The sequence below is a fragment of the Streptococcus australis genome (genome assembly GCF_040226615.1).
GTDB classification, from domain to species: Bacteria; Bacillota; Bacilli; order Lactobacillales; family Streptococcaceae; genus Streptococcus; species Streptococcus australis_E.
Window position 1 is genome coordinate 1 of record NZ_JBCOAT010000012.1, and the last position, 53501, is coordinate 53501.

At 43.2% G+C, this 53501-nt stretch carries 47 protein-coding genes, 3 pseudogenes and 1 riboswitch; of the genes and pseudogenes, 32 read left to right on the forward strand and 18 right to left on the reverse strand.

Translation table 11 applies throughout. From position 1 onward, the window contains the following. The 5 genes from ABT997_RS09250 to pflB form a co-directional block, all read right to left on the reverse strand. A partial coding sequence (locus tag ABT997_RS09250; RefSeq protein WP_433916232.1) for a hydroxymethylglutaryl-CoA synthase family protein occupies positions 1-529 on the reverse strand: 529 nt, incomplete at its 3' end. Positions 530-873: 344 nt separating this feature from the next. Further along, the gene (locus tag ABT997_RS09255; protein ID WP_195214279.1) at positions 874-1104 is read right to left on the reverse strand and encodes a hypothetical protein; all 231 of its coding nucleotides are present in this window, start codon (positions 1102-1104) and stop codon (positions 874-876) included. A gap of 106 nt (positions 1105-1210) precedes the next feature. After that, a complete protein-coding gene (locus ABT997_RS09260; RefSeq protein ID WP_195214184.1) occupies positions 1211-1678 on the reverse strand; it encodes a threonine/serine exporter family protein in 468 nt (155 codons plus the stop codon). Positions 1679-1682: 4 nt separating this feature from the next. Further along, on the reverse strand, positions 1683-2441 hold the full coding sequence (locus tag ABT997_RS09265) for a threonine/serine exporter family protein (RefSeq protein WP_126404856.1): 759 nt from the start codon (positions 2439-2441) through the stop codon (positions 1683-1685). Between the two features lie 140 nt (positions 2442-2581). Beyond that, positions 2582-4897, reverse strand: a complete 2316-nt coding sequence (gene pflB, locus ABT997_RS09270; protein WP_233331735.1) for a formate C-acetyltransferase — start codon at positions 4895-4897, stop codon at positions 2582-2584. A gap of 225 nt (positions 4898-5122) precedes the next feature. Between pflB and dinB the strand changes: the two genes are divergently transcribed. Further along, positions 5123-6235 carry a DNA polymerase IV gene (gene dinB / locus ABT997_RS09275; RefSeq protein ID WP_350019211.1) on the forward strand — a complete coding sequence of 371 codons (1113 nt, stop codon included), beginning with the start codon at positions 5123-5125 and terminating at the stop codon, positions 6233-6235. A gap of 26 nt (positions 6236-6261) precedes the next feature. On the opposite strand, the gene recD2 is transcribed toward dinB, so the two are convergent. From recD2 to ABT997_RS09295, 4 genes are all read right to left on the reverse strand, one after another. Continuing rightward, entirely contained in the window at positions 6262-8697 is a 2436-nt protein-coding gene (gene recD2, locus ABT997_RS09280; RefSeq protein ID WP_350019212.1) for an SF1B family DNA helicase RecD2, read from the reverse strand. A 91-nt stretch (positions 8698-8788) separates the two neighbouring features. Next, positions 8789-9427, reverse strand: a complete 639-nt coding sequence (lepB, locus tag ABT997_RS09285; protein ID WP_350019213.1) for a signal peptidase I — start codon at positions 9425-9427, stop codon at positions 8789-8791. 3 nt (positions 9428-9430) lie between these two features. Beyond that, positions 9431-10321 (reverse strand): ribonuclease HIII, encoded by an 891-nt coding sequence (rnhC, locus tag ABT997_RS09290; protein ID WP_350019214.1) that lies wholly within the window; start codon positions 10319-10321, stop codon positions 9431-9433. A 55-nt stretch (positions 10322-10376) separates the two neighbouring features. After that, positions 10377-10856 carry a glutathione peroxidase gene (locus ABT997_RS09295; RefSeq protein ID WP_350019215.1) on the reverse strand — a complete coding sequence of 160 codons (480 nt, stop codon included), beginning with the start codon at positions 10854-10856 and terminating at the stop codon, positions 10377-10379. Between the two features lie 154 nt (positions 10857-11010). Between ABT997_RS09295 and ABT997_RS09300 the strand changes: the two genes are divergently transcribed. The 5 genes from ABT997_RS09300 (at position 11011) to ABT997_RS09320 (ending at position 17522) form a co-directional block, all read left to right on the forward strand. After that, positions 11011-11301, forward strand: coding sequence for a cell division protein ZapA (locus ABT997_RS09300; RefSeq protein ID WP_006595572.1), 291 nt, complete (start codon positions 11011-11013; stop codon positions 11299-11301). A 10-nt stretch (positions 11302-11311) separates the two neighbouring features. Next, positions 11312-11866: a CvpA family protein gene (locus tag ABT997_RS09305; RefSeq protein WP_350019216.1), complete on the forward strand. Its 555-nt coding sequence runs from the start codon at positions 11312-11314 to the stop codon at positions 11864-11866. Between the two features lie 96 nt (positions 11867-11962). Next, positions 11963-14299, forward strand: coding sequence for an endonuclease MutS2 (locus ABT997_RS09310; protein ID WP_350019217.1), 2337 nt, complete (start codon positions 11963-11965; stop codon positions 14297-14299). A gap of 80 nt (positions 14300-14379) precedes the next feature. After that, complete coding sequence (locus ABT997_RS09315) at positions 14380-15798, forward strand: C69 family dipeptidase (protein WP_350019218.1); 1419 nt, start codon at positions 14380-14382, stop codon at positions 15796-15798. A gap of 137 nt (positions 15799-15935) precedes the next feature. After that, a riboswitch (glycine riboswitch) is annotated at positions 15936-16026 on the forward strand. A 155-nt stretch (positions 16027-16181) separates the two neighbouring features. Next, on the forward strand, positions 16182-17522 hold the full coding sequence (locus tag ABT997_RS09320) for an alanine/glycine:cation symporter family protein (RefSeq protein WP_350019219.1): 1341 nt from the start codon (positions 16182-16184) through the stop codon (positions 17520-17522). 180 nt (positions 17523-17702) lie between these two features. Here ABT997_RS09320 and sstT read toward each other — a convergent pair whose 3' ends face one another. After that, positions 17703-18920, reverse strand: a complete 1218-nt coding sequence (gene sstT / locus ABT997_RS09325) for a serine/threonine transporter SstT (RefSeq protein WP_350019220.1) — start codon at positions 18918-18920, stop codon at positions 17703-17705. Positions 18921-19071: 151 nt separating this feature from the next. On the opposite strand from sstT, the gene ABT997_RS09330 reads away from it, so the two are divergent. Next, positions 19072-19923, forward strand: coding sequence for a mechanosensitive ion channel family protein (locus tag ABT997_RS09330; RefSeq protein ID WP_350019221.1), 852 nt, complete (start codon positions 19072-19074; stop codon positions 19921-19923). Positions 19924-19950: 27 nt separating this feature from the next. Here the strand turns inward: ABT997_RS09330 and def are convergent, their stop codons facing one another. Then, positions 19951-20565, reverse strand: a complete 615-nt coding sequence (def, locus tag ABT997_RS09335; RefSeq protein WP_006595579.1) for a peptide deformylase — start codon at positions 20563-20565, stop codon at positions 19951-19953. Between the two features lie 171 nt (positions 20566-20736). On the opposite strand from def, the gene ABT997_RS09340 reads away from it, so the two are divergent. From ABT997_RS09340 to trxA, 5 genes are all read left to right on the forward strand, one after another. After that, positions 20737-21465 (forward strand): pseudouridine synthase, encoded by a 729-nt coding sequence (locus ABT997_RS09340; RefSeq protein ID WP_350019222.1) that lies wholly within the window; start codon positions 20737-20739, stop codon positions 21463-21465. 220 nt (positions 21466-21685) lie between these two features. Continuing rightward, complete coding sequence (locus tag ABT997_RS09345) at positions 21686-23791, forward strand: Cna B-type domain-containing protein (RefSeq protein ID WP_350019223.1); 2106 nt, start codon at positions 21686-21688, stop codon at positions 23789-23791. A gap of 392 nt (positions 23792-24183) precedes the next feature. Further along, positions 24184-24453 (forward strand): 30S ribosomal protein S15, encoded by a 270-nt coding sequence (gene rpsO, locus ABT997_RS09350; protein ID WP_004193424.1) that lies wholly within the window; start codon positions 24184-24186, stop codon positions 24451-24453. A 243-nt stretch (positions 24454-24696) separates the two neighbouring features. Next, positions 24697-24921, forward strand: coding sequence for a DUF4649 family protein (locus ABT997_RS09355; protein WP_195347742.1), 225 nt, complete (start codon positions 24697-24699; stop codon positions 24919-24921). Between the two features lie 12 nt (positions 24922-24933). Next, on the forward strand, positions 24934-25248 hold the full coding sequence (gene trxA / locus ABT997_RS09360) for a thioredoxin (RefSeq protein WP_006595584.1): 315 nt from the start codon (positions 24934-24936) through the stop codon (positions 25246-25248). 160 nt (positions 25249-25408) lie between these two features. On the opposite strand, the gene ABT997_RS09365 is transcribed toward trxA, so the two are convergent. After that, the gene (locus ABT997_RS09365) at positions 25409-26200 is read right to left on the reverse strand and encodes a DUF2785 domain-containing protein (protein WP_350019224.1); all 792 of its coding nucleotides are present in this window, start codon (positions 26198-26200) and stop codon (positions 25409-25411) included. Between the two features lie 11 nt (positions 26201-26211). Then, positions 26212-26544 carry a winged helix-turn-helix transcriptional regulator gene (locus tag ABT997_RS09370; protein ID WP_006595586.1) on the reverse strand — a complete coding sequence of 111 codons (333 nt, stop codon included), beginning with the start codon at positions 26542-26544 and terminating at the stop codon, positions 26212-26214. A 148-nt stretch (positions 26545-26692) separates the two neighbouring features. Here ABT997_RS09370 and ABT997_RS09375 point away from each other — a divergent pair, with 148 nt between their 5' ends. Beyond that, positions 26693-27082, forward strand: a complete 390-nt coding sequence (locus ABT997_RS09375) for a nuclear transport factor 2 family protein (protein ID WP_350019225.1) — start codon at positions 26693-26695, stop codon at positions 27080-27082. Positions 27083-27123: 41 nt separating this feature from the next. Here the strand turns inward: ABT997_RS09375 and pepF are convergent, their stop codons facing one another. After that, positions 27124-28914, reverse strand: a complete 1791-nt coding sequence (gene pepF / locus ABT997_RS09380) for an oligoendopeptidase F (protein ID WP_350019226.1) — start codon at positions 28912-28914, stop codon at positions 27124-27126. A gap of 175 nt (positions 28915-29089) precedes the next feature. Here pepF and ABT997_RS09385 point away from each other — a divergent pair, with 175 nt between their 5' ends. From ABT997_RS09385 to ABT997_RS09425, 9 genes are all read left to right on the forward strand, one after another. Next, positions 29090-30406: a DUF6287 domain-containing protein gene (locus tag ABT997_RS09385; RefSeq protein WP_350019227.1), complete on the forward strand. Its 1317-nt coding sequence runs from the start codon at positions 29090-29092 to the stop codon at positions 30404-30406. A 562-nt stretch (positions 30407-30968) separates the two neighbouring features. Then, positions 30969-33185, forward strand: a complete 2217-nt coding sequence (pnp, locus tag ABT997_RS09390; RefSeq protein WP_347088288.1) for a polyribonucleotide nucleotidyltransferase — start codon at positions 30969-30971, stop codon at positions 33183-33185. A 24-nt stretch (positions 33186-33209) separates the two neighbouring features. Next, positions 33210-33827, forward strand: a complete 618-nt coding sequence (cysE, locus tag ABT997_RS09395) for a serine O-acetyltransferase (RefSeq protein WP_195347738.1) — start codon at positions 33210-33212, stop codon at positions 33825-33827. Positions 33828-33839: 12 nt separating this feature from the next. After that, positions 33840-34706 (forward strand): GNAT family N-acetyltransferase, encoded by an 867-nt coding sequence (locus tag ABT997_RS09400; RefSeq protein WP_350019228.1) that lies wholly within the window; start codon positions 33840-33842, stop codon positions 34704-34706. A gap of 20 nt (positions 34707-34726) precedes the next feature. Beyond that, entirely contained in the window at positions 34727-36070 is a 1344-nt protein-coding gene (gene cysS, locus ABT997_RS09405; protein ID WP_350019229.1) for a cysteine--tRNA ligase, read from the forward strand. Beyond that, the gene (locus ABT997_RS09410; RefSeq protein WP_350019230.1) at positions 36063-36458 is read left to right on the forward strand and encodes a Mini-ribonuclease 3; all 396 of its coding nucleotides are present in this window, start codon (positions 36063-36065) and stop codon (positions 36456-36458) included. Before cysS ends, ABT997_RS09410 begins: the two co-directional genes overlap by 8 nt. Further along, positions 36458-37318 (forward strand): PucR family transcriptional regulator, encoded by an 861-nt coding sequence (locus ABT997_RS09415; protein WP_350019231.1) that lies wholly within the window; start codon positions 36458-36460, stop codon positions 37316-37318. Before ABT997_RS09410 ends, ABT997_RS09415 begins: the two co-directional genes overlap by 1 nt. A gap of 123 nt (positions 37319-37441) precedes the next feature. Then, positions 37442-38572, forward strand: coding sequence for an ABC transporter ATP-binding protein (locus ABT997_RS09420; RefSeq protein WP_006595597.1), 1131 nt, complete (start codon positions 37442-37444; stop codon positions 38570-38572). 66 nt (positions 38573-38638) lie between these two features. Continuing rightward, a complete protein-coding gene (locus ABT997_RS09425; RefSeq protein ID WP_350019232.1) occupies positions 38639-40306 on the forward strand; it encodes an alpha-glucosidase in 1668 nt (555 codons plus the stop codon). Positions 40307-40364: 58 nt separating this feature from the next. Here ABT997_RS09425 and ABT997_RS09430 read toward each other — a convergent pair whose 3' ends face one another. Further along, positions 40365-43616 (reverse strand): LPXTG-anchored zinc carboxypeptidase, encoded by a 3252-nt coding sequence (locus tag ABT997_RS09430; RefSeq protein ID WP_155125082.1) that lies wholly within the window; start codon positions 43614-43616, stop codon positions 40365-40367. Between the two features lie 170 nt (positions 43617-43786). Then, a complete protein-coding gene (locus tag ABT997_RS09435) occupies positions 43787-44752 on the reverse strand; it encodes an aromatic acid exporter family protein (protein ID WP_155125083.1) in 966 nt (321 codons plus the stop codon). 104 nt (positions 44753-44856) lie between these two features. Here ABT997_RS09435 and rlmB point away from each other — a divergent pair, with 104 nt between their 5' ends. The 5 genes from rlmB (at position 44857) to rpsI (ending at position 48002) form a co-directional block, all read left to right on the forward strand. Continuing rightward, complete coding sequence (gene rlmB / locus ABT997_RS09440; protein ID WP_155125084.1) at positions 44857-45585, forward strand: 23S rRNA (guanosine(2251)-2'-O)-methyltransferase RlmB; 729 nt, start codon at positions 44857-44859, stop codon at positions 45583-45585. A gap of 30 nt (positions 45586-45615) precedes the next feature. Next, positions 45616-46131: an NYN domain-containing protein gene (locus ABT997_RS09445; RefSeq protein ID WP_006595602.1), complete on the forward strand. Its 516-nt coding sequence runs from the start codon at positions 45616-45618 to the stop codon at positions 46129-46131. Then, the gene (locus tag ABT997_RS09450; RefSeq protein ID WP_155125085.1) at positions 46128-46991 is read left to right on the forward strand and encodes a DegV family protein; all 864 of its coding nucleotides are present in this window, start codon (positions 46128-46130) and stop codon (positions 46989-46991) included. Before ABT997_RS09445 ends, ABT997_RS09450 begins: the two co-directional genes overlap by 4 nt. A 153-nt stretch (positions 46992-47144) precedes the next feature. Further along, entirely contained in the window at positions 47145-47591 is a 447-nt protein-coding gene (gene rplM / locus ABT997_RS09455; protein WP_002876943.1) for a 50S ribosomal protein L13, read from the forward strand. Positions 47592-47609: 18 nt separating this feature from the next. Then, positions 47610-48002: a 30S ribosomal protein S9 gene (gene rpsI / locus ABT997_RS09460; protein WP_000075973.1), complete on the forward strand. Its 393-nt coding sequence runs from the start codon at positions 47610-47612 to the stop codon at positions 48000-48002. 109 nt (positions 48003-48111) lie between these two features. On the opposite strand, the gene ABT997_RS09465 is transcribed toward rpsI, so the two are convergent. Continuing rightward, positions 48112-48333, reverse strand: a complete 222-nt coding sequence (locus ABT997_RS09465) for a tyrosine-type recombinase/integrase (protein WP_002893762.1) — start codon at positions 48331-48333, stop codon at positions 48112-48114. A gap of 244 nt (positions 48334-48577) precedes the next feature. Further along, positions 48578-49186 (reverse strand): DUF1269 domain-containing protein, encoded by a 609-nt coding sequence (locus tag ABT997_RS09470; protein WP_350019233.1) that lies wholly within the window; start codon positions 49184-49186, stop codon positions 48578-48580. Positions 49187-49536: 350 nt separating this feature from the next. Here ABT997_RS09470 and ABT997_RS09475 point away from each other — a divergent pair. From ABT997_RS09475 to ABT997_RS09495, 5 genes and pseudogenes are all read left to right on the forward strand, one after another. Continuing rightward, positions 49537-49680 (forward strand): annotated as a pseudogene (locus ABT997_RS09475) (IS982 family transposase); the annotation flags it as partial. A 3-nt stretch (positions 49681-49683) separates the two neighbouring features. Then, positions 49684-50017: pseudogene (locus tag ABT997_RS09480) on the forward strand (diacylglycerol/lipid kinase family protein); the annotation flags it as partial. Positions 50018-50165: 148 nt separating this feature from the next. Beyond that, a pseudogene (locus ABT997_RS09485) lies at positions 50166-50756 on the forward strand (IS256 family transposase); the annotation flags it as partial. 180 nt (positions 50757-50936) lie between these two features. After that, positions 50937-51215 (forward strand): DUF6110 family protein, encoded by a 279-nt coding sequence (locus ABT997_RS09490; protein WP_002893755.1) that lies wholly within the window; start codon positions 50937-50939, stop codon positions 51213-51215. 1 nt (position 51216) lies between these two features. Further along, positions 51217-53280, forward strand: a complete 2064-nt coding sequence (locus ABT997_RS09495; protein ID WP_002893754.1) for a heavy metal translocating P-type ATPase — start codon at positions 51217-51219, stop codon at positions 53278-53280. Positions 53281-53501: the final 221 nt, after the last annotated feature.

Below are 53501 nucleotides of genomic sequence, written 5' to 3' on the forward strand. Positions count from 1 at the left end.
CTACATTATCATCGTTGAATGCTAGAATACGTGGATTCTGCGTCACCAACATAGCGACAGATCCAGCTCCTTGAGTCGGCTCGCCAGGAGTGTCGATTCCATATTTTGCAATATCGCTGGCAATAACCAAGACCTTGCTCTGTGGAAATTTTTCAACATGAAGTTTAGCATAGTCCAAAGCGGCAGTAGCAGCATAGCAGGCTTCCTTCATTTCAAAGCTACGGGCAAAGGGTTGGATTCCTAGAAGACCGTGAACGAAAACAGCAGCAGCCTTACTCTGGTCAATTCCTGACTCGGTTGCCAGGATGACCATATCGATTTCTTCTTTTTCTTCTTCGGTTAAAATACTATCGCTAGCACTTGCTCCAAGTGTGACGATATCCTCTGTAATAGGGGCAATACTCAGTTCTTTCAATAAGAGCCCTTTACTGAGTTTTTCTGGATCTGTATTTCGAGCAGCCGCTAGCTCACTTAAGCGCAAGACATACTGGCTGGTCGCAAATCCAATCTTATCAATACCGATTGTCATAAATAACCTCTTTTAATTTGATATCTACTAGTATATTTCGTTACTATTTTACCATATTTGAGAGCAAAACTCCCTTGAAAAAGCCAGAACAGTCTGGAAATCATTCTTAGGACCGAGTTGGGTAAGGGGATTGTTTGAAAAAGAGAGGACGAAAAACAAAAAAGGCTGGGACAAAAGTCCTAGCCTCTCAATTGTCTTTGGATTGTCGAGAAAGACGCAGTGGTTGAGTGGGCTCTACTACGCTGATTTCATCAGCTTTTACAGCCCTACTCAACTGTGCGGAGGTGGGACGACGAAATCGAATTCTAACGAATTACCGATTTCTGTCCCACTCTCTTCAACTCTTATCCTTGCTTATCTTTCTTAGGGTTACTCATGATTCGTATGAAGAGTTCTTTGCATTTGTCTCTTAGAACTTTTTCGTAGAAGACGATTAAAGCGATGTACACAATCAGAAAGTTCAAGGTCAGATAGAACAAGTCAAATGAATTGCGGGCATAGTGAGTCGCTTCTAGATAGGAGGAAATTGCTCCAAGAATCACCCAAGGAAGATACTTGACATACTTGTGTACCATCATGCAACACCTCGCATCCTTTAAAGAATTTGTTTTTCCACTATTATTGTACTCCTTTTAAGCGAAAATGCAAGAGATTACATATAAACTATTTGAAAAACCAATGCTAGTTGGCATTGGTCATTTTTCTTTTTTGATGGTGTTGGTAAGAATGGTAGAGTTTCAAGACGACAGACCCGCTAGCCATCCCGATAGAGATGACCAAGGCCAGAATAACAACCAAGGTTACGCTGGTCACTGCTTGTTGATATTGGCCACTGACAAAGAAGGAAGTGGTCCGATAGGAAATGTATCCAGGAACCAAAGGGGCAAGAATAGCCAGCATAAAGACAACGACAGGCGTCTTATAGATAATACTTAAAATTTGACTGATACAAGAACCAACGATTGCTGCAATAAAAGTCGCAATGATAACATTGGTAGGTCCTTTCAAGATATAGTAGAGCAACCAAATAGCCATCCCTAGAACTCCTCCAGGGATGAGCATGGAACGTTGCACATTGAGGACGATTAAAAAGGTAATGATGGCAATCAAACTAGCCACCGCTTGGATTAAAAATTCGATTAGATTCATGATTCTATTTCATAAGGACAAGAGCGACGGTCGTCCCGGCACCAAGGGCAAGGGTAATGAGTAGGGTCTCAAAGAGTTTACTCATCCCAGAGTTGAGGTGGTTGTTCATCAGATCCCTGACGGCATTGGTCATGGCAATACCAGGAACAAAGGGCATAACACAGCCAGCAATGATAAGATCGGTATTGGAAGGAAAACCACTATATTGAGACCAAATATGGGCCAAAAAGCCAAAGACAAAGGCTGCCGCAAAAGCAGTAGCAAAAGGGATGCGCACGTATTTCTCAACTACTAGAGAGAAAGCAAAGGCAAAGACGGTCGCAATACCTGCTCCAATGGCATCATAAAAGTTCCCGCCAAACATGATGGAGAAAAAAGGGGCACTAAGAGTTGCCGCGATGGTTAACTGCAGATTGGTATAAGGGACTGCCTTTTGTTTTAATTGGATCAAAGCTTGATAGGCTTCTTCGAGATTGATGTACCCAGAGACTAATTGGCGAGAAATCTGGTTGACATCACAGACCTTCTCGATATTGTAATTGGTTCGCAGGATCCGTTTCATCCGCGTGATATTGGCATTTTCGATTGAAAAGAAAATAGCGACTGGCATCGCTAAGGCATTGCAATCATCGATTCCTTGAGAATGAGCAATCCGGATCATGGTATCCTCCACCCGATGGATTTCAGAACCGCTCTCTAAAAGGAGGGTTCCTGCCAACATGAGGACGTCAATCACGCGGTCCATATCTTTAGACGCTTCCATTGTTCTTCCTGTTCTGTTAATAGATTGTCTCCATTATATCAAAATTTCACTGATTTGTACTAGTGTTACCACGGATTTAGTCAAGACAGGACAAGAAAAAACCAGCCGTTTCCGACTGGTTTGAAAAATCTATTTGAATCTTAGCTCAATGCATCATCCATAGAAAGAACTTCGTGGAAGACACGTTGTGTCAATTCAGTTTTTTGTTCTGGAGTGAGGTATTTGGTGTTTACACAGTATCCAGAGATACGTACAATAACATCTTCACCGCTCATGATCTTTTCGTAAACGTCTGACAAGTCCATAACGTTCAAGTTAACGTGTTGTCCACCGTTTTCGAAGTATCCATCAAGGATAGTTACCAAGTTATCTACTTGTTCGTCACGAGTTTTACCAAGAGCACGAGGAGAAACTTGAGTAGTGAGTGAGATACCGTCAGCTGCGTAACCAAAGTCAAGGCTAGCAAGTGAGTTCAAGTTTTGCAACCATCCACCTTTCGCTTTGTTAGATGGGTTAGCACCTGGTGAGAAGAATTCCAATTTGCTTGTGTTTACAGAACCATCTTCGTTGAGGTATACCCCTTTGTGGACTGGTGAGTTACCAGTTTGTTTAGAGTAAGCAACGTTAGAAGTGATGGTAAGAAGTGACACAGTTGCTTCAGCGTTCTTGTAAAGTTTGTGGCTGCGAAGACGAGTAGTGTAAGCTTCGATCAACCATTCTGCCAATTCGTTAGAACGTGGGTCATCTTCACCCCAACGTGGGTATTCACCGATTGTTTCGTAATCGTAGATGTAGCCATCTTCGTCACGGAGTGGTTTAACAGTAGCGTATTTGATTGCTGATAAGGTATCAACAGTGTTAGCGAAACCACAGATACCGAATCCCATGTTTGCGCGTTGGTGAGTTGGCAAGAAGGCCATTTGAACTGCTTCGTAGTTGTACTTATCAGTCATGTAGTGGATGATGTTCAAAGCATCTACGTAAGTGTCAGTCAACCAGTCAAGTGATTTTTCGAAGTTTGCTTTAACAGATTCGAATTCAAGAACTTCGTCACGGATAGGATCGATGTCAAATACTTTGTAGTCTTTATGAACGTCGTCGTATCCACCGTTCAAACCAGTAAGAAGAGCTTTAAGCACGTTTACACGAGCACCGAAGTACTGGATGTTGTGGCGTTGTTCTTCGTTTTCTGGGTCAAGTGGAGATACACAACATGAGATACAGCTCATTTCACCGTATCCGTCTTTAGCCATTGTTGTAACACCTTCGTATTGGATAGAAGAGTGTTTGTGGCTCATGTGCATACAGTAGCGACGGAAGCTGTATGGCAATTTGTCAGTCCAAAGAACTGTCAAGTTTGGTTCTGGAGAGTTACCGATGTTGTCCAAAGTGTTCAAGAAACGGTAGTCCATCTTAGTAACACGGTGACGTCCGTCGTTACCCATACCAGCCATAGAAGTTGTGATGAAGGTTGGGTCACCTGAGTACAATTGGTCGTAAGCTTTTGTACGAGCAAATTTAACAGTACGCAATTTCATAACGAAATCGTCAACGAATTCTTGGAGTTCAGACTCAGTGTAAGTGCCACGAGCCAAGTCACGTTCAGCGTAGATATCCAAAACGATTGGCACACGTCCAAGAGAAGTAGCAGCACCGTTGATCACACGGCAGACAGCCATGAAGGCGATGTTTGTCCATTGGATTGCTTCTTTTGTATCGAAGGCAGGACGACGTACGTCTACACCATAAAGGTCACCCAATTTAACAACTTCTTGAAGTGCTTGGTATTGAAGGTTTACTTCTTCACGAAGACGGATTGATTCTTCATCGATTTCAGTGATTGCGTTCCAGTCGTTTGCTTTTTCAGCCATCAAGTAGTCAGCTCCGTAAAGGGCCAAACGAGCATAAACCCCGATGATACGTCCACGTGAGTAAGCATCTGGAAGACCAGTTACTGTGTGAGCGTGACGTGCACGACGGATGTTTGTAGTATAAGCACGGAAGATACCATCGTTAACTGTTGTTACATATTTAGTGAAGATTTCATGCACAGCTGGATCTGGCTCAAATCCATTTTCTTTCAAAGTAGTTTCCGCCATACGGATACCACCACGAGGCATGAAGTTCAATTTGAACAACTCATCGTTTTGGATACCGAAGATGACTTCGTTTTCTTTGTCAATGTATCCAGCTGCGATATCAGCGATAGAAGTTGGACGAGTATCGTATGGGAAACGAGTTTCTTCGTAGTGTGCTTTTGTTTCTTCAACAATCTTCTTGATGTGAAGAGAACGTTCAGTTGGTCCAGCTAGGAAGCTTTCGTCTCCATCATATGGAGTGTAGTTAGCTTGTACAAAGCGTGAGACGCTGGCTCTTTCTTTCCAGTCTTCCCCTTGGAAGCCTTCCCAGGCTTTGTCAAAAATATCTTGTGCTTCAACAACTGTTTTAACAACCATGTTTAAATCCTCTTATATCTTTCTAGCAACAAATCTGTTGCACTTACAATAGTAGTATACCACATAGAAATCGGTTTCACAAAGGGAATAGCAAAAAGATTTTGGATTCTTTTATAATACAGAAAGGTGTAGATGAATAAACTGTATTATATTTTTGCCTTGGGAAAGGTGGAAATTAGTGGGAAAAAATCGTTGATAAGGATATAATGAAAAAGGAGGTTACCTATGCTTATATTTCCTTTAGTAAATGATACGAGCCGTAAGATCATTCATATCGACATGGATGCCTTTTTTGCGTCCGTTGAAGAGCGCGACCATCCTGAATTGAAGGGAAAGCCTGTCATCATTGGCCATGATCCCCGTTTGTCTGGCGGAAGAGGAGTGGTATCAACCTGCAATTATGAAGCCAGAAAATATGGCGTCCATTCGGCTATGAGTTCAAAAGAAGCCTACGAACGTTGTCCTCAGGCAGTGTTCATCCCTGGTAACTACGAGAAGTATCAGGCAGTCGGTCTCCAAGTCAGAGAAATTTTTAAACGCTATACAGATCTAATTGAGCCTATGAGCATCGACGAAGCCTATCTGGATGTGACCAACAATAAGCTTGGTGTTCAGTCTGCTGTCAAAGTAGCCCGCTTGATTCAGCATGATATTTGGAATGAATTGCATTTGACGGCTTCTGCCGGAGTTTCCTACAATAAGTTTCTTGCAAAAATTGCCAGTGATTACCAGAAGCCTCGAGGACTAACCGTTATTTTACCCGAGCAAGCTCAAGATTTTTTAAGTCAGCTAGATGTAGCTAAGTTTCATGGTGTGGGAAAACGGACAGTGGAGCGGCTTCATGATTTAGGAATCTATACTGGTGCAGAACTCTTAGAAGTGCCGGAAATGACTCTCATCGATCACTTCGGTCGCTTTGGTTTTGATCTTTATCGAAAGGCTCGGGGGATCCATAACAGTCCTGTCAAGAGCAATCGTATTCGCAAGTCCATTGGGAAGGAACGCACCTATCGAAAATTGCTGGTGGCCGAGGATGATGTGCTAAAAGAACTAGCCAACCTATCTGAAAAAGTGGCGAGCAGTTTGGCCAAGCATCAGAAAATTGGTAAGACCTTGGTACTCAAGATTCGTTATGCAGATTTTACGACCTTGACCAAGAGACGAAGTTTAGAGGAAGCAACTAGTGACCCAGCAGTCATTCAGAGAGTGGCACAGGAGCTTTATCAGAGTTTGGAGACTAATCCCGCAGGTATTCGCCTCTTAGGGGTGACCCTCACTAATTTTTCTTCCGATTCTCAGGAATCCCATGAAGGATTTCTAATAGAAAAAACCCCGTAAGTTAGTATGCTTACGGGGTTTTTTAACTAGTTTTTGAAGAAGTGTTGAATCTCTTCCTCAGTGAGGCCAATCAAGGGATCAATGCTTAAGTAATTGTCCTCTGTTAATCGATAGCCTTGTTGAGAAGCTTGGGAAGCAGATAAGTCAGAGTGGTTTTCAACTGAGATGAGCTCCTTTTGGGGCTCTGTTGTTTGAGAAGTCTCCTTCAGATGAGTGGTGCTGGCTGAGGAAGACTCTCTACCTTGAGGAAGCACATCAGAAAAGCGTTCAATCAGATAGGTTTTTCGTGCGGTTCCGGTATTCTGTGTCGCAAAGTGAAATGCAGTGTATTCTCCCAGAAGGATGAGTTTGCTCTTGGAACGAGTAATGGCTGTGTAGATCAGATTGCGTTGGAGCATCCGTCTACTCTGATTGGTCAAGGGAAGGATGACCACGGGGAATTCACTCCCTTGAGACTTATGGATACTCATGGCATAGGCCAGGCGAATCTTGTACCATTCATTGCGTGGATAGATCAATTCATTGCCGTCAAACTGGATGGTGAGTTCATCTTGTTTGGATTCGGTATACTTAGCCGGTAAAAGGTCGGTAATGTAGCCAATATCTCCGTTAAAGACATTGCTCTCGGCATCGTTGACTAGGTGGATGACCTTGTCACCATTTCGATACTGGCAATCTAGCGCTTGAAAGAAAAGAGCATCTGTTTCTAATGGATTGAGAAGTTCTTGCATGATACCATTAATCTGGTCAATGCCAGCAGAACCTCGATACATAGGAGCGAGGACCTGTATGTCTCGGGCCGGGATGCCGTTGCGAAGGGCTGCGCTGGTGATTTTTTCAATCATGGGAGCGATGAGCTCACTCGGTGCTTCAAAGTAGGAGCGATCAGGCTTTTTCTCTGTGAAATCAGGAGCTAGTTGGCCTTTGCGAATCTGGCTGGCCAGAGTGACGATGGTCGAATCCTCACCTTGACGGAAGATGTGTTCCAGTTTGACTTGAGGGATGCTTGGGATCTGTAGGAGATCGGACAAGACTTGTCCAGGGCTCACAGAAGGAAGCTGATCGGCATCTCCAACAATTAAGAGTTTGGTATTGGAGGAGATATTGCTGAGAAGCTGATTGGCTAACCAAGTATCCACCATAGAAAATTCATCGACAATGATAAAATCCGCATCGAGATAATCGTCCAAGTGACTCGTGTCGTCGTCTCCCGTCATTCCTAAGTGACGATGAATGGTGGCGCTCGGAAGACCAGTCAGTTCACTCATTCTTCGCGCTGCTCGACCGGTTGGAGCAGCTAAGAGGATTGGTAATTGAGATTTCTTCCGAAGGTCCAATTGGTGCAGGCGGGCGTAGGTTCCGATAATCCCATTGATAACAGTTGTTTTCCCCGTTCCTGGTCCACCTGTTAGCACGAAGACCTTTTGCTGGATGGCTTCCTGGATAGCCTTCCGTTGGATGGGATCGTAGTGGATATGGAGATCTTCTTCAATGTCATCGATTGTTTGTTCGATTTTATCTGGTTCGAAAGATTCCTGCTTTCCTTTTTCTAGCAAGCGACCGATATGGCTGCGGATCCCTTCTTCCGCAAAGAAGAGGCTGTTGTTGAAAATCTTAGTGTCAATGTTTTGCACCTTGTCTTCTTCGATGAGACTGGCCAATTCTTGGGCAACGCTAGCTGGATCGAGCTCAACGGGACGGGATGCTTCTAAGAGTTGGATGGTGGCCTGGAGCAATTCTTTGGCTTCAACATAGGTGTCCCCTGTTTCTAAGGAGAGAGTTAACAGACTATGGACTAGCCCGGCTCTGAAGCGTTCAGGTGCATCGCTGGCAATCCCTAATTCTTCTGCTAGTTGGTCGGCAATCTTAAAACCCATTCCTTGAATATCTTCGACCAGTTGATAGGGAGCCGATTCGACGATTTGCAAGGTTTCTTCCTTGTAGAAATCTTGGATTTGGAAGGCTAGTTTATTAGGGATGCCATAGTTGGCAAGTTGGGCGAGGACCCGTTCTGTACCATAGTTGAGCTGTAGTTTTTCGACAAAGGCCTCGCGATTCTTTTTAGAAAGTCCGGAGATAGAGGCCAGCTTTTCAGGTGCTTGAAGGATTTTATCAATGGTATCCTCACCATAGAGATCCACGATCTTTTGGGCTGTTTTGAGTCCAATTCCTTTAAAATGATCGCTAGAGAAGTATTTCACCAAGCCTTTGCTGGTGGGTTTGGCTCGTTCATAGCGATTCATTTGCAACTGTTGGCCATATTTCGGATGATGGACCAGTTCTCCCCAGAAGGTATAATCTTCTCCTTCAACGATATCTGCCATTGTTCCAGTAACGATAATTTCAAAGTCATCATAGTCCTCTGCATCGGTATCATTGATATCCAACAATAAGATACGGAAAAAACTACTTTGATTTTCAAAAATGACTCGCTCAATGGTTCCTGAGAAATAGTATTCCATGCAGAGTTTCCTTTTTAGTAGTAATCAGAGAGAGTATCTCTCACGAAGATATTGAAAGAGATTGGAACAAGAGTTCCAATCTCATCATGGGTTAATAAGTCTGGAATGGAAGGAGTGGCCAGAGGCGAAGAACGGCTTCTCCTTTGATTTGATTCTTCTTGAAAGCCCCAACCTGGCGGCTATCTTTTGAAACGATTCGATCATCACCAAGGAGTAGATACTCATCATCCAAGAGCTTTTTCGTGAAGGTCGCACTTCCATCTTTATCAACAGTGAAAGCCTCGGCTATCTGTGCCATTTGGCGGAAGAGCTCTCCATTTTCTTCGAACCCTTTTCCAGAATAGGTTGACTGTAATTTATCCTCTTTGAATTTTTGAATGTATTCTTTCAAGTAGGGCTCGTCAGTTTCTTTGCCGTTGATATAGAGGACATCGTTTTTGTACTCGATGGTTTCGCCAGGGAGTCCAATGACCCGTTTAACGATTTCTTTGGTTTTTCCATTTTCTGTTTCACTAGCGACCACGATATCAAAACGGTCGATAGGCAGTTTATTGATAACGAGAAGGTATTCACTGTCTGCCAAGGTTGGATCCATAGAATGGCCATCGACACGGACAGGCGTCCACAGATAAATACGAGAGAGAATAATGCCTCCAATAATGAGGCCAAAGAGCGCCCATTCTTTCAGGAAAGAACGAACTGGATTGTTTGATTTTTTTGAACGTTTCATGCTTTATCTTTCTATTAATTTTTTTGCTTTTTCTGTATTTTTAAAGTGAAGTTTGGCACTGTAGTCAAGGGCTTGAATGCCATAGGCCTGTAATAGTTGAGCAGCAACCTTATCTGAGGGAGTACCAGCTCCACTAGGCAGGGTATAGCCTAGTTCTTGACTCAATTCTTCCAGATTTTGGAGGAAGAGATCGCGAGCGATAATGGAACTCACAGCTACCGCCAGGTATTTTCCTTCGGCCTTTTCTTCTAGGGTGACGACTTGTGGGACCTGATTCGCTTCTGCCTGAACATAGCGATCATAGTTTTTCTTGGTCGTAAAGGCATCGACCACAATTTTTTGAGCTTTTGCCCCTTGTTGCAAGAGCAAAAAAATAGCTTGATTGTGGAGGGCGACCTTGACAGAAACTGCATTGTAGCCAGAGGCGATGACCTGATTGTATTTCTTAGGTGTCAGCAGCAAGGCCTGATGTGGGATTTCTTTTTTGAGGATCGGTGCGAGAGCTCGAATTTTTCGATCATCCAGGGTTTTAGAATCCCCAACTCCTAGACTTTTTAAGCGGGCATGTTGCTCCGGGCTGACCAGTGAAGCTACTACAGCAAGCCCTCCAAAGTAAGAGCCGTTCCCAACTTCATCCGTTCCGATTAAGGGGAAGTCTTGTCCGGCAAGTGCTTGGTCTATCGAATCTTGCTGGTAACCGAAAAAGGCAGCATAGCGCGTGGCCTGATTACCTTGTAGGACAACCTTTCCTGATGTGTAAATCGAAATGGTTGCACCAGGAGCCTTAAAAAAATATCGGATATATGGATTTTTTGAAGACGCCAAATGGTCTTGGTACTGACGAACAAATGCTTGGATGTCCTCATTTTGAGGGGACAATGTGATTGTTTCCATAGCCCTTATTGTATCATAAATGCTCTATGAAAGGCCAGAAAAAGACCAACCGAATTTAGTCTGAAAGGACTTCTTTTAGCCTTGCTTCAATTGCTTGAGGATCGGTTTTTGAAGAGAAGCGGTGGACGACCTGGCCTTGGCGATCGATCAAGAATTTGGCGAAATTCCATTCAATACGGGAGCCCAAGGGACCACTAGCTTGTTCTTTGAGCCATTGGTAAAGGGGACTGGCTTCTTTCCCACTGACTTTTATTTTTGCGAAGCGTGGGAAGCTGGTTTGGTAATGGAGGCTACAAAACTGATTGATTTCTTCAGCATTGCCCGGCGCTTGGCCCATAAATTGATTGCATGGAAAGTCAAGGATTTCAAAACCTTGGTTATGGTAGCGCTCATAGAGCTCTTGCAATCCCTGGTATTGAGGCGTCAGACCACAACCTGTTGCTGTATTGATGATGAGAAGCACTTGCCCTCGATAGGTTTCTAGGGAGATGGTGCTCCCGTCTTGGGCTTCTATAGAGAAATCATAAATATTCATTTTTTTACGTCCTTTCCTACTTTCTCTATTGTATCATGCTTGGGGAGAAAAAAGATAAACCGTGGCCTACTGCCTCCAGTATCTCCTATAGGAAGGGGATTTTTATACTGACAAGCAGGCTAGATTTTGATATAATATCGTGAGGTGATTTTTTATGTCCAGCTTAAATAGATACAAATTTACTTTCGGTAATAAATCGCTGACTCTCACAACTAATCATGATAATCTCTTCATGGAAGAAGTTGAACGGGTCGCGAAGGAAAAATATGAAGCGATTAAAGAACAAATGCCAGTTGCTGATGATGAGACCCTGGCTATTTTACTAGCAATCAATAGTTTATCAACTCAATTGAGTCGTGAGATTGAGTTTGACGATAAGGAAAAAGAATTGGAAGACTTTCGTCGCAAGGCCCTAGATGGCCTGGTCGGTAGATCATCTAATTAAGGGGAGTTGCATGTTTTCAATCCTGATTTTATTCATCCTAGCTTGGAGTTTTTATATTGGGTATTCACGAGGGATTTTGCTTCAAGGATATTATTTTTTCACCATGATTGTGGCCATGTTGGTCGCAGGATCAGGCTATCAGTCCTTGGCAAAAACCATTAGTCTATGGATCCCATTTTCGAGTGCAACACAAGCTTCAAAAACCTATTTTTATGGTGCGGACCAACTCTTTCACTTAGACAAAGTTTTTTACGCTGGTTTGGCTTATTTTATCTTGTTTGTTTTGGTCTATGCGATTGGTCGAGTGATTGGACTCTTTATTCCCTTGATTCCAACACCTGAAAGATGGGAGGAGTTTCCGTTTCAGATTGCCAGTGGTGTTTTAGCTGTCTTGGTGACTTACTTTGTTCTGCAAATGGGATTCACGATTTTATCAACCATCCCCATGGCAGCTATTCAAGATCGGCTCCATGGAAGTTTCCTCATTCGATTTATGGTGCAACATAGCCCCCTTACAGCAGGCCTCTTGAAACAACTTTGGGTTGTAAAAATCTTAGGTGCGTAATCACTTCTCATCATGTGTAAAAGTTCATGAGAGATATTATAGAAAGGAAGGGGAGGCTCAGACCAAAATCAGCCTCCTTTTCTGTTATGGAGAAACATGAATCAAAAAATTCTCGAAACCTTAGAGTTTCAAAAAGTCAAAAACTTAGTAGAGCCCTATTTGCAAACGGAGCAGGGCGAGGTGGAGTTACAGGAATTAGCCCCGCTTGCAAAAGAAGAAGCAATTGAAACTGCCTTTCTTGAGATGGCGGATATGGCTCAGATATTTGTGGAGCATCCGCACTTTAGCGTGCCCACCATCCAAGAAATTCGTCCGGTGACCAAACGTTTAGAATTGGAAACATCGCTCAATATTGATGAATTGTTAGCGGTGAAGAAAGTCTTGCGCGTGACTCATGAATTGCGAAATTTTTATGATGAATTAGAAAATGTCCGCTTGGAAAAACTGGATCGAATTTTTGAAAATCTAGTCGATCTTCCACAGTTGCAGGGAAGTTTACATGCCATTAATGAGGCTGGATTTATCGAAAATTTTGCCAGCGAAACTTTGGCTAAAATCCGTCGACGGATTCAAGAGAATGAACACCAAGTGCGAGATATTCTGCAAGAATTGTTGAAGAGCAAGTCCGAAATGCTGGCTGATCAGGTCGTAGCTAGTCGGAATGGACGAAATGTTTTGCCAGTCAAAAACACCTACCGCAATCGGATTGCCGGTGTAGTTCACGATATTTCTGCTAGTGGGAATACTGTCTATATCGAACCTCGAGCAGTCGTCAATCTCAATGAAGAGATTGCGAATCATCGTGCGGATGAACGCTTCGAGATGCTCCGGATCTTGGAAGAAATTTCAAATCTCCTTCGGCCTCATGCGGGGGAAATTCGGAACAATGCTTGGCTAATCGGTCATATTGACCTCGTTCGTGCCAAACATCGCTTTTTACAGGATCGAAAAGGGACCATTCCAGCCTTGTCAGCTCAAGGGGAGATTCAGCTTCTGCAGGTTCGCCATCCCTTGATCGAGAAGGCTGTTCCCAATGATATCCACTTTGGCAAAGACCTCACAGAGATTGTGATTACAGGACCGAATACGGGTGGGAAGACCATCATGCTGAAGACCCTAGGACTAGCCCAATTAATGGCCCAGTCAGGGTTGCCAATCCTAGCAGATACTGGGAGTAAGGTAGCTGTCTTCACGCAAATCTTCTCTGATATTGGGGATGAGCAGTCGATCGAGCAGAGCCTATCTACCTTCTCCAGTCACATGACCAATATTGTCTCTATTTTGGAGCAGGTCGATGAGGAATCCTTGGTCTTGCTAGATGAGTTGGGAGCTGGAACGGATCCCCAAGAAGGGGCTTCACTAGCGATTGCCATTCTAGAAGATCTCCGCTTACGAGGGATCAAGACCATGGCAACCACCCACTATCCAGAACTTAAGGCCTATGGGATTGAAACCCTTGGTGTTCAAAATGCCAGCATGGAATTTGATACGGACAGCTTGCGTCCGACCTATCGGTTTATGCAGGGGGTACCAGGACGTTCTAATGCCTTTGAGATCGCTCGTCGTCTAGGCTTATCAGAAGTGATCGTTCGTCAAGCGCAGGGGATGACCAATCAAGATCGGGATGTCAACCGCATCATTGAAAAGTTGGAAGCTCAGACCCTAGAAAGTCGCAAACGCCTCGACTCCATCCGAGATGTCGAACAGGAAAATCTAAAATTCAACCGTGTCCTCAAGAAATTGTATAATGAGTTGACCAGGGAGCGGGAGACAGAGCTTAACAAGGCGCGTAAAGAAGCGCAAGAAATTGTAGATCTGGCTCTAGCAGAAAGCGACCAGATCTTACAAGGTCTCCATGCCAAATCACAACTCAAGCCCCATGAAATTATTGAGGCTAAGTCTCAGTTGAAGAAATTAGCTCCAGAAACGGTCGACCTATCAAAAAACAAGGTCTTGAAACAGGCCAAGAAAGCCCGAGCTCCAAAAGTAGGAGACGAGATCTTGGTCATCAGCTATGGGCAAAGAGGAAGTCTTACTAAGCAGCTCAAGGATGGTCGTTGGGAAGCCCAAGTGGGACTGATCAAGATGACCTTAGAAGAAAAAGAATTTAATCTTCTGAAAGCTGAAAAAGATGCTTCTCAACCGAAAAAACGCCAGGTCCATGTGGTCAAACGTTCCAACACAAATGGGCCTCGGGCTCGCTTGGACCTTCGTGGCAAACGATATGAGGAAGCCATGGAAGAATTAGACAGCTTTATCGACCAAGCCCTTCTCAATAATATGGCCCAAGTCGATATCATCCACGGGATTGGAACGGGCGTCATCCGGGAAGGGGTCACCAAGTACCTTCGTCGCAATAAGCATGTCAAAAGCTTTGAATACGCTCCTCAAAATGCAGGAGGAAGCGGAGCAACAATTGTTACCTTTAAATAAGCAAAGAGTCAGTCGTGCCTTTTAATCAGGCACGCTTTTTGCTATAATACAGTCAGTTTAAACGGAAAGAAGGAAAGTTTATGACCCCTAATCGTTCGTCCGATTCTTGCACCACCATACTCGTCGGAAAAGGTGCTAGCTATGATGGTTCAACCATTGTAGCTCGCACGGAAGACTCTCAAAACGGAGTGTTTACCCCTAAGAAATTTATCGTTGTTCAGCCAGAGGATCAACCCCGTCATTATCGTTCAGTCCTATCTCCTTTTGAGATAGATCTGCCTGATAACCCTGTTCGTTACACAGCTGTTCCAGATGCTATTCCTAAGGATGGTATCTGGGGAGAAGCGGGTATCAATCACTATAATGTGGCTATGAGTGAAACAGAAACTATTACGACCAATAGCCGGGTCTTGGGTGCGGATCCTCTGGTGGAAAGTGGCATTGGGGAGGAAGACATGCTGACCTTGGTCCTTCCTTATGTTCAAACTGCTCGTGAAGGAGTTCTTCGCTTGGGGAAACTCCTAGAGGAATACGGCACCTATGAGTCTAATGGGGTGGCTATCAGCGATGTCAATGAAATCTGGTGGTTGGAAACCATCGGAGGTCATCACTGGATGGCCCGCCGTGTACCTGACGATGCCTATGTGACCAATCCCAATCAATTGGGAAGTGATCGCTTTGAGTTTGATCGCCCGGAAGAATTCTTATGTGACCCAGACTTGAAAGATTTTGTGAAACGGCATCACTTGGTCTTAGATTTTGACGGTTCCTCCTTTAACCCTCGTTATGCTTTTGGGAGCCAACGAGACAAGGACCGCCATTACAACACACCACGTGCTTGGGATATTCAACGGTTCCTCAACCCAGAAGTGGAGCAAGATCCTCGTTCCTTCTTCCTTCCTTGGTGTCAAAAACCCTATCGCAAGATTACGATTGAAGATGTCAAATATGTCCTCAGCAGTCACTACCAGGATTCAGTTTATGATCCCTATGGCTCAGAAGGGGAAAGTCATAGTCGTCGGACCTTCCGTACCATTGGTATTAACCGAACTAGCCAGACGGCCATTCTCCAATTGCGGCCAAATCGTCCTCAAGAAACAACCGGGATTCAATGGCTTTGCTATGGGTCTATGCCCTTCAATACAGCTGTTCCTTTCTTTACCCAGGTAGATACAACACCGGATTATTTTGCCAACACGACAGAAAAAGTGACAACGGATTCCTTCTATTGGACCAATCGGATTATTGCTGGTCTGGCAGATGCCCATTATAGTCATCATGTTGGAGATTTAGAAGATTACCAAGAAAGAACTATGACCCTTGGGCATGCCCGGATTGGACGAGTGGATCAAGGCTTGGCAGCAGGACAAACCGTTGACTTCGAAAGAGAAAATCAGGAAATGAGTGATCAGATTCAAGAAGCGACGGATCGCTTATTGGACAAGATCTTGTTGGATGCTAGCAATCTGATGACCAACCATTTCTCTTTGAGTGACTAGTTAGGCTAAACAAGCATGTTTTCATGATTATTTCTGAAAATATTGACCTGTTTTTCAAATTGTGCTAAAATGGAAAAAATTGAACATCATACCGGATGAAGTTTTTCAGAAGTAGGGCCTTCCTATGACTGTGAAATGGACGGAACTCTGGAGAGACCGTAAAGGCACCGAAGGGGCAAGGTAGAGCATTCTACTCAAACTCTCAGGTAAAAGGACAGAGCAAAAGATAGAAGCCTTTTTGGTTTTTATTTGGAGCACCAGAGTACATGTTTGACATGTACTCTTTCTTTTTCTCTTTGGATGATTGGTTGGTTGATGTGTAGGAAGTGGATGACTATCCCTTCCTAAAGATAGACAAATGATAAAAGGAGAAATAGATAAGGATGACAAATTGGCTGGCATTTTTTAAACAAGTAGATAATGTGGTCTGGGGAGCTCCCCTCTTGATTCTCTTGGTAGGGACTGGGATTTACCTGAGTGTCCGCTTGGGCTTGTTGCAAGTTTTTCGTTTACCCCAAGCTTTTCGGCTCATTTTTACAGAAGATCAAGGAGAAGGGGATATCTCTAGCTTCGGAGCCTTGGCAACAGCCTTGGCAGCGACAGTTGGGACAGGAAATATTGTCGGAGTAGCGACAGCTATTCAGACAGGAGGTCCAGGTGCCCTATTTTGGATGTGGATGGCGGCCTTCTTTGGGATGGCGACCAAGTATGCAGAAGGTTTGTTGGCCATTCGATACCGGACCAAGGATGACAATGGTCATATTTCAGGAGGACCGATGTACTATATCCTCCATGGGATGGGTGAAAAGTGGCGTCCCCTTGCCATCTTCTTTGCCTTGGCAGGTGTTTTGGTGGCTCTCTTTGGGATTGGAACCATGACCCAGGTGAATGCCATTACTGGCGCTTTGAAGACTAGTTTTCAACTTTCCCCTCAAGTGGCTAGTCTAGTCATTGCAGGAATTGTTTCGGCTGTTATTTTTGGCGGGATTCATTGGATCTCCAAGGTTTCTGAAAAGGTGGTTCCTTTTATGGCTGCGACTTATATCTTTGCGACAGTTTACATCCTTGTCTTGAATATGGACCAGCTACCGACCGTTCTATCTCAAGTTTTCCAAGGTGCTTTTACGGGGACCGCGGCCATTGGTGGTTTTTCTGGAGCCTTGGTGAAAGAGGCTATTCAAAAAGGGGTGGCGCGTGGAGTATTCTCCAATGAGTCAGGGCTGGGATCGGCGCCGATTGCAGCAGCGGCAGCAAAAACGGAAGAGCCGGTGGAGCAAGGTTTGATTTCTATGACCGGGACCTTCATCGATACCATTATTATTTGTAGCCTAACTGGTCTAGCTATTTTAGTGTCTGGCCAGTGGACAGCAGTGGGGGAAGGTGGGAGTGATTTGACCCAGCAGGTCTTTATCTCGACCTTCGGCCATATCGGTGGGATCATTCTGACCCTTTGTTTGGTCTTGTTTGCGACGACGACCATTTTAGGTTGGTCTTACTATGGTGAGCGCTGTGTCGAATTTTTGGCAGGTGTCAAACTGATTCCCTATTACCGCCTTCTGTTTATTCTGATGGTGGGTTTGGGAGGCTTTCTTCAGTTGGAGTTGGTATGGGTCATTGCTGATATTGTGAATGGACTGATGGCCTTGCCGAACCTCATCGCCTTGTTAGCCTTATCACCTGTGATTATAAAGGAAAGCAAACGGTATTTTAAGAAAAAGAAATGAGGCTGGGACAAAAGTCCTAGCCTCTCAATTGTTTTTGGATTGTCGAGCAAGACGCAGTGGTTGAGTGGGCTCTACTACGCTGATTTCATCAGCTTTTACAACCCTACTCAACTGTGCGGAGGTGGGACGACGAAATCGAATTCTAACGAATTACCGATTTCTGTCCCACTCTCTTCTGGCTTAATAGCGTTTTTCTTTAGGCCAATCTTTCATTTCAGAAATAGCTGTAAAGAGGACATCTGTTGATGAGTTGAGAGCTGTTTCACAAGAATCTTGGATGACACCAATAATGAAGCCCACGCTGACTACTTGCATAGCAATATCATTGTCGATACCAAAGAGGCTGCAGGCGACAGGAATCAAGAGGAGGGAGCCACCAGCTACTCCAGAAGCCCCACAGGCTGAAACAGCTGCAACAATACTGAGGACCAGGGCAGTCCCAAAGTCGACTTGGATACCTAAGGTATTGACAGCAGCCAGGGTCAAGGTATTAATGGTAACGGCAGCTCCAGCCATATTAATAGTAGATCCCAGAGGGATAGAAACTGAGTAAGTATCAGGGTTGAGACCTAGCTCCTTACAAAGTTTCATATTGACAGGGATGTTAGCAGCAGAGCTTCTAGTAAAGAAGGCAGTCAATCCACTGACTCGTAGACATTTGAAGACTAGCGGATAAGGATTTTTGCGAATCATGATGTAGACAAAAATTGGGTTGATGACTAGAGCAACGAAGAGCATGGTGCCAACCAAGAGAAGTAAGAGGAGCCCATAGCTCTTGAGTCCATCAAAGCCTTGTCCTGCAATCGTTGTATAGACCAAGCCTAGAATTCCAAATGGAGCTAGGTTAATAATCCATTCGACAATCTTGGAAGTAATATCTGCTAGGGTTTGAAGGAGGTCCTTACTGTGCTCGCTAGCTTCTCTCATGGCAACACCAAAGACTACGGCCCAGGATAAAATCCCGATATAATTAGCCTGGATAAGGGCATTGAGGGGATTGTCCACGATTTTTAAAAGAAGGTTGCTGATAACTTCCCCCAGTCCATCGGGAGAAGTTCCTTCAACACTAGTTCCCGTTAAAGAAATGGTAATAGGAAATAGATAGTTCATCAGGACTGCTACCAGGGCCGCCGCAAAAGTTCCCAATAGATACAAAATGATGACTGATTTCATATTGGTTTGGGTTCCCTTTTGGTGCTGGGAGAGGGCGTTAGCGACAAGTGCGAAGACTAAAAGAGGAGCAATTGCCCGCAAGCCTCCTACAAAGATTTCCCCTAATAGACCAATTGCAGATGCTTGAGGAAGAAGCAGAGCTAAGAGAGCTCCAACGAAGATTCCGATTGCAATCCGCTTCATCAGGTTGGTTTTATTCCAAGTTTGAATGAATCGTTTGATCATAAGGACCTCCTTTATTGAAATTTTACCGTCCATTATACGATAGTTAATTTTGAAAATCAAGGTGAGCATAAGAGGAGGATAGTGGTTCTATAGCCTAAAATCTGATATAATCAAACCATTAGAAAAAGAGAGAAGGAGATTGATAGAAGGTATGAAGAATTTTTTTTCCCGCTATGTCAGTCAATTTGATTGGACCAAGATCATGGATGAGTTGGTTTCGAAATTGATTTCCTTAGCTATTTTATTTATTTTATTTTTGCTTGCCAAAAAACTACTTCGTAGCATGGTGAAACGGATTTTAAAACCATCTCTGAACTATGTTGGACAAGATGACGCTCGGAAGAAAACTATTTTGCGTTTGGTAGAAAGTCTGTTAACTTACTGCCTTTATTTCATCCTCATTTACTGGATTCTTTCCATCCTCGGCTTGCCAGTCTCAAGTCTTTTGGCGGGTGCTGGAATTGCAGGAGTTGCCATTGGGATGGGAGCTCAAGGCTTCTTATCGGATTTGGTCAATGGCTTCTTTATTCTTCTTGAGCGCCAATTGGATGTTGGAGATACGGTGCGAGTGACCAATGGTCCGATTACCATCGCAGGGACAGTGTCGAGTGTCGGCATTCGGACGACCCAGGTGCGAGATGCAGATGGGACCTTGCATTTTATCCCTAATCGCAATATTATGGTTGTTAGCAATCTCTCGCGGGGCAACCAGCGCGTTTTAATTGATATGCCGATTTCTGCTCAAACTGATCTCGATAAGATTTATCAGATCTTCCAGCAAGTCAACGATGAACAAGCACAAAAACATCCAGAAATCTTAGATGGTCCAACGATTTTAGGGCCACAAATTGAAAAATCAACGGGTCGCTATTCCTTCCGTGTGGCCATGATGGTCCAATCGGGGAGCCAAGTGGCCATTTACCATCTTTATTACAAACTCTATCATGATGCCCTCTTACAAAATGGCATCGAGATTCCAACCACTTTCTCTGTCACACCCTAACAAAAAAAGACCCATGGGTCTTTTTTCTTATTCTAAAATAAGCATGCCATCTTTGACAGCGAAAGGATCTTTCGGATTGATCCGATCGTAGAACATGACCCCATTGATATGGTCGATTTCGTGTTGAACTACGATGGAGTTGTAGCCCTTGAGTTTGATACGGTGCTTTTCTCCCGTTTTGTCATAGTAGTCTACTGTTACACGTGCGTGACGGACCACATAACCAGGGACATTACGGTCTACAGAGAGGCATCCTTCACCATCTCCAAGAGCCGCATCTTGGACTGAGTGGGAGACAATTTTAGGATTGTACATGACTTCTTGGATGGAGTAGGCTTCTTTTGGAGGATTTCCTTCTTCGTCCTCTGGATTTGGGACGAGAACGGCAATGATGCGTTTAGAAATATCTAATTGAGGAGCAGCGAGTCCAACTCCTCCCCGAAGACCTAATTTTTCTGCCATGACAGGATCCTGTGAATGATGCAAGAACTGCATCATTTTCTCCCCTAGGATGATCTCTTGATCTGACAGTGGGAAAGTGACCTCTTCAGCGATAGCACGTAAAGTTGGGTGGCCTTCGCGAATAATATCATTCATATCAATTAGATGGGCAGCTTTTGTAATGGTTTCAATTGCAGACATGTTCTCATTCACTCCTTTTTTCTAGAAACCATCATATCACAAATCTCCCCAGAATGAAAGTTTGCCAATTGATTGAGGGGTGCTAATGGACTAGACGGACTGTAAACTAGAAAAGGAAAGAATCCTAGTCTGGTTCATGGTATAATGATAAGAAGAATGAAGGAGGCAAGCATGCGTCTAGATAAATATTTAGTGGACTGTGGAGTGGGAAGCCGGACAGAAGTCAAACAAGTCCTCAAACAAAAAAAGATTCAGGTCAATGGAAAGGTGGAAACCTCTGCTAAGATTCATATTGATCCAGATAAAGATCAAGTAACCTATCTAGGAGAAAGTTTATTCCATGAAGAGTTTGTTTACTATCTGCTCAATAAACCCAAAGGGGTCATTTCAGCAACGGAAGATGACCACCATCAAACAGTCTTAGATTTGTTAGATGACACGGCCAGACACAAGGAAGTCTTTCCTGTCGGACGGCTAGATATTGATACCCATGGCTTACTCCTCTTGACCAATAATGGTAAGTTGGCTCATGCCATGCTATCGCCTAAGAAACATGTGGACAAGGTCTACCGTGCCCAAGTAGCTGGCATCATGACCCAGGAAGATGTCGTCCGCTTCAAATCAGGAATAGAATTGAAGGATTTCACCACCCTGCCAGCTGAGTTAGAAATTTTAGAAGTTGATCGAGAAGCCGAGACTTGCTTGGTTCAGATCCGCATCGCAGAAGGCAAATTTCACCAGGTCAAGCGCATGGTTGCAGCCTGTGGCAAAGAAGTCACCGATCTCGAGCGGATTTCCATGGGGCCATTGAGTCTAGATCCCGCTCTTAAATTGGGTCAGTGGCGTAGGCTCCAATCCTCTGAATTGGCTTCTTTAGAGGTATTTGGAATCCCATTATAAACAAAGGGAAAGCTAGCAAACTGAGGCAACAGGAGGCTAGTTTTTTACTTGTGTCAAAAAAATGAATGTTACAGACAAAAAATATATAAAATTGCTTGTACTATCAAAGCAAATCAATTATAATGAGGAAAGATAGGTTTTGTAAAAATCTGTAATAGGTAATGCTCTTCATTCCTGACTGGACTTATCTAGTAAACGTAAAAAAGGAGAAAAATCGTTTATGAAAAAGTTGCTCTATGCTGTTGTGACAACAGTTGCCTTATTTTTATTAGCAGCTTTAGGATTTGCTAAACCCAATGGGCATACTAAAGTACATGCCGATACGATCAATGATGTTGTAAGCTCAGTGAACATTTCTAAAGCAACTGGCGGTGACTTAACAGAACCACTCGGTGTTTGGGAAAGTTTTAATGTTGAAGCAAATTTTGTTTTACCGAATGGTCGTGTAAAAGCAGGCGATCAGACGGTCATCCAACTTGGAGATGGTTTTAAGGTTTTTGAAACAGATACCATAGACCTATTGGATCCAAATGGTCAAAAAGTTGCAACTGCGACAGTAGATGATCAACGAAAAATTATCACGGTGACCTATACAGACTACCCTGAAAAAATGGCTAATGTAACAGGGAAATTGCGTTTCTTTGCTCGTGTGGACCACTCCGTGATTAAGGGAAATACAACACTTGATTTTACGCTTTCAGTTGATAAAACAGTCATTTCAGGTGGGAAGGTTGATTATAAAGGAGTCAATCCAGGTAAGTATCCTCCAACTCCAGAGGTCTTTAGCAAATGGGGCTGGACCAACTCAGACGATAAATTGAAATTGACTTATACCCTGAACATCAACCAAGGTCACACTGCCCTCCATAATATTGATATTAAGGACCAATTGGCCTTTACAGATGGAAAAATCAAGGTAGATTCTGTTAACATTCATATAGGAACTTGGAAGATCAGTGACGAAGATGGTGCCTATCATTTGCGGGATACCACAAATGTGACCAAGGATTATTCTCCGGTTGTCAGTGAGGACGGTCGTTCGCTGACGGTTCATATCGGGGATCTAGCTCCTGAGCAAGGGATGACCATTCGTTACGATGTGTATTTGGACAAGGTTCCAGCCATCAATACAGAATATAAAAACAATGCGACGATGACTGCCACAGAAGTCAAAGAGCAACACAAAGAAGCAGACATTCTATATCAATTCCTTGAAGGAGACTTCAATGGTGAGAAATATTCCTTCACCATCCATAAAAAAGGAGAAAATGGTCAAGCTCTTGCAGGTGCTGTCTATACTGTGACAGCAGATGACACTGGTGAGCAAGTCGGAATCATTACCACAGATGAGAACGGTACAGGAACCATTACTGGTTTGACCAAGCGGGCTTATACTATTCAAGAGACTCAAGCTCCAAAAGGGTATGTGATTTCTCAAGAGCCAATTAAGCTCAGTTTGGAAGATTTTGGAAATGAGATTGCAATTTCGCGTGATGTCGTTAACCAAAAAGAAAAAACCAGCATTTCTGGTCAAAAAATTTGGAATGACGAGGACAACAAAGACGGAAAACGTCCATCAGTCATTACTGTTAATCTCTTAGCAAATGGTGTCAAAGTAGCTTCTAAAGAAGTGAAACCAGATACAGAAGGAAATTGGCTCTATCAGTTTGACAATCTTGATGCTGTTGACGATGCTGGTAATCTTATTGCCTACACAGTTTCAGAAGAACCTGTTGCAGGATATGAAACAAGCGTTGAAGGAACGAATATTACCAATAGCCGTACACCAGAAGTGACAGAAGTAGCTGTCAAGAAAGTCTGGGATGATGCGGAGAATAAAGATGGCCTTCGTCCAGAGAAGGTAACAGTCCGTCTGCTTGCAGATGGTCAAGAAGTGGCCGTAAAAGAAATCACTGCAACTGACAATTGGCAGGCAAGCTTTACGGATCTACCAGTATACAAGGAAGGTAAGAAGATTGCCTACACGATTACTGAGGATCCAGTAGCGGGGTATACAGCAACTATCGATGGTTTCACGGTAATCAATCGTCATACACCACCGACAACCCCACCAGGTACGCCTCCAACTCCACCGTCTACGACTACACCGCCACCACCATCAACAACAACACCATCTACGACTCCATCGACAACCACACCAAGCACATCGGAAAAACCAGAAACCCCAACGACACCAACAGAAGGAAAGAGAAAAATTCTTCCATCAACTGGTGAAGCTACTTCTTATGGCTTGTTCGGAGCAAGTGCTTTGTTAGCTCTTGTTGGTGCAGCGATGCTCTTAAGTGGTAAACGGAAAGCTGACTAACAACTACAATGGAAATAAATTGAGAGTGGGACAGAAATCGGTAATTCGTTAGAATTCGATTTCGTCGTCCCACCTCCGCACAGTTGAGTAGGGCTGTAAAAGCTGATGAAATCAGCGTAGTAGAGCCCACTCAACCACTGCGTCTTGCTCGATAATCCAGAGACAATTGAGAGGCTAGGGCTTTTGTCCCAGCTTCTTTTTTCTGTTTAAGGACTTCTAGAATACACCATTCAAAAGATTCATATTAATGTTTTTTTAAGGGAGCATAAGTATTTGACAGAAAGATGAAATCTTGATAGAATGAATAGGTCGAATAGACAACTAACTCTTTCTTGGTAGCAGGCTATGCCAGACCTGCCTCTCGGATAGAGCATAAAGAAAAGGAGCTTATCATGGCAATCTCAAAAGAGAAAAAAAATGAAATCATTGCACAATACGCACGTCACGAAGGTGACACTGGTTCAGTAGAAGTACAAGTTGCTGTCCTTACTTGGGAAATCAACCACTTGAACGACCACATCAAACAACACAAAAAAGACCACGCAACTTACCGTGGTTTGATGAAGAAAATCGGTCGCCGTCGTAACTTGTTGGCTTACCTTCGTAAGAACGACGTTAACCGTTACCGTGAGTTGATCAACTCTCTTGGACTTCGTCGTTAATCTTGCGTCTAAAACGTTTCTATACTTCGTTGACTTCGCCTCGATGTACCATCAGTACAATCTTCGGCTCGGCGCCTTGTCTAGAAACGTTTTATCCAGCAAGAATGGAGCCTTCTGAATTCAGAGGGCTTTTTTATTGCTTTTTTTCGGACAAGATTCATCATTCTGAGTAAGTCGTTTTGTTTGACAGATGTAATTAACAGAGTTACAATAGATACATCTTAAGAAATAGAGGTTATCGATATGATTGATATTACATATCTAGATGGTGCAAAACAAGAAAGAGTCATGCATTTTGATTCCTATGAAGAATTTGAACGCTCCCAACAGACCTGCTTGATAGGTGTAGCGGATTACTATCCCGTACAAAAATTGACCTATAATGGGCACGAACTCGATTACCATGGAACTTACGGAGATGTCTTCTTCTATTTGATGAAGCAAGACCTGGAACAATACAAAAACTAAAGGAGAAAAACAATGGCAAAAGCAATTACAGACGCAACATTTGAAGCAGAAACGAAAGAAGGATTGGTCTTGGTAGACTTCTGGGCGACCTGGTGTGGTCCATGTCGTATGCAAGGTCCAATCTTGGACAAATTGTCTGAAGAACTTTCAGAAGATGTCTTGAAAATTGTTAAAATGGACGTTGACGAAAATCCAAATACAGCGCGTGCTTTCGGCATTATGTCTATCCCTACTCTTCTTTTCAAAAAAGATGGACAAGTGGTTAAACAGGTTGCTGGTGTTCACACTGCAGAACAAATCAAGGCTATTGTGGCTGAATTGAGTTAATATCCTAAGCACTTCCATTGGTAAAATAGGAGTGCTTTTTTATATCCAAAGAAAGAGCCCTGTCCTTTTATATGAGGAGCAAGGCTCTTTTATCTTCAATAATCTTTTCACGAAAAGTGACTTAGAATATTTTGGAGAGTTTAACTTTCACTATCAACAGTTAGTATTGAAAAGATTGAATGGCCACTTTTAACTCATCTTGTAAAAAGTTTCTCTGGTCAAGTTGAATATAGACTTCTAACAGACAGGATCTAAGGTTGGAAAATTTATAAAAATCTTCCCTTTCTTCTATTGGAAAGTCAAGCGTCTTTATCCAAGAAGCTACTTGTTCTTGCTCGATTTTTCCTTGCAAAATAGGTTCATAGAGCACTCTAGCTAAACGCCAATCCTCATCATCGGTAAAACGAATTGAAATTCTTCTAAAGACTTGGCCAAGTATGTTCAATCCTTCATGAACTTTGTCATTAGGAAAGTCTGGATGACAAACTACTTCTGTCAAAAGATCAGCTCCATGCGCAACAGCGTGAACCCAGCCATACTGGCTGGAAAAACCTGTTGTATCCTTTTCTTTTAAAAGATAATGTAAACCTTGATTTAAAATGACATTGCGAATTTCAGCTTTTAATCCCTTATGAAAAATCGATTGTTGGTTGGCATCTGCAGTCAAGAGATTGGCATAGATAAGTGCTCTAAAAGAACGCTCAAGTGTTGATAACCCAATCTTATCAATCTCTTTTTCTACTCCTTTATCGGACAAAATCGTCTCAGCAATGAAATGAAATTGTTCCTGTGTAAACAGTTCTTCTTGAATCCCTCTAGCCAAGCTGGTAAAAACGAGATCATCGCGAATTTCGGGCGAGGGATCTCCCAAATGTTCTAGCAACCACTGGATTTCTTCTTGACGATAGCTTGGTTTTTCTTCTGTTATTTTTCTAAGTAATTCTTGATACATGGTCAAAACCTCTACATTTTTAGCAACTTGATATAATCCAGACCCCAGTTCTCCACAGCATCTAAGACAACTTTGAATTCCTGCCCTATTTCGGTTAAGCTGTACTCAACTCGTGGGGGAACTTCCGCATAGACCTTTCGTTGAATAATCTTATCCTTTTCTAATTGACGGAGATGACGTGTCAAAATAGTTTGAGTAATCCCAGGCAATAATCTTTGCAATTCTTTAAATCGTTTAGTACCCGTACTCAACTGATAAATGATTACCAGTGCCCATTTCCCTGTTAAAACCCTCTGCGTTGTCGCAAATGGACAAATACCATACTCACTCACTTTATTTGGCATAAAATATCTTCTTTCTATTTTTAAAAAAATTTATCTTTTAGTATCAACAATAGTACTACTTTTGATACCAGCTATCGAAAAAGTGTCTACTTGTTTTTTCGATTGTAACTGTTAAAATTATATCATAAAAAAGAAATGGAGAATAGATGTGTCAACAAACTTAGAAATTTTCAATACTTATAACCAAGCTTTAATTGCTGGTGATTTTCCTGGTGTCTTTGAAACGATGGCAGACGATATTGTCTGGCATCAACCTGGTACTCATAGTATATCTGGTACAGTTGTTGGTAAGGACCAACTAGGATCTCACCTAGCTACATTTGATGAGAAAACTAATGGAACCTTTAAGGTGATAACAAATTGGGTTTCTGATAATAAGGATTTTGTCGCAGCTAATGTTACTTTTCTTGGAACACGGGCTGATGGTACTGAACTCAATATGAACGGGATTGATCTCTTCCGTATTGAAGACGGGAAAATCAAAGAAGTTTGGCTCTTCTCTTCAGATCAAGCTGAAGAAGATAGCTTTTGGGGATAAGCAAAACAGATTGGAAAACTCCAATCTGTTTTTGCTTATACTCATAACTCAGCACTGTAGGCGATAATCTGATCAACCGTATCAGACAAGAACTGAATCGTATCCCGAAGTGGTTTGTCTGTTGAAATATCTGCTCCGATAATCATGGCTGACTCCAGTGGTGTCTTGCTACCACCTGATTTAAGGAGGTCTAGCCAATCTTTGGCTCCGTTTTCGGAGTTCTTCAAATGCAGGTAACCAGCGGTTGAGATAACTAGGCCAGCTGAGTAGGTATAGCTGTATAGTCCCATGTAGTAGTGGCTTTGGCGCATCCAGGTCAAAGCTGCATCGTCATCGATTTCAACGGCGTCTCCCCAGAATTCGGTCAAGACTTCCTTCATGATGCTATTGAGCTTGCTAGCGCCGAAGGTTCCACCTTCTTCAATCAGGGTGTAGACCTTGCGTTGGAAGGCCGCTTCCAACAAGTGGGTGATGAAGTTGTGGAAGTAGGTGTCTGTCAAACGGTGAGCTAGGGCAAAGCGTTTTTGACGAGGATCGTCAAACTGGTGTTCCAAGTAGTCGCTGAGGAGGAGCTCGTTAAAGGTAGAAGGAGCTTCCACATAGTAGGTCGACATGTGGGCGTTGAAGTAGCTTTGGTTGTTATCTGAGAAGATGAATTGACCAGAGTGTCCAATCTCATGAATCAGGGTATAAACATCGCTCATCCGTCCTGTCCAACTCATCAGGACATAAGGATGGACACGGTAAGGATCGGCTGCATATCCACCTGAATCCTTGCCTTCATTAGCAGCAAAGTCGACCCAACGTTCGGTTTGGTAGCGGGCAATTTCGCGAGAATATTCTTCGCCAAGAGGTGCCACAGATTTCATGACCAAGTCATAAGCGTCATCAATGGTGACATCTGGGTTGAGCGCACTGTCCAAGTCCAACTTCCAATCAGCAAAGGTCATTTTCTCAAGGCCGTTGACCTTGGCCACGTGTTTGAGGAATTTTTGAGCGACTGGAGCGAAGTCCTTCATGATCAGGTCAATCTGACGGTCAAACATGGCATGATCCACTTCCTGCTCAGCCAAGAGATAGTCAAAGACAGAGTCGTAGCCTCGCATATCTGCGATTAGTTTTTCAGATTTGACTTGGGCTAGATAGGTAGCAGCAGCCGTGTTTTGGTGTTTGCGAAGACCTTCTGAGAAGGAACGAAAGGCTTTTTCACGGACTTCCGCATTCTCATGGTTCTGGTAGAAGTTTTCATAGGTGACAAAGCTATTCTTGTAAACTTTTCCATCTACTTCAAAATCAGCCATTTCAAAGTCACCTGCCCGCATCTTGGTATAGATGTCTTGCGGTCCGTAGAAGACTTCACCAAGGTTAGTCAGAGTTTTTTCCACATCAGCTCCCAAGTAGTGAGCTTTTTTGATTTTAGCTTGACGAATAGCAGAAGTGAGGTGAGGCAATTGTCCGAGACGTTCCAGGACTTCTTCATCCGCTTCGACTAAGGCATCATCAAAGAAAGAGAGTTCGACGCTCGCCCAAGTTTCGAAATCCATCCCCGCTTGGGCAATTTCTGCAAAAGCTTCATCGCCAAAGTCCGTCGTTTGGGGCATAAAGCTGTAGTTACCAATGTGGCTGAGTTGGATCTGAATTTGTTCAAAGACTGTAAAGGCAGCTTCAAAGTCCTCAAAAGTGTGGAGCTTGCCCTTGTAGTTACGGACAAATTCATTGATTTCTTCGCGAGTCTTTTCGATGGCACGCAAGAAGTCTTCCTGGTCTTGATAGAGGGCTGTGAGGTCCCAGAGTTCGTTCTCAGGAAATTCTGAACGTTTTTTTAATTCCATAGTGTTCTCCTTTTGATCAATTGGCTATACTTAGTATAGCAGAAAAGAGGGCAGAATGATAGGCGAATGGAGGATCTTATCAAAGCCTGACTGATTCAATAAGAAAACAAGGATTTTCTAGCATTTTTACCTTCTTTTGGTATAATAAAATGGAGAAAGTTTTAGGGAGTATATGATGAAAAAAATCTATAAGGTTAGCTTGACAGCGATGACCTTGTTAACTCTGGTGGCATGTGGGCCTAAGCGACGTCCTAGGACGCAACCTTCTACAGTTCAGAGTGAAGTAGCAGATGGAAAAAGTTCCAAGAAGACATCGTCTGGGCATGAGTACTATCAAACAGTTCTTGAACGTTATCAGGCATACTCTAGGGCTATCGAGACAGGTGATAGTGCAGGTCTAGAGACTAAACTAAAAGAAATAGATTCTCAATCTGATGAGTATGTCTATGCCATGTATCTTCAAACTCTGGGGAGTAAACCTAACCTTTCCTATTTTTATATGGATTTGGATAAGGATGGACGGGATGAGCTCTTGATTGGAAACGGCCAAACAGTCTCAGCGATTTATTATCTAAAAGGTCAGAAACCAGAATTATTACATACAGCTTTTGTGGCTTCCTCTGGTGGCTCACGTTCAGGTTTCCAAATTTTTGAGGATGGCTCGGTCATTTATGCTAGCTTTTCGTCTCTTCGACCAGAGGTAGATTTGATCCATTACAAGTTCCAAAAAGGAAAGGTTGAGACTGTCAATCAGATTCAAATAAAAAATGGGGACGGCCAGAAGTCAGAACAAGCCTTAGGGATTACAGCAAAAGAATTGGATCAAGCAAAATTTGAATGGAAAGAACTAGAGACTGGTAAGAAGGCGACGAGCCAAGCAAGCAACTCAGAGCAGCAAACAAGTAGTTTTCAAGTCCGTGTAGGAGTCTCAGACCTTCGGATTCGTAAAGAAGCATCGATCAAGGGAGAGGAAGTAGGAACAATCCCGCAAGGTGTTTACACGATCACAGAGACAGTTTCAGCTGACGGTTATACCTGGGGCAAGCTCCAATCTGGCCAAGGTTGGATCGCGCTTGAATTTACGACGAAAGTGGAAGGTTCTAATACAGCTACTTCAAATAAGCGAAGTGGCGGGATGAATATTCAAGAGATTCAGAACGGTGATTTTTCAAGTATTGCAGGGACTTGGCGAAATGGCTTGGGATGGACTTTGGAATTTGATAGAGATGGTTTGACCGGAAATCAATTTTTTTCAGATGGTAGTGGGGTCGTCAATAACATCAATCCTGATCATGGCTATATTTCTGGAGCTATCCACAGTTCAAAACCGAATACAGCTGGTGGAGCAGCAATTTCGTTTTTGCCAGCAGGAACATCTATCAAACCAGATAGTAACCAAAATAGTGATCCGTCAGATACTAAAAAAGATCGAATTTGGATTGGGCAGCAGTACATTTGGACCCCAGAGGCCTTCTTCTATCGTGTGGATTAACAGAAGAGTCGTTTACCTAGGAAGCGCTTAGTTGTGTAGTTAGTAGAGCCTTCATGTAAACTTTAAAATAGATAGCACCTATATCTAGCTCTAGAATTTTAAAATAAGTGGAAATCAAATATTCCTCGAAAAAGGCTTTTAAAGCCTTTTTCTTTTGGGCTTGAATATGGTAAAATAAAGGTTATACGTGCTTGGATACAAAGATGAGGATATAACATACAGAAAGGCTGTTGAAATCAATAGATTGTGGAGCTATATGGTGGCTTTGGTATCTTGAGTAATTGAATTTTACCCTCATTTCTTAGGAAAAAAGATAAGCTTCCTAGCACTCATCGAGTGCGGCGTCACCTTCCTATTTTTTTACAGAAATGTTCGGCAAGCCGAACCGTCCAAAATATCTTGTGTAATTGAACCCGGCCGAAAAGCTGTGTAAAAAAGATAAACTGTCTTGTCTTCATCGAAGACTTCGTCAGTTTCCTATTTTTACTTTGCTTTTGACGGCCTTTGTATCCTGATTTTTGTAGGCAAGTCGTATAATTTTATCAATCCAAAGGGGATTAAAATGACAAAACAAGTGTTTCAAACGACTTTTGCGGGTCGTGAGTTGATCGTAGAGACTGGCCAGGTTGCTAAGCAAGCAAATGGCTCTGTTGTGGTGCGTTACGGTGAGTCAACTGTCTTGACTGCGGCCGTTATGTCTAAGAAGATGGCAACTGGGGATTTTTTCCCGCTTCAAGTTAACTACGAAGAAAAAATGTATGCAGCTGGGAAGTTTCCTGGTGGCTTTATGAAACGGGAAGGACGTCCTTCAACAGATGCGACTTTGACAGCGCGTTTGATCGACCGTCCAATCCGTCCAATGTTTGCGGAAGGTTTCCGTAACGAAGTACAGGTGATTAACACGGTCCTTTCTTACGATGAAAATGCATCTGCACCAATGGCAGCGATGTTTGGTTCATCCTTGGCACTTTCTATCTCAGATATTCCGTTTGACGGACCAATCGCTGGGGTACAAGTGGGCTATGTTGACGGGGAAATCATCATCAATCCAACGCAAGAACAAGCCGAGCGCTCTCTTCTTGAATTGACAGTAGCAGGTACGAAGCACGCCATCAACATGGTAGAGTCTGGTGCCAAAGAATTGTCAGAAGAAATCATGTTGGAAGCTCTTCTCAAAGGACACGAAGCTGTTAAAGAATTGATTGCCTTCCAAGAAGAAATCGTGGCGGCAGTTGGTAAAGAAAAAGCAGAAGTGGAATTGCTTCATGTCGATGCTGACTTGCAAGCTGAAATCATCGCAGCCTACAACAGCGACCTTCAAAAAGCGGTTCAAGTAGAAGAAAAATTAGCTCGTGAAGCTGCAACTCAAGCAGTAAAAGACCAAGTAACAGCCGTTTACGAAGAAAAATATGCAGATCACGAAGAATTTGATCGGATTATGCGGGATGTAGCTGAAATCTTGGAACAAATGGAACACGCAGAAGTGCGTCGTTTGATCACAGAAGACAAGGTTCGTCCTGATGGTCGTAAGGTCGATGAAATCCGTCCTTTGGATGCGGTTGTTGACTTCGTCCCCCGTGTGCACGGTTCAGGTCTCTTTACTCGTGGACAAACTCAGGCTCTTTCTACCTTGACTTTGGCGCCAATGGGTGAAACTCAAATTATCGATGGTTTGGATCCAGAGTACAAGAAACGCTTTATGCACCACTATAACTTCCCACAATACTCTGTAGGTGAAACAGGTCGTTACGGTGCTCCTGGTCGTCGTGAGATTGGTCACGGTGCTCTTGGCGAGCGTGCTCTTGCTCAAGTATTGCCAAGCTTGGAAGAATTCCCATATGCGATTCGTTTGGTAGCAGAAGTTTTGGAATCAAACGGTTCTTCATCTCAAGCCTCTATCTGTGCCGGTACTCTTGCCCTTATGGCTGGTGGTGTGCCAATCAAGGCACCAGTAGCAGGAATTGCTATGGGTCTCATCTCAGATGGTAACAACTATACAGTATTGACAGATATCCAAGGTTTGGAAGACCACTTTGGAGATATGGACTTCAAGGTTGCAGGTACGCGTGACGGTATTACAGCCCTTCAAATGGATATCAAGATTCAAGGGATTACTGCAGAAATCTTGACTGAAGCTCTTGCTCAAGCCAAGAAAGCTCGTTTTGAAATCCTTGATGTGATCGAAGCAACCATTCCTGAAGTTCGTCCAGAATTGGCTCCAACTGCTCCGAAAATTGATACCATTAAGATTGATGTGGACAAGATTAAGATTGTCATCGGTAAAGGTGGAGAAACCATCGATAAGATCATCGCTGAAACAGGCGTTAAGATTGATATCGATGAAGAAGGTAACGTCTCTATCTACTCTAGCGACCAAGCTGCCATCAACCGTGCTAAAGAAATCATTGCTGGTTTGGTTCGTGAAGCTAAAGTGGACGAAGTCTACCATGCCAAAGTTGTTCGTATCGAGAAATTTGGTGCCTTTGTTAACCTCTTTGATAAGACAGATGCCCTCGTACACATCTCTGAAATGGCTTGGACACGTACCAACCGTGTCGAAGATTTAGTGGAAATCGGAGACGAAGTCGATGTCAAGGTCATCAAGATTGATGAAAAAGGTCGTGTAGATGCTTCGATGAAAGCTCTTCTTCCTCGTCCTCCAAAACCGGAACATGCAGAAGAAAAAGGGGATAAGGGTCATCGTCATGGCGATCGTCCTCGTCACCACAAACCGAGAAAAGACTTTGCCAAAGATGCAGGTCAAGAAACAAAAGAATAAGCAATCAAAAGAAAGGAGCACGGTATGGGATGGTGGCGTGAAACCATTGATATTGTAAAAGAAAATGACCCAGCAGCACGTACCTCACTGGAGGTCCTCTTGACCTATCCAGGGGTTAAAGCATTGGCTGCTCACCGTGTTTCTCACTTTTTGTGGAACCATGGCTTTAAACTCCTAGCTCGCATGCATAGCCAGTTCTGGCGTTTTTGGACTCAGATTGAAATCCATCCAGGAGCGACCATTGCTTCGGGAGTTTTTATCGACCACGGGGCAGGTCTCGTTATTGGTGAGACAGCCGTTGTTGAAAAAGGCGTTATGCTCTACCATGGGGTGACGCTCGGTGGAACTGGAAAGGATACAGGGAAGCGCCATCCAACGGTTCGTGAGGGAGCTTTGGTCTCCGCTCACGCTCAGGTCATCGGACCGATTGAGATTGGGGCCAAGGCCAAAGTAGGGGCAGGAGCCGTCGTTGTATCGGATGTACCGAGTGATGTGACTGTTGTCGGAGTCCCTGCCAAGATTGTTCGTGTTCACGGTAAGAAAGATGAGCCAATCATTCACCAAGAAGAAGAAAAACGCGAATACTACGTGAATAAGATGGAACACGCCAAGGAAGCCAGTCATCGGTCTTCAAGCTTGTAAGGAGATAGCTACGTGATTCAAGCAACCCATACATTGACTGACCACCAACTATTGGAGGTCAAGGCCCTTATTGCAGTCTGTCAGAAGTATGACGGAACTTATCGTGATCCCTATCTCTCCAATATGCTCAATTTTGACCCCGATATGCCTGCCTTTTTCCTTTATTATGAAAAAGGTGAACTTGTTGGCCTATTAACCGTCTATGCAGATGACCAAGATGTGGAAGTAGCGATCCTGGTCCACCCCAATCATCGTCGTCAAGGCATTGCGCGGGCTTTGTATGGAAGTTTTGAGAAAGAAACGGCATCTTATCCAATTGAGTCTGTGACTTTTCAGACAGAGCGTGTTTTTCTAGAGAAGCATCCTGAGTTTGCCAGCAACTGGGGACTGGTCGAGGATGAAGAAACAGAAACCTGGTTAGGTAAGGATAGAAGACCTTATCCGTTAGCAACTGTTTCCAATCTGGACGTTTTGTTAGCAGATCGTTCCTATCAGGATCAAATTAGTCAGTTGAAATTTCAGGCATTTTCAGAGGAACATGAATCTAAAGAAGTTGTGGATAGATATGTCGCTAAAGCTCTGAAGGATCCAGAAAGTCGCCTGTATATTTTGTTAAAAAACGGTCAGGTTATTGGGACTTGTACAGTTGATTTATCGAGTAATACGAATTACCTCTATGGTTTAGCAATAGCTGAGCTTGAACGTGGGCAAGGCTATGGAAGCTATCTAGCAAAATCCCTCGTCAACCAACTCATTGAGCAAAATGACAAGGAGTTTCAGATTGCCGTGGAAGATAGCAATGTAGGTGCCAAACGTTTGTATGAAAAGATTGGCTTTGTCAAACAGACTCAGGTGGTTTATTTGAATGCGAAAGTGTAGGAACAGAAAGGAAATGAAGCGTGTTAAAAATTTATGATACCATGTCTCGTGATTTGCGAGAATTTGTCCCCATCGAGGAAGGAAAGGTTCGCATGTATGTTTGTGGGCCAACAGTTTACAACTATATCCACGTTGGGAATGCCCGTTCAACGGTAGCCTTTGACACGATTCGTCGCTACTTTGAGTACCGTGGCTACGAAGTTGCCTACATTTCCAACTTTACAGATGTGGATGATAAGATCATCAACCGTGCCAAGGAAGAAGGGATTACGCCTCAGGAGGTGGCAGACAAATATATCGCTGCCTTTCGTGAAGATGTGACGGCTCTTGGAGTGAAACCTGCAACCCGTCATCCTCGTGTGGTTGAGTTTATGGATGACATTATTCGCTTTGTTACCGACTTGATCGAAAAAGGCTATGCCTACGAGAGTCAAGGAGATGTCTATTTCCGTGTGGAAAAATCTCATAACTATGCCAAATTGGCCAATAAAACTTTGGAAGACTTAGAGCTAGGTGCTTCTGGTCGGACAGATGAAGAAACGGCCCGCAAGGAAAATCCAGTCGACTTTGCCCTTTGGAAAGCTGCCAAACCAGGTGAAGTTTCTTGGGAAAGCCCTTGGGGACCTGGTCGTCCTGGCTGGCACATTGAGTGTTCGGTCATGTCAACGGGGATTTTAGGCGATACCATTGATATTCACGGTGGTGGAGCTGACCTTGAGTTTCCGCACCATACCAATGAAATCGCTCAATCAGAAGCCAAAACAGGCAAAACTTTTGCCAATTACTGGATGCACAATGGCTTTGTTAATATCGACAATGTCAAGATGTCCAAGTCCTTAGGTAACTTTATCACTGTGCATGATGCATTGAAGACAATCGATGGCCAGGTGCTTCGCTTCTTCTTTGCGACCCAGCACTACCGCAAGCCCATTAACTTCACAGAAAAAGCGGTGCGCGATGCGGAGACCAACCTCAAGTATTTAAAAAACACTTATGAGCAACCGTTCACAGGAGAAGTAGATCCAGCAGACTTGCAAGGCTTTGTGGACAAGTTTATCGCGGCGATGGATGAAGATATCAATGCCGCGAACGGGATCACCGTTGTCTTTGAATTGGCTAAATGGATCAATTCAGGTCATTACAACCAAGACGTCAAGGAGGCCTTGGCAAAGATGTTAGAAGTCTTTGGAGTGGTCTTTGTCGAAGAAGTCCTGGATGCAGATATTGAAGCCTTGATCGCTGAACGCCAAGAAGCGCGGGCTAAGAAAGATTTTGCGAGAGCAGATGCGATTCGCGATGAATTGGCTGCGCAAGGAATCAAGCTCTTGGATACAAAAGAAGGTGTAAGGTGGACACGTGATTGATGTCAATCTGATTAATGGGATTGCCCTAGCCTTTGAGGGAGATGCGGTCTATTCCATGTATATCCGTAAGCATTTGATTTTGCGAGGGATGACCAAGCCTAACAAACTCCACCAGACTGCAACTAGGTATGTCTCTGCCAAGGCTCAGGCTAATCTGATTGCGATGATGCTTGAGGAAGATGTTTTGACAGAGAAAGAAGTCGAAATCTATAAGCGCGGTCGCAATACCAATAGCCACACCAAGGCCAAAAATGCGGATGTCGTGACCTATCGCATGTCGACGGGTTTTGAAGCGGTCATGGGTTACTTGCACTTGACAGATGAAAACAACCGCTTAGAGGAATTAGTAGCTTGGTGTATCCAAAAAGTGGAAGAAGGGATAAAGTAGTGAAAGATATCAGAGAGTGGTTCCCTCATGCTGAGTTGACGGATCAACCGACTCCTCCAGCGGGTTTTGTAGCCATCCCTCTTCAGGCCCAGCAATGGCTACAACTGAAAGAAGAAGAGTTGACGGAGAGAGAAAAGCAATTGATTGCCTGGTTGGGCAGTGTGGAAGATCTTGCTCCCAATCCTTGGTACCAATACCTGATCGATGGGAAGGGAGAAACCCCTCAAGTCATCAAAAAAATGCAACTTGTCTATTGCCACCTCTCACATTCGACAGCGGAAGGAACGGCTTCCTGGTTAGAGATGATGCAGACACTCTTGCCCAACTTTCGAGCAGTCTTGCAGCTGAGTGGGCAGGACTATGTACTCATTCTGGACCAAGAGCAGTCGCTGCCTGTAGCTGCTATCTTAAAAGATACCGTATCTGCTATGGAGTATGACTTTAATCTTCGCTTATCCATCATGGTGGGGCAGGTATGGACCGAGCCTAAGGATTGGAGACTGTCTTCAGTCATTCGAACAGAACGAGCAGTCTTTAGAGGCTGGATCCGAGAAGGGCATCAAGGTGTTTACCACTTTTCTCAACTCTATCTGTGGGGAATCGAACAGGAAGATTTGGATCTACAACCTATCAAAGAACGCTTGCGTCAGTTGATTGCGAGTCAAGATCAGTTGCAGGATATCATTGTTGCCCTCTGGGATAATGGGGCAGTTGTGACCAAGGCGGCCCAGCAACTCTATCTCCATCGCAATTCCCTTCAATATAAGATGGATAAATGGGAGGAGCTAACGGGTCTCCAGTTAAAAAATCTGACAGATCTAGCCCTTTGTTACCATTTGGTCTTACAAGATGTGATGTAAGGGAATGAATCAAGAGTTTTGTGCAAGTTGCACAAAACTCTTTTTCTTTTTTGTGAGACCTGCCATAGATTTGTAAAGCGTTTTCATTTACAATAGAATTATAAACATCAAAGGAGTACCATCATGGTAGAATTAAATCTTAAAAATATTTACAAAAAATACCCAAACAGCGAACACTATTCAGTTGAAGACTTCAACTTGGACATCAAAGACAAAGAGTTTATCGTTTTCGTAGGTCCTTCAGGATGTGGTAAATCAACGACTCTTCGTATGATCGCTGGTCTTGAAGACATCACAGAAGGTGAATGTTCCATCGATGGCACTGTTGTAAACAACGTGGCACCGAAAGACCGTGATATCGCCATGGTATTCCAAAACTACGCTCTTTACCCACACATGACTGTTTATGATAACATGGCCTTTGGTTTGAAATTGCGTAAATACAGCAAGGAAGATATCGACAAACGTGTACAAGAAGCAGCTGAAATCCTTGGATTGAAAGAATTCTTGGATCGTAAACCTGCTGACCTTTCTGGTGGTCAACGTCAACGTGTGGCCATGGGACGTGCCATTGTCCGTGATGCAAAAGTGTTCTTGATGGACGAACCTTTGTCAAACTTGGATGCTAAACTTCGTGTATCAATGCGTGCTGAAATCGCGAAAATCCACCGCCGTATCGGAGCTACAACCATTTACGTAACTCACGACCAAACAGAAGCGATGACATTGGCTGACCGTATCGTTATCATGTCAGCTACTAAAAACCCAGCTGGTACTGGTACAATTGGACGTGTGGAACAAATTGGTTCTCCGCAAGAAGTGTACAAAAACCCAGTTAACAAATTCGTAGCTGGATTTATCGGAAGTCCTGCGATGAACTTCATCAATGTAAAATTGGAAGGTGGACACATCGTTGCCAATGGATTGAATTTGAAAGTTCCTGAAGGTGCTTTGAAAGTCTTGAAAGAAAAAGGCTATGATGGTAAAGAATTGATCTTTGGTATCCGTCCAGAAGACGTGAACACAGAAGCTGCTTTCCTTGAAACTTTCCCAGAATCAGTCGTGAAAGCAACCATCTCAGTGTCTGAGTTGCTCGGTTCAGAATCTCACTTGTACTGCCAAGTTGGTGACAACGAATTTATCGCAAAAGTAGATGCGCGTGACTACCTTGGAACTGGTGAAACAATCGAACTTGGATTTGACTTGAACAAAGCTCACTTCTTCGATAAAGAAACTGAAAAAACAGTATACTAATACCTACTGACACTATAGAGACTGAGACGATTTGTCTCGGTCTCTTTCATTTTAAGGAGACAAGACATGGAAAAAGATTGGTGGAAGGGGAAGGTCGCTTACCAGATTTACCCAAAAAGCTTTAAGGACAGCAATGGCGATGGTGTTGGTGATTTAAAAGGAATCACGGAAAAACTCGATTACCTTCAACAGTTGGGGATTGATATTCTCTGGTTATCGCCTGTTTACAAGAGCCCTTTTATTGATCAGGGATATGATATTTCCGATTATTATGCCATTGACCCCCTTTTTGGGAGCATGGAAGATATGGAAGAGTTGATTGCGGAAGGTAAGAAGCGAGGGATTTCTATCATTATGGACTTGGTGGTTAACCATTGCTCCAGTCATCACGAGTGGTTCCAAAAGGCTTTAGCGGATCCAGATGGCCCTTATGCGGATTACTTTTATTTTATCGAAAGTGACAAAGAACCCAACAACTGGGAAAGCTACTTTGGGGGCAGTGTTTGGGAGCCGGTTCCTGGCACCAACAAATACTATCTTCATTCTTTCCACAAGGATCAGCCAGATCTCAATTGGCAAAATCCTGTCTTGCGCGAAGAAATTTACAGGATGATCAATTGGTGGTTGGACAAGGGAATCGCGGGCTTCCGGATTGATGCCATCATCAATATTAAAAAGGATTTAGAATGGCGTTCGCTTCCGTCCGATCGTAACAATGGCCTGGTTCCAGTACCGGAGTCTCTAGTGAATGCCCAATCGATTGAACCTTTCTTGCAAGAGTTAAAGGAGCGAACCTTCGCCAAGTACAATGCCTTCACAGTAGGGGAAGTGTTCAATGAAACCGATGAAGAATTGCATTTCTTCATTGGAAAAGACGGTGTCTTTTCTTCTATCTTTGACTTCAAGCAAACCTGCTTAGGGCAGGAAGGAAAGGGCTGGTTTGACCATACTCTTCCAACAGCGGAAGAACTCAAGGAAAGTATTTTCCAAGCGCATGAGCGTGCAGATAGGATTGGTGTTCTCTCGACCATCATCGAAAACCACGACGAACCTCGTGGAGTGTCCCATTATATCGCAGAAGGTCCAGTAAACGACACCAGTAAAAAAGCCCTGGGAACCATTCAGGTTTTGCGCAAGGGAATTCCGTTTATCTATCAAGGTCAAGAAATTGGAATGGAGAACCAAGTCTTTGAATCAGTGGAGGACTTTGATGATATCGCGACCATCAACGGCTACCACGTTGCTAAAGAAGCTGGTTTGAGTGAGGAAGAAGCCTTAGCAGCGATTGCCAACTATAGCCGAGACAATGCGCGGACACCGATGCAGTGGTCAGCGGAGCCAGGTCTGGGCTTTAGCGATGGACTAGCCTGGTTGATCAGTCCCAAACCAGATTATTCCATTAATGTGGAAGACCAGGAAAAGGATCCAGATTCTATTTTGAATTATTACCGCCAGCTGACGGCCTTGTATCGCCATCCCCTCTATGGAAATACCATCCGGTTTGGAGATATGATCCCAGCTTATCGGGACCGCGAGAATATCATCGCCTTCGAACGCCGGGGGGACAAGCGTCTCTTGGTAATCAGCAATTTCCAAAATCGCCAGACTAGCTTGGAGTTGCCAGCTCCGATTAAAACGGTCGTTTTAAATAATACCGCAGGGTTGTTCCAAGAAGGAGACCAGGTATTAGAATTGTCCCCTTACCAAACCATCATGCTGGAATTGGTGGAATAGAAAGAACCTTCGCAAACGCGAAGGTTCTTTTCATATCATCCAAGTCTAAACCTGGAACTTATTCCACTTCTTTCTTTTTCAAGAGGAGCATGCCTCCGCTAACGGCTAGCAAGAAGCTTGAAAGAACAAAGTGTCCGGTTGAGTGATCTCCAGTTTGTGGCAACTGCGCCTTGGCTGGATTTTCTTGGAATCTTTGTCCCACTTGGTAGGTCAAGGTTTGTGCGCTTTCCTCAGCTTCAGCTGCGGTTTCTTTTTGTGGAAGGAGAACTTTAGTAGTGTCCTTCTTAGCCAAGATTGGCTGTGGAGTGGTTGTTTGGTTATGAATTGGAACCACCACTTGATCTGGTTCTTTAGCTGGAACGTAATCCATCAAGCTAGCCAACTTGCTGCCAAAGATCGCGTTGGTTACCCAGCGGAAGAAGTGGACAGGGTGTTGGCGATTGGTTGGATTTCCGGCATAGACAAAGAGTGGTTGGCCAAGAAGTTCTCCAGAGATGGCCATGACCTTATTGGCTAGGACTTCATTTTTTGGCCACCAGCCAGCAATGTAGTAGTCGCTTGAAGCGATGCTCATCAAGGTTTTGAAGTTGCTTGGAACTTTTTCAATCCAGTTTCCTGAGTTGGAGTAGAAGAGGGCGTTCTTCTTGTAACCGCTGGTCAGTGGATCTTGGTCATCGATGATGGCCTTCATCAAGCCTTCGTAGTCACTGCCACCTTTTAGTTTTTCAGCATCAAAGCCTGCAAGAACTCCCAATTTTTCTAGTTTCTGCATGGCTTCCCCGCCGATGACGAGAGTTGGTTTCTTGCCGAAGATGGAGGCATCGAAGCGATTGTTTTCAAGAACAATAACATCTGCTTCATCAGGAGTGTCGACGATTTGGAAACCTAATTTTTCAAGAACCAGACTAGTATGAGCCGGTGCGTCTACTCCAGTCCAATCGTAGTGATAATTAGGCGAATAGATCTTCAATGGTTTCAAGGTTGGACCGTTTGGAACCTTGTAGAGGGCTTCGCCGTAGATAGCGTAGTTTGGTAGGAGCGATGCAAAAGTATCACGGTCAACGATGTAGCCATCATCTGTTAGGTAAACAGATTTGCCTTGGGAAATCGCCTTGTTTACTGCTTGAACAGCGCTGGCTGATGTATTGGCAATGACGTAGTAAGGTGCCTTTGGATCGATCTCAGAGGTTCTAGTCGCGCGAGTAGTTGTGACTTCTCCAAGTTTTCCAGCAAAGAGACCGTCCTTGAATACAGGTTCTGCCTTGAAGCCTTTCATATCAGGGAAGTTTACGAGAAGTTCCGCATACATGGCAGCCCAGGCGGATTCATTAGAACCTTTATAGAGAATATGGTTGGCATAGCCCCGTTTGGCTTGGGCCATATCAATGACTAAGTCCCCTTTTTTGTAGTTACCTGTATCTTCTTTGAGTTCTTTAACGAGGACACCGTTTCGTTTGAAGTAGTCGATCATATTGAAGGCTTCTTGAGCGTCATTGTCCTTGTCGAGTCCCATTGGGATAACATAATAGTCAGGGAAGAATTTCGGACGACCATTCTTCAGACGACCGACAACTTCACCAGTTGGTCCTACTAATTCATTTTCTGCTTTTGGATCTTCAATCTTGTTGAGACCACGTAAGTAGAAGTTGAGCCGCATCTCAAGGAGTTTGTCTGGATCTTGGTTGAGGAAGTCAATGCCGCCGAGGACAGCATTACGACCAGCATAATAAGATTCCTGGTTGGATTCTGGTATTTCAATGGTGTGGCCCAAGATGCCGTGATAGACAGCATAGACACCTGTATAACCAGAGAAGGAATCATCCCAGCCATCTCCCCAATCCAGTTTTGGAATGATGTAGCTGTCGTATTTGGAATTGGCAACTCCTGCGCGGCCCATATGGCGGGCATTTTCTAGCATGAGGTTGGACATGAGGTCGTATTCAAAGTTCGGATCATGTGGAGGTGTTGCAGGCTCAATCAAGAATTCTTTGACAAATCCATGGATATCATAGAGAGCAATTGGATTCCACTTGTTGATCATTTGGATGACGGTACGCACTTCTGGGTTTGTTTGGTAGCTGGCATCGCGATTGGGATCCAGTCCATTGGCCAAAGCACGCAGGTTGAGAGCATCCCCATCAGGGTTTTCCGTGAAGTCAAACAAGAAGATAAATTTGTTTAGGAGAGTTGGGATGTCCAGAGTTACATTCTTGACGTTACCAGCTTCGTCTGTCGTTTTAAAAGTGACTTGATTTTCTGTAGCGAAGGTACGGAAGAGACCAGTGATGATGTCAATCCCAGGTTGTTCATCCGCATGCGTATTATGAACCAGGACAGGCAGTTTGTAATCCAAGGTCTTGTCCTTCAGAGCTGCCAACATCTCGCTTGGTTTTGTGAGAGCTGTTGGATTGGTAGATGAGAGGTAGTGGTCAATACTTGCTTGGTCCTTACTCACAATTCCCATCTTCATATCACGGCCTTGAGCACTCTTACCAAGAGTTTCAAGCTGAACTAGACGGTCCGTTTTGGCTTCTGCCTTTGTCTGCTCAATGGAAGCTAGCATTTCCTCGTGGGTATGGAAATCTTTATATGGACGGAAGGTTAGATTCTTGCGAATAGTCAGCCCAAGATCTGAACTAGTTCCGACTAAAGTATGCTCGCCAATATAGTTCCGATAGGTCCGACGGATATTATTAGGGCTCCGAAGGCTTAAATCTTCGCCAAAGAGTTCCTTGACAGTAAAGGTCAGATCCAAATCGTTTCCGTTTTTGTTCTCTTCAACTGTGATAAAGGGATCTTTGGAAAGAGTTCCTGTCTCCATATCCCAAGTTTTCCATTCTTCCAGTGGTTTGTCGTCCAAGGTCCAGTTGATCTTTCCAACAGCCTGAGCTTGATCCTTGACGGTATCCGTTAGCGTTCCCTTTTCAGACATGTAAACAGGGCTGTCACTAAGGCTGATGGCAGGATCTGCGTTTGCTGCTCGCTCTGTTACAGGGGCTTCTACTTTGGTCGTAGGACTAGCAGTGTTTGAAGCGGTAGACGAGCTTGCTACTGCGCTAGCTGAGCTAGGACTTGCTTCCACAGGGCTTGGTGCAACTTCTGTTGCTGAGTTAGGACTTGCCACTTCTGATCCAGTAACTGGACTAGCACTAGCCTCCTCTGGCTTGAGGACGTTTTCGACAGGTGCGGCAGGACTAGCTGGTTCAACAGTGTCCGCAGCAACTTGACCTTGTGCGAGGAAGGCTAAGAGGACCGCGGTAGAGATACTGAGTACGTTTGTGTACAAACGCTTTTTATAAGAAGAATGCATAAAGAGACCTCCTTTGTTCTTTGCATGTATGCACCCCTATCATAACACTTTATGGCAGCGCTTTCAATATATAAGAAGGTTTTTCTGATTAAAATTCATTCCAGATTAATAGCAAAGAAAAAGCTGGGAAAAACTTCCCAGTCTCTTATTTGATGTATCTGAAGAAGACCTTATGCTTGCAGTTCCTCCTGGTAATTTTGATAGAATTCCACCTTGATGGAAATGAAGGTTTCAAGGTCTCGGAGGAGTTGCAAAAGGGTCGCTCGGGTTTCAAATTCTTGACGAAATCGAGGGAGAGGCCGTTCACGAAAGACTGCTAGATAGCGATTGATTTCATCAAGCAGGAATTGAGCTGGATTTTCCTGACTGAGCTGGCTGGCTGTTTTTGCAAAGAGTTGGGCCAAAATAAGACTCTCGCTCGCGGCTAATTGACAGTTATTGACGTTGTTGGCCATGTCTCGCAGGATATTATTTTGACGCTTTCGCATCTCAAAATAGTGGATATGGTAGTTGGTCTGGTGGAAGAGGTGGTTGGAATGGTCTAGATACACTAGATCGAGTGCTTCTTTTAAAATGGTATCTAGCTCACGAATCAAGCTGGCATCGTTGCTCCCATCTCCTTTTCCGAGAAATTCTGCAAAACGGTAAAGAATCTTTTTGAGTTGCTCCTCGACAATTTCGTGATAGCGATCAATTTCTTCCTGTCGAGAAGGCATATAGAGATTGGCAAGGAGAGCAAAGCTGGTTCCAATCAGGAAAATGGTAACCTCATTTCCCAATAAAGCTATAGAAGTGGATTTTTCTAGCAGGAGATGGGTAACCAGGACAGAGCTTGGTGTGATGCCGATTTCCCAGCCTTGTAGAAAAGCGAGGGGAACATAAGTGGCTAGATAAAAACCAAGGGCCCAGAGATTGTAGCTGAGAATCTGAAAGGCTAAGCTGCCAAGGAATAGGGCGAGAAGCATGGACATAAAGCGGTTGTAGGCTAATCTAGCTGTACTTCGACGGGTATCGGTAATGCTGAGGATGGCAATGATCCCCGCAGAGGTGGCGTAGGTCAGACCTAAAAACTCTGCAAGCAAGATGGCCAAACAGGTGGCGAGGACCATCTTGATGGTTCGGTGAATAAGTGGCATAATGCGGATTCTTTCCTTTTTCTAAACTAGTTTTATTATACCACAAGCAAACTGGGCTACTCCAAATGTTTCACCAGATATGGCAATTGTGTTATACTAGTTTCATGGAAAAAAACGATATTGTTTACGGTGTTCATGCCGTCACAGAAGCACTGATCGCAAATACAGGAAATAAATTGTATATCCAGGACGATTTGCGTGGAAAAAATGTAGAAAAAATCAAGGATCTGGCAGCAGATAAAAAGGTGTCCATTTCTTGGACTCCTAAGAAGACCTTGCAAGAGATGACAGAAGGGGCTGTCCACCAAGGTTTTGTCTTGCGGGTTTCGGAATTTGCCTATACGGACTTGAATGAGATCTTGACCCAGGTTGCTAATCAAGACAATCCCCTGCTTTTGATTTTGGATGGTTTGACCGATCCGCATAACTTAGGATCCATTCTCCGAACAGCCGATGCTACTCAGGTAGCGGGAGTCATCATTCCCAAGCACCGTGCTGTTGGGGTGACCCCAATTGTCGCCAAGACCTCAACTGGAGCAGTGGAACATGTCCCCATTGCTCGGGTGACCAACCTTAGCCAAACCCTGGATAAGCTCAAAGAAGCAGGTTTTTGGATTTTTGGAACCGATATGAACGGGACGCCTTCTCACAAATGGAATACCAGTGGGAAGCTAGCCCTCATCATTGGAAACGAAGGCAAGGGCATTTCGACCAATATTAAAAAGCAAGTGGATGAAATGATTACGATTCCGATGCAGGGCCATGTCCAAAGTCTGAATGCTAGTGTCGCAGCAGCGATCCTTATGTATGAGGTCTTTCGCAACAAACTATAGTAGAGGAAAATCGTAGTAAGGAGGCAACCGATGAAAGAAAAGATTTTGTTAGTGGACGGCTACAACATGATTGCCTTCTGGCAGGAGACCCGCCAACTCTTTAAGAAGAGTGAGCTGGATGCTGCACGAACGATCCTCCTAGAGAAGCTGAGCCACTATGCCAGCTTTGAAGGCATTCGCGTAATTTGTGTCTTTGATGCCCAATACATGCCAGGGATTCGCCAGACCTATGAAGAATTTCAGGTCCAAGTGGTCTTCACAGCGGAGGAGGAGACCGCCGATGACTACATTGAACGTCTGGCAGCAGAGCTCAATACACCCCTTCATCAAGTATCAGTCGCGACGAGTGACTTGAATGAGCAATGGACGGTCTTTGCTCAAGGAGCACTTCGTGTTTCGGCGCGGGAGCTGGAGAAGAGAGTTGCCGTTGTCAAGGCCGACTTGAACCAGGCGCGAGGAGCCGTCAACGATCAAAAACCACCGATACGGCCTTTTGACCAAGAGGGCCTACGTCAACTACAAAAAGAGATGGGAGCAAGTAAATGACCTTTAAAATTTTAACAGATTCAACTGCAGATTTAGATGAAAGATGGGCACAGGAGCATGATGTAGAGATCGTCGGTTTGTCAATCCAAATCGATGGGGCTCATTATGAGACAGTGGGTCCAGACAAACTCACCAGCCCCCAATTATTAGCAGAGATGCAAAAAGGTGCTAAACCAACGACCAGTCAGGTCAATGTTGGGCAATTCCAAGAGATTTTCAAAGGTTATGCTCAACGAAAGGAAAATCTCCTTTATATCGCCTTTTCTTCAGTCTTGTCAGGGACCTACCAGAGTGCGGTCATGGCAAGAGACTTGGTCCTTGAAGACTACCCAGAAGCTGTGATCGAAATCATCGATCCAAAGGCTGCGGGGATTGGAGAAGGGTACTTGTCTATGCTAGCAGTTGAGGCGCGTGATGCAGGTAAGAGTTTGGATCAAGTTAAGGAAGAACTGATGGAAGTGGCTCCTAAGTTGCGGACCTATTTCTTGGTGGATGATCTCTACCATCTGATGCGCGGGGGACGACTTTCTAAGAGTTCAGCTATCGTCGGAAGTTTGGTGAACATTAAGCCCCTTCTTTGGATTGATGAAGAAGGCAAGTTAGCCCCTATAGCCAAAATTCGTGGACGTAAAAAAGCCATGAGGGAAATGCTCTCACTTATCCAGGAAGATATCGGCCACAGTACAGCTTTGGTTTCTTACACGGATGATCTAGCAGGAGCAGAAGAACTCAAGGCACAATTGTTGGAGAATCCAGCTATCTCCCAAGTCTTGATTATGCCACTAGGTCCCGTCATTGCTGCCCACGTTGGTCCTAATTCTCTCATCGGCTTTGTCATAGGAAAAGAAAATCGCAAATAATTTTTCAAATCGGTTGACTTTTATTTGAAAAATTTGATACAATAGTAGGCGGTATTGTTTACCCCATTTGTAAGGCCCCGGAACCTTTCAAATAACTCGCGGACCGGAACATCCGCCCTGTAAACAAAAACGATATTCATAATAGGAGAAATCATGAACAAAACTACATTCATGGCTAAACCAGGCCAAGTAGAACGCAAATGGTACGTTGTTGACGCAACTGATGTACCTCTTGGACGCCTTTCAGCAGTTGTTGCTAGCGTGCTCCGCGGAAAAAACAAACCAACATTCACACCACACACTGATACAGGTGACTTCGTAATCGTTATCAATGCTGAAAAAGTTAAATTGACTGGTAAAAAAGCAACTGATAAGATCTACTACACTCACTCAAACCACCCAGGTGGATTGAAATCAATCTCTGCTGGTGAACTTCGTTCTAAAAATGCAGTTCGTTTAATCGAGAAATCAGTTAAAGGTATGCTTCCACACAATACTCTTGGCCGCGCTCAAGGTATGAAATTGAAAGTATTCGTTGGAGCTGAGCACACTCACGCTGCACAACAACCAGAAGTTCTTGATATTTCAGGACTTATCTAAGGAAAGGAACAATAAAGTATGTCACAAGCACAATATGCAGGTACTGGACGTCGTAAAAACGCTGTTGCACGCGTTCGCCTTGTTCCAGGAACTGGTAAAATCACTGTTAACAAAAAAGATGTTGAAGAGTACATCCCACACGCTGACCTTCGTTTGGTCATCAACCAACCATTCGCAGTTACTTCAACTGTAGGTTCATACGACGTTTTCGTTAACGTTGTAGGTGGTGGATACGCTGGTCAATCAGGAGCTATCCGTCACGGTATCGCTCGTGCCCTTCTTCAAGTAGACCCAGACTTCCGCGATTCATTGAAACGCGCAGGACTTCTTACACGTGACTCACGTAAAGTTGAACGTAAGAAACCAGGTCTTAAGAAAGCTCGTAAAGCATCACAATTCTCAAAACGTTAATCAATACGATTATATCAACGTTTACAGACATTCAAGAATTATTTCTTGGATGTCTTTTTTGTTTCAAAAAATCAAAGTTCACCCCAAAATTCACCCCATATTCACCCCATCAATTTTTTAAACTACGAAAAGCAATATCACCTACAGTCTGATTGACTTTATCTTTGATATTAACGTAAGTTTTTGTAATCTCTTTATCACTATGAGTAAGAGCTTCTGAGAAGGCTTCAAGAGAAACACCTGCTTGTTTAGCAAGAGTAGCACCAGTATGTCTTAGTTTGTGTGGTGATGCTGGTGCTAATTCGGGATGTCTTCGTCTGACTGATTTCATCTTGATAAAACTTAAAATTTTTCTAATTATAACGAAGCATAGTCAAAAAGCTATGACCTCTATATTCACAAAAAAATCCAGACCAATACTAGTCCAGATTTCTTGTCTATTAAACATTCTTTTCAAAGAATGGAAGAACGGCTGTAACGGCTTTGTCAACGCAATTATTTAACTGTGAGAATCCGACGCACATAAATTTTAAATGGTGTCTCAGTCACATTTAAATTTATGAGACGCTTAGACGTTAGGCTTTCAATTTGTCAAATTTTGCTTTGACATTTGCCTTGAATTCTTCAAGTTTAGCCTTGCGTTCGGCTTTACGTTCAGCATTCATTTGTGCACGTGCCTGGTTGTAGAGGTCTTCTTGGACTTGCAGAGCTGCTTCGATTTCGGCTACGACGGTTGCTACATCCCAACGCACGATTTGGGTGTCGTACTTGGTGAAGTAAGCATCGATGACTGCTTCGTTGTTTTCTTGCACCAAGGCGACAACGGCTGTTTCGCCGTCGATCAATTTTTGAGACACAACGTCAATCAAGCCAGCTTCTGCCGTATCAACGGTATCACCAGCAGCCAAACCATAGAGGCTGCCAATACCATAACCAAACAAGACGCCGATAGGACCACCCAAAAGCCCGATAACTGCACCGAGCAAGCCACCTTCTAGGGTTGCATCCGTCGTTGAATCTTCAAAGTCATAGCGTTCTTTTTCAACGATGTGACCGTTTTCATTTTTGACCAAGGCGATTTGAGCAACCTTGGTCGTCTGAGTTTGGCGGAAAGCCTTCAAATCCGCAAAGGACTGATAAGCTTCGCTTTCAGTGTTAAAGACTGAAACTACTAGGTTTTCCATAGTTAGTACCTCTTTTCTAAATATATACTTTCATTATAATACAGTTTCAATCACTTTTCAATCATTTTAGTGCGACATTTTAATTGATATGTCGCGTTTATCAGCGTCAAAGAACAGTTTCAGGCAGCGGTATATCTTTGCCATATCCCAGCCCAGACACTCTGGCGACTCTGAGTGATTATCAAGAAAGGCGTCCAGCAACATCTTAAAGCCTCCCGTGCAAAAAGTAAATAAATAGTGTTTTTCCTGTATGCCTGTCACACGGCTAAAAGACCGCTTGACCAAATCTTCCAGAAAATTATAGCAGATATTATGTACCAGCTCTGTGTAGCGAGTCTGATGAGCGTGCCGAATCACATCGACACTTTTATAGAATCTGCCAACTGTTTCCTTATGGTCGAATCCTTGAAAGAAGTCGCTTTATTCGTCGGTCAAGACAATTAATTTGGCTGGTGCAACTGATTCGCCAAGCTATGAACAAGCAATTATTACCTTTTGAAAGCAAAAATGGCAATTATGAAGGTGAAGCTACTCAGGTCTTAGTTCTTCTATCCAATTACTATGCAGACAAAAAACTATTTGATGAAAATACAGATGAATATGGAAATATCTTGATTTTAAAGGATTCATCCATCATTTCTAAATTATCGGCTATCCCAGATTTATTAAAAAGGGGATCTAGTAGGTAACAATAATATCGAATATATCAAAGTACGCAATATTAGGATTTCTTCAGAGGTTGAGTTAGAGTCAGATGTTGATGGGGATAAGTCGGATAATCTGCCAATAGATATAAAAATACTAGAAAACAGGCTTGAAAAAGGCTCGTAAAGCTAGCCAGTTCTCTAAACGTTAATTCGTTGCTGGACAGCAGAATACAAACGAAAACACTTTGCATCTTGCAAGGTGTTTTTTTCTATGAGAACTGGCGGTGCGCAATTAGGATAGCTCTAGCGACTTTAGTCGCATAGAGATATGCTATGCACAGTTGCCTCAAGAAAACAATGCTTCTTGGTCCACCCTGTTAGACAAGCTTCAAAACCAAGGAATCCAACAGATTTCTCTTGTAGTTACAGATGGCTTTAAGGGGCTTGAGCAGATTATCAGTCAGGCTCACCCATTAGCTAAACAACAATGTTGCTTAATTCATATTAGTCGAAATCTAGCTAGTAAAGTGAAACGAGCAGATAGAGCGGTTATTCTGGGGCAATTTAGAATGATTTATCGTGCTGAAAATTTAGAAATGGCAGGACAAGCTTTAGAGGACTTTCTCGCCGAATGGAAACCAAAGTATAGGAAAGTCATGGAAAGTCTGGAGAAGACGGATAATCTTTTAACTTTTTATCAGTTTCCCTACCAGATTTGGCACAGCATGTATTCGACAAACCTCATTGAGTCTCTTAACAAAGAAATCAAACATCAAACGAAAAAGAAGGTTCTTTTTCCTAATGAGGAGGCTCTGGAACGTTACTTAGTTACGTTGTTTGAAGATTATAATTTCAAGCAAAGTCAACGAATCCATAAAGGGTTTGGTCAATGTTCTGATACACTTGAAAGCTTATTTAATTAACACTCCGTAACTCTACTTAAGTGTTTACACATAATTATTTACAGTATCAAAAAATAAAGTATATTGTTTTCATCATAATATAATTAAATATCAGTATAGAGAATTTTATCTATATATCAGATATCAGCAATTGCTTTTGCTGTCATTTTTCGCTACAATAGTTACAAGGAGGAAATAAACATGTTAAAAGAAGTATTAAACGTCGCAAAAGTTGCGAAAAAATCATCTCTCTTCTTAGGAGGGGTAGCATTTGGGACGCTTGGCTTGAAAGTCTTAGCAAGTAAAGAAGCTAAGAAAGGCTATTCTAAGGCCTTGGCTAAAGCTTACAAATTGAAAGATGGACTGGATGCATCTGTTTCTGTTGTAAAACAACACGGTGATGATGTTTTACAAGACGCTAAATATTTATACGAACAGGAAAAGAAAGAAGAACAATTAGATAGCCTGACAGGTGAATAATATGTCTTTTAAAGTGCTACACAGAGGATATCAACATATCCGATTATCGTCCTCGTTTTCACTGACCTTGGATATTCAAGATTATCTTCGTTCCTTGGCTAAAGATGAAAAAGGGATCGACTCTATTCAGTTTTATATGGATCAGCAGCACTTTACTCTACGTATGAAAGAAGGCTTCTCTGTATTAGAAAATGCAGAGGCCTTTTTAAAAAAAATTGACAAGGGGAAAGTTTCGGACTTGATGACTCTTCCCATTCGTAGAGAAGAGAGTGCTTATTCAATTGTATCGGGTGCAGCGATTAAGCGTTTGCTGTTTCGAAGTTTTGTACCCTACCCTATTCGTTATATTTGGACTTGTTATCAGGCTTTGGGTTATGTCAAAGAAGCCTATCAAACTTTAGCGCGCAAGGAACTAACCATGGAGGTCTTGGACTGTTCGGCCATTTTGTTGTCCTTGTTTATGAACCAATCCAAGACAGCTAGCAACATCATGTTTATGCTTGATTTGGGTAATCATCTGGATCAGTGGTCTTTAAAAAAAACAGCAACAGATTTGGAACAAAGCCTTCTTGCTAAAGAAAGTGATGTTTTCTTAGTGCGGGGAGACATGGTCATCAGCATCAAGAGTTCTGATGTTCAAGTAGGTGATGTATTAGTTGTCTCCCAAGGTAATGAAATCTTGTTTGACGGCCAAGTGGTTTCAGGATTAGGCATGGTCAATGAGAGTTCCTTGACTGGAGAGAGCTTCCCTGTTGAAAAGAAAGAGGGAGATTCTGTATGTGCGAATACTGTTTTGGAAACAGGAGAGTTAAGAATTCGTGTGACTGATAATCAGATAAACAGTCGTATTTTGCAACTCATCAATCTGATGAAAAAATCTGAAGAGAGTAAGAAGACAAAACAACGTCATTTTATTAGGATGGCAGACAAGGTTGTAAAATATAACTTCTTAGGTGCTGGTTTGACTTATCTGTTAACAGGTTCGTTTTCAAAAGCCATTTCCTTTTTATTGGTGGATTTTTCATGTGCTCTAAAAATATCCACACCTGTAGCCTACCTTACGGCCATAAAGGAAGGTCTAAATCGAGAAATGGTTATTAAAGATGGTGATGTATTAGAAAAATATCTGGAAGTGGATACTTTCTTGTTTGATAAAACGGGTACCATCACGACGAGTTATCCTTTGGTTGAAAAGGTTCTTCCTTTCGGAGATTATACTGAGAAAGATATTTTAAGAATAAGTGCATGTTTGGAGGAACATATCTATCATCCTATTGCCAATGCAATTGTTAAACAAGCTGAAATTGAAGGCATTGAACACGAAGAAATGCATGGCAAGCTTCAGTATGTTGCAAGCAAAGGGATTAAATCGCAAATTGATGGTCAATCGGTTGTCATTGGAAATTATGTACTAATGCAAGACGAACAGGTAAGAATTAGTTCTGAGCAGCTGGCCTTGATTGAGCAATATAAGACTCATTACAATTTATTGTTTTTGGCTTATAAGAAAGAATTAATTGGGATGTTTTGTATCCACACTCCCTTGAGAAGCGAGGCGAAAGTTGCATTGAAAAAGCTAAAGCGCCAAGGGAAAAAACTGATTCTGGCAACTGGTGATACGTTGGCTAGAACAGAAGAGTTGGTTAAAGATCTGCCATTTGACAACGTTTATACTGATTTAAAACCAGATGGTAAGTTTCAGTTGGTTCAGGAATTACAGAAAGCTGGCCGAACTATTTTGATGGTTGGAGACGGGTTAAACGACTCTGCTGCCTTGACGCTTGCAGATATTGGGGTTGTGATGAATGAAAGTGCTGATATTTCTAAGCAGATGAGTGATATTTTATTATTAGATAATCGTTTAGATTTCTTCGAGGAATTGAATTCTTTATCTGAATCGTTGCAGAAATTAATTCAAAGAAATATTCAAGAAACAGTTGTAATAAATGGAAGTTTAATTGGATTTGGGTTGTTAAATTGGTTAAGCCCATCTAATCTTTCGATATTGCACAATCTGACTACTTTAAGAATCGTCCTTCGTAGTCTTTCTATTAAAAGTAGGTAAGAGACCGAGAAGCTGAGGTTATAAAAACTAAAAGGAGTTGTCTCATTTGAGAATAACGGCTCTTTGTCAACTGTAGTGGGTTGGTGGAAAATTATACCCTGGAGAGGACCAAATTGGTTCTCTCCTTTTAAATATTGAAAAAACCATTGGCAGTGGACATACTTTAAGACTATATATTTCTGAAACTAGTTTCACAATACAAATATTGACATGCAATTATT

Bases quoted from the DNA above. Each gene is read 5' to 3' on its own strand.
- ABT997_RS09370 (WP_006595586.1), bottom strand. From the start codon at position 26,544: ATGCCAAATAAAGTGAGTGAGTATGGTATTTGTCCATTTGCGACAACG.
- pepF (WP_350019226.1), bottom strand. From the start codon at position 28,914: ATGGAATTAAAAAAACGTTCAGAATTTCCTGAGAACGAACTCTGGGAC.
- ABT997_RS09465 (WP_002893762.1), bottom strand. From the start codon at position 48,333: ATGAAATCAGTCAGACGAAGACATCCCGAATTAGCACCAGCATCACCA.
- ABT997_RS09420 (WP_006595597.1), top strand. From the start codon at position 37,442: ATGGTAGAATTAAATCTTAAAAATATTTACAAAAAATACCCAAACAGC.
- trxA (WP_006595584.1), top strand. From the start codon at position 24,934: ATGGCAAAAGCAATTACAGACGCAACATTTGAAGCAGAAACGAAAGAA.
- rnhC (WP_350019214.1), bottom strand. From the start codon at position 10,321: ATGGAAACAATCACATTGTCCCCTCAAAATGAGGACATCCAAGCATTT.
- ABT997_RS09265 (WP_126404856.1), bottom strand. From the start codon at position 2,441: ATGGAAGCGTCTAAAGATATGGACCGCGTGATTGACGTCCTCATGTTG.
- rpsO (WP_004193424.1), top strand. From the start codon at position 24,184: ATGGCAATCTCAAAAGAGAAAAAAAATGAAATCATTGCACAATACGCA.
- cysE (WP_195347738.1), top strand. From the start codon at position 33,210: ATGGGATGGTGGCGTGAAACCATTGATATTGTAAAAGAAAATGACCCA.
- def (WP_006595579.1), bottom strand. From the start codon at position 20,565: ATGTCTGCAATTGAAACCATTACAAAAGCTGCCCATCTAATTGATATG.
- ABT997_RS09255 (WP_195214279.1), bottom strand. From the start codon at position 1,104: ATGGTACACAAGTATGTCAAGTATCTTCCTTGGGTGATTCTTGGAGCA.
- ABT997_RS09435 (WP_155125083.1), bottom strand. From the start codon at position 44,752: ATGCCACTTATTCACCGAACCATCAAGATGGTCCTCGCCACCTGTTTG.
- ABT997_RS09295 (WP_350019215.1), bottom strand. From the start codon at position 10,856: ATGAATATTTATGATTTCTCTATAGAAGCCCAAGACGGGAGCACCATC.
- ABT997_RS09450 (WP_155125085.1), top strand. From the start codon at position 46,128: ATGACCTTTAAAATTTTAACAGATTCAACTGCAGATTTAGATGAAAGA.
- pnp (WP_347088288.1), top strand. From the start codon at position 30,969: ATGACAAAACAAGTGTTTCAAACGACTTTTGCGGGTCGTGAGTTGATC.
- ABT997_RS09330 (WP_350019221.1), top strand. From the start codon at position 19,072: ATGAAGAATTTTTTTTCCCGCTATGTCAGTCAATTTGATTGGACCAAG.
- ABT997_RS09430 (WP_155125082.1), bottom strand. From the start codon at position 43,616: ATGCATTCTTCTTATAAAAAGCGTTTGTACACAAACGTACTCAGTATC.
- ABT997_RS09315 (WP_350019218.1), top strand. From the start codon at position 14,380: ATGACCCCTAATCGTTCGTCCGATTCTTGCACCACCATACTCGTCGGA.
- pflB (WP_233331735.1), bottom strand. From the start codon at position 4,897: ATGGTTGTTAAAACAGTTGTTGAAGCACAAGATATTTTTGACAAAGCC.
- ABT997_RS09260 (WP_195214184.1), bottom strand. From the start codon at position 1,678: ATGAATCTAATCGAATTTTTAATCCAAGCGGTGGCTAGTTTGATTGCC.
- ABT997_RS09300 (WP_006595572.1), top strand. From the start codon at position 11,011: ATGTCCAGCTTAAATAGATACAAATTTACTTTCGGTAATAAATCGCTG.
- ABT997_RS09365 (WP_350019224.1), bottom strand. From the start codon at position 26,200: ATGTATCAAGAATTACTTAGAAAAATAACAGAAGAAAAACCAAGCTAT.
- ABT997_RS09310 (WP_350019217.1), top strand. From the start codon at position 11,963: ATGAATCAAAAAATTCTCGAAACCTTAGAGTTTCAAAAAGTCAAAAAC.
- ABT997_RS09425 (WP_350019232.1), top strand. From the start codon at position 38,639: ATGGAAAAAGATTGGTGGAAGGGGAAGGTCGCTTACCAGATTTACCCA.
- ABT997_RS09305 (WP_350019216.1), top strand. From the start codon at position 11,312: ATGTTTTCAATCCTGATTTTATTCATCCTAGCTTGGAGTTTTTATATT.
- ABT997_RS09320 (WP_350019219.1), top strand. From the start codon at position 16,182: ATGACAAATTGGCTGGCATTTTTTAAACAAGTAGATAATGTGGTCTGG.
- rpsI (WP_000075973.1), top strand. From the start codon at position 47,610: ATGTCACAAGCACAATATGCAGGTACTGGACGTCGTAAAAACGCTGTT.
- ABT997_RS09445 (WP_006595602.1), top strand. From the start codon at position 45,616: ATGAAAGAAAAGATTTTGTTAGTGGACGGCTACAACATGATTGCCTTC.
- dinB (WP_350019211.1), top strand. From the start codon at position 5,123: ATGCTTATATTTCCTTTAGTAAATGATACGAGCCGTAAGATCATTCAT.
- ABT997_RS09345 (WP_350019223.1), top strand. From the start codon at position 21,686: ATGAAAAAGTTGCTCTATGCTGTTGTGACAACAGTTGCCTTATTTTTA.
- lepB (WP_350019213.1), bottom strand. From the start codon at position 9,427: ATGAAACGTTCAAAAAAATCAAACAATCCAGTTCGTTCTTTCCTGAAA.
- sstT (WP_350019220.1), bottom strand. From the start codon at position 18,920: ATGATCAAACGATTCATTCAAACTTGGAATAAAACCAACCTGATGAAG.
- ABT997_RS09355 (WP_195347742.1), top strand. From the start codon at position 24,697: ATGATTGATATTACATATCTAGATGGTGCAAAACAAGAAAGAGTCATG.
- ABT997_RS09470 (WP_350019233.1), bottom strand. From the start codon at position 49,186: ATGGAAAACCTAGTAGTTTCAGTCTTTAACACTGAAAGCGAAGCTTAT.
- ABT997_RS09340 (WP_350019222.1), top strand. From the start codon at position 20,737: ATGCGTCTAGATAAATATTTAGTGGACTGTGGAGTGGGAAGCCGGACA.
- rlmB (WP_155125084.1), top strand. From the start codon at position 44,857: ATGGAAAAAAACGATATTGTTTACGGTGTTCATGCCGTCACAGAAGCA.
- ABT997_RS09490 (WP_002893755.1), top strand. From the start codon at position 50,937: ATGTTAAAAGAAGTATTAAACGTCGCAAAAGTTGCGAAAAAATCATCT.
- rplM (WP_002876943.1), top strand. From the start codon at position 47,145: ATGAACAAAACTACATTCATGGCTAAACCAGGCCAAGTAGAACGCAAA.
- ABT997_RS09385 (WP_350019227.1), top strand. From the start codon at position 29,090: ATGAAAAAAATCTATAAGGTTAGCTTGACAGCGATGACCTTGTTAACT.
- recD2 (WP_350019212.1), bottom strand. From the start codon at position 8,697: ATGGAATACTATTTCTCAGGAACCATTGAGCGAGTCATTTTTGAAAAT.
- ABT997_RS09495 (WP_002893754.1), top strand. From the start codon at position 51,217: ATGTCTTTTAAAGTGCTACACAGAGGATATCAACATATCCGATTATCG.